This window comes from Streptomyces durhamensis, from assembly GCF_000725475.1.
Classification (GTDB): Bacteria; Actinomycetota; Actinomycetes; order Streptomycetales; family Streptomycetaceae; genus Streptomyces; species Streptomyces filipinensis.
In genome coordinates, this window is sequence record NZ_JNXR01000018.1 from 169,085 (window position 1) to 223,720 (window position 54,636).

Below are 54,636 nucleotides of genomic sequence, written 5' to 3' on the forward strand. Positions count from 1 at the left end.
CCGTTCCCGCACCAGACGCTCGGCCACGCTCAGGTCGTCGAGCAGGTCCTCCCGTGGTTCGCACCCGTAACTTGCGGGGGTGCGCGGCGACTCGGCCGGGTCGGGTACGAGATATGGCTGATTCCGGGTAGTCGCCCCGGTCCACCAGGAGGCCAGCTCCGGGTGGACGGAGCCGAACGCGGCGCCCACTTCCGCTTCCACCTCGGGTGGCGGGAGCAACTGCGCCATCTCGGTCACCGCGCGGCGCAGCGCCGTACGCGGGTCGAAATGCGCGCCGAACCCGAAGCAAATACGCGGGGACAGCGCGCCCTTGCGGCAGGAGACCGCCACCATGACGGGGATGCCGAAGTCCGTGGTCAGGTCGAGCACCCACATTTCGCGTCCCAACCGCCGGTAGGCGGTGCGCACCTGGGTGAGCCACGGCTCGTCGAAGGCGTCCAGGTCCACGCCGGGTTGCCGGGTGCGGTTGTACCACCACAGGCCCGCGGCGTCACGCTCGACCACTTCGAGGAAACCCTGCAGGGCCGCGTCCTCCAGACTGCTGCCGGCCGCGTTGCCGTTGGAGTCCGCCCCGATCGGCGACGGCCGCCGGCCGGGCGCGGAACCGAAGTAGAGCATCGACGTGGGCAGCAGACGGTGGGTCCCCGCGGTCACCGACCACACCGGTGTCCATTCCGTCGGTGCGTGGGGGTCGAAGGCCGGGGGCACGTGCTGGGCCGCGGCGGCCGAGCGGTTCCAGCGTTCCCGCTGGGCGAACTGCCGATCCGCGTAGAGCTGGCAGGCGTTGGGGTGCAGCGCGCTCTCACCGAGCCCCGCGAGGGTGTCCACCACGACCGGCTCGTCCCCCTGGCGGGTCGCGCTGTAGCGCTCGACCGCCTCGCACAGCGCACCGACCTCGGCCTCCAGCGGGGTGGTCCCCTTGCCGCCGCTGTGACTGCGCAGCCCGTGCCGCAGCCCCGCGAGCGAGTCGGCGTGCAGCGCCGGGTTGCGCCCGGAGAGATAGCGGTTGAGGCCGGGCGGCGTGCCCGGGGCCGACCGCAGCTCCGGTACGACTCCGGTCAGCGGATCGACGAGGTGGCGGTAGCGGCGCAGCACCGTTTCGGCGGACAGGGCCCGGTGACCGCCGCCGGACGTGGCCGACTTCAGCCGGGAGACGAAGGACACCGGGCGTCGTACGCCCGCCGCCACCAGGCCGGGATCGCCGCACTCGGGGCACTGGGGGCGCCGGGCCACCGCGTGGTGACGCGTGCGCAGCGTGCGGGTGTCCAGCGTGCACAGGGCGGCCTGCTCCGCGTAGCGCATCCCCGCGACCCACTTCATCGTCTCCAGGACGGCGCTCTGCAGCCCCAGCGCGCGGACGGACGCCAGATAGGCCCGCGGAAGCGGCACCGGGCCGGGCAGTCCGAGCACCCGCTGCACCGGCCCTTGAGTGGCGCGATGCCCGCGCAACCGGTGTGCGAGGCACGACCAGCAGGCTGCGTCGGGGACGCCGAACACCGGACCCACCCAGGCCTCGACACCGCACGGCTTGGCCAGCAGCCAGGGCCGGCCCGCGGCTCGGTGTCGCGCGTCCACGCCGGCCAGCATCGGGTCCAGGTAGTCCTCGCACACGACCAGCGTGAACGCGGCGGACCGCTCGTCGGCGGCCAGCGTGAGACCGGAGGCGAGGCACTCCTCGCGGATCGGGCCGGCGTCCGCCCGGCCGAGCACCAGGACCTCCACCGGCGTGCCGCTCAGCGCCGCCTGGGCGCCCGAGCCGCTCAGACCGGCCAGTTCCCAGTACGCCTCCGCCGCCGCATCCGCCGACGGAGCGCGATAGCCGATGAACTGCGCCTGGGCGAGCGCGGCGATCGTCCGGCCCGCCGCCCCGACGTCCATCACGGTCGCGGCCTCCTGGAGAACGGCCTCCAGGGTCCGGGTCCCGTCGAGCAGCGGGGCGACGGCCTCGACGTGCGGGCCGTGCAGGGCGGTCGTGCCGCGCTCCGACAACAGGTACACAGCCTCACCGCCGACGACCTCGACGCGCAGGTGGGGCTTGAACCCCACCTGCGGTGCCGTGACGGGTACGGAAGATCTGCTCATGCGGCGGATGCGGCGGCGTCGTACTGCGCGTCCTGCCAGCAAATAGGGGGATTGGTGCTGTAGGTGACACCGGTGTCCGTCACGTCCAGGTCCTCGATCACCAGCGTGCCCTGACCGGCCCCCACCAGATACACCGGCTCCGCCGCCGCGAGTCCGAACTCCGCGAGCACGGACACCGGATCCGTGAGGTAGCGCTCGGTCAGTTCCGGTTCGAGGCCGGCGCGGGCCGTGAGGAGCGCGATGTCGAGGTACTGCGGGGGCGTTGCCGCCGGGCGGGCCGGCGCGGGGATGATCAACGTGCTCATGGAACCCTCCAGAGTCATGAGTGTTGAGAAGCGCTGCGAATCGGGAATCCGTTCGGCTGTCCCGCGACTCGAATTCTGGGGGGCGTGGTTTCAAGCCGCACAGTGCGGGCGTCACCATCGCGCTATGACATTTTCATAGGCCTCTTCATGACCCGCGCACTGTGGCTCGAACCCGGCTGCTGCGAAGCTTTTGCCTTGCTCGGGAGGCGGCGACCGCCGGTCCCTCGGCCGACGGCACCGCCCGCGTAAGACGGGGGCGGGCACCGCCCGCGCGAGACGGGAGAGTGATCACATGGACATCAAGGTACTGGGTCGGCTCACGGCGGAACTCAACGGGGTGTCGGTGGTGCCGAGTGCCGCCAAGCCACGGCAGATTCTCGCCCTGCTCGCCCTGCAGACCGGACGCGTCGTCACCGTGCCGACGCTGATGGAGGAGATCTGGGGCGAGGACATACCCCGCAGTGCCGCCACCACCCTGCAGACCTACATCCTCCAGCTCAGGCGCAAGATATCCGCCGCCCTGGAGGGCGACGAGAGCAGGCAGCCCAAGGACATCCTGGTCACCCAGCACGGCGGCTACCTCCTGGAGGTGCAGCCGGGGCAGATCGACGTCCAGGAGTTCGAGCAGCTGTGTGCCTCCGGCCGGGACGCCCACGAGGCGACCGACTACCGGACCTCGGCGGAGCTGCTGCGCAGAGCACTGGACCTGTGGCAGGGGCCGGCCCTCGTGGACGTACCCGTCGGCAGCGTCCTGGAACTGGAGGCGCTGCGGCTCGAAGAGGACCGCATGGCGGCGCTGGAGCTGCGCATCGAGGCCGATCTGCGCCTCGGGCGGCACGCCGAGATCGTGCCCGAACTGCGGGTGCTGGTCGCCAAGCACCCCATGCACGAGAACTTCTGCGCGCATCTGATGACCGCGCTGCACCGCTCCAACAAGGCCTGGCGCGCCCTGGAGGCCTATCAGCGGCTGCGCGGCTCGCTCGTCGAGGAGCTCGGTCTCGAACCGTCGCCCGGACTGCAGCGGCTGCACCAGTCGATCCTCTCGGCGGACCCGTCCCTGGACGCCGAACTGCTCCACCAGGTCCCCACCACGGCGGCGGGCTGACCCGCACGGCCGACCGAGTCTGCGCCTCCAGTGGACGGCGCCCGGGTCGATCGCCTGCTCCACGAGGCTGACCGGGTGTCCCGCCCCTGCCCGTGGCCGGCCGCGCGCACGCCTCGTATGGCCGAAGTGGGCCGCCACCCGCGCCGACGACCCCCCACGCGACCGAGGCCGACCGCCCCCGCCTTCCCACCCCGGCCGCCCGGCGAGCCCGTCGGTGAAGCACATCGGCTGCCGGCGCCGGCAGCACCACGGAGCCGGCGGTGCCGCACTCCCTGAGGGGCGCGGGGAACTGCGCGATCGGCCCACGAGGGCTGGCAGGCGCGCACGATCTGAACCCTTTGAGGGGGCGGGGAACTGCCGGATCGGCCCACGAGGGCCCGCACGTGCACACGGCCTGAAGCCGGCGGTGTCGCAGCTCCTTGAGGGGCGCGGGGAACTGCGCGATCGGCCCACGAGGGCTGGCAGGCGCGCACGATCTGAAGCCGGCGGTGTCGCAGCTCCTTGAGGGGCGCGGGGAACTGCGCGATCGACCCACCACAGCCCGCACGTGCACACGGCCTGAAGCCGGCGGTGCCGCAGCTCCCTGAGGGGCGCGGGGAACTGCGCGATCGGCCCACCACAGCCCGCACGTGCGGCACCAGCGACGGGTTCGAGGCGGGTTCGAGGTGGCGGGCCTACGTTCGGCCGATGACGATCCTCGACGACCTCACGGTCTCCACAGCCGCCCCTGACCTGCGCCGAGCCGCCGCGGAGCTGCGCCGGATCAAAGAGGAAGTGAGCCGCGGCCCCGATCCCGAGGCCACCCGGCGCCAGCACGCGAAGAACAAGCTCACCGCCCACGAACGGCTGGCCGTCCTCTTCGACGAAGGCACCTTCACCGAGATCGAGCCGCTGCGCCGGCACCGCGCCACCGGCTTCGGCCTGGAGGACAAGAAGCCCCACGGCGACGGCGTGGTCATCGGCTGGGGCCTGGTCCACGGCCGTACCGTCTTCGCGTACGCCCATGACTTCCGCGTCTTCGCCGGTGCGCTGGGCGAGGCGCACGCCGCCAAGGTGCACAAGGTGATGGACCTGGCCGAGGCGGCCGGCGCACCGCTGGTGTCGCTCAACGACGGCGCGGGCGCCCGCATCCAGGAAGGCGTCACCGCGCTCGCCGGCTACGGCGGCATCTTCCGCCGCAACGTCGCCGCCTCCGGCGTCATCCCGCAGATCAGCGTGATGCTCGGCCCGTGCGCCGGCGGCGCCGCCTACAGCCCCGCCCTGACCGACTTCGTGTTCATGGTGCGCGAGACCGCCCAGATGTTCATCACCGGCCCCGACGTCGTCCAGGCGGTCACCGGCGAGAAGATCACCCACAACGGCCTCGGCGGCGCCGAACCCCACGCGACCGCCTCAGGCGTCTGCCACTTCGCCTACGACGACGAGACCGAGTGCCTGGAGGACGTACGCTTCCTCATCTCGCTGCTGCCCTCCAACAACCGCGAGCTGCCGCCCGCGGCCCCGGGCGCCGACCCCGCCGACCGGAGCACCGAGGCCCTGTGCGACCTCGTACCGGCCGAGCCGGGCCGCTCGTACGACGTCCGTGACGTCATCGCGGAACTCGTCGACGACGGCGAGTACTTCGAGGTCCACGAGGCCTGGGCGCGCAACGTGGTGTGCGCGCTGGCCCGCCTCGACGGGCACACCGTCGGCATCGTCGCCAACCAGCCCGCCGTGCTCGCCGGTGTGCTCGACATCCACGCCAGCGAGAAGGCCGCACGCTTCGTGTCCACCTGCGACGCCTTCAACATCCCGCTGGTCACCCTCGTCGACGTGCCCGGCTTCCTGCCCGGCGTCGACCAGGAGCACAACGGCATCATCCGGCACGGCGCGAAACTGCTGTACGCCTACTGCAACGCCACCGTGCCCCGCATCTCCGTGGTGCTGCGCAAGGCCTACGGCGGCGCCTACATCGTCATGGACTCCCGGTCCATCGGCTGCGACCTGTCCTTCGCCTGGCCGACCAACGAGATCGCCGTGATGGGCGCCGAGGGCGCCGCGAACGTCATCTTCCGCCGGGAGATCAACGCCTCCGACGACCCCGAGGCCGTACGGGCGCAGCGCATCAAGGAGTACAAGACCGAGCTGATGCACCCCTACTACGCCGCCGAACGCGGCCTGGTGGACGACGTCATAGAGCCGGCCGAGACCCGTTCCGTACTGATCCGGTCCCTGGCCATGCTGCGCGGCAAAAAGGCCGAAGTACCGGCCCGCAAGCACGGCAATCTCCCCACCTGACCTGCGCGGACACGGCGTCCACGCGGACACGAGCGGCCGTCGAGCACCTGCCCGTTCCATGGGATGCACCGGATACGGCGGCGCGTCACGAGCGGGCGGCCGTCCGGGCCGGCCGGCCGGGGCGAGACCGCATCCATGGCAGCCCCGGCCGCCGCGACACCGCAGTGCTCCGGACGAAGGGATCGACAGTGGCCCGCACAGTTCCATCCGGCAGGGAGTGCGCGAAGCACCCCGCCCCGTCGAAGGCGAGGTAGATGATGCGTCGAGTTGCCATCACCGGACTGGGCGTCGTGGCCCCTGGCGGGATCGGCGTCAAGGAGTACTGGGATCTGCTCACCGCAGGCCGTACCGCCACCCGCACCATCTCCTTCTACGACCCCTCCCAGTTCCGCTCCCGGGTCGCCGCCGAGTGCGACTTCGACCCGCTGGCCGCCGGCCTCTCCCAGCAGGAGACCCGCCGGCTGGACCGGGCCGCGCAGTTCGCGGTCGTCTCCACCCGTGAGGCGCTCGCCGACAGCGGCCTCGACACCTCCGCCCTCGACCCGGGCCGGATCGGCACCTCGCTCGGCAGCGCGGTCGGCTGCACCACCAGCCTGGAACGCGAGTACGCGGTGGTCAGCGACGGCGGCCGGGAGTGGCTCGTCGACCACACCTACGCGATTCCCCAGCTCTACCGGCACTTCGTGCCCAGCTCCATGGCCGCCGAGGTGGGCCAGGCGGCCGGCGCCGAGGGACCCGCGGCCGTGGTCTCCACCGGCTGCACCTCGGGCCTGGACTCGCTCGGCCACGCGGTGGAACTGATCCGCGAGGGCACCTGCGACATCATGATCGCCGGCGCGACCGAGGCCCCGATCTCCCCGATCACCTCCGCCTGCTTCGACGCGATCCTCGCCACCACCCCGCGCAACGACACCCCCGAGAGCGCCTGCCGCCCCTTCGACCGGACCCGCAGCGGCCTGGTCCTCGGGGAGGGCGCGGCCGTCCTGGTCCTGGAGGAGCTGGAGAGCGCCCGGGCCCGGGGAGCGCACATCTACGCCGAGATCGCGGGCTTCGCCCAGCGCTGCAACGCGTACCACATGACCGGCCTCAAGCCGGACGGCCGCGAGATGTCCGAGGCCATCGACGCCGCCCTCGCCGAGGCCCGGATCGACCCGTCCGCGATCGACTACATCAACGCGCACGGATCCGGCACCAAGATGAACGACCGCCACGAGACGGGCGCGTTCAAGCGCAGCCTGGGCGAGCACGCCTACCGGACCGCGATCAGCTCCATCAAGTCGATGATCGGGCACTCGCTCGGCGCGATCGGCTCCCTGGAGATCGCCGCCTGCGCCCTCGCCATGGAGCACGGTGTGCTGCCGCCCACCGCGAACCTGCACGAGCCGGACCCCGATCTCGACCTCGACTACATCCCGTTGACCGCCCGTGAGAAGCAGACGGACGTCGTTCTCAGCGTGGGCAGCGGCTTCGGCGGCTTCCAGAGCGCGATGGTCCTCGCGCGACCGGAAAGGAGCATCGCATGACCACGACGACCGTGGTGACCGGCCTCGGCATCGCCGCGCCCAACGGTCTGGGCACCGAGGACTACTGGAAGGCGACACTGGCGGGCGAGTCGGGCATCGGCCCGGTCACCCGGTTCGACGCCACGCGCTACCCGGCCCGGCTGGCCGGCGAGGTGCCCGGGTTCGTCGCCGAGGAGCACATCCCCAGCCGGCTCATGCCGCAGACCGACCACATGACCCGCCTCGCCCTGGCCGCCGCGGAGTGGGCCCTGGAGGACGCCGGCATCGACACCGGGGACGTGCCCGAGTACGGCATGGGCACGGTCACTTCGGCGTCCGGCGGCGCCGTCGAGTTCGGCCAGCGCGAGCTGCAGAACCTGTGGAGCAAGGGCAAGGAGCACGTCAGCGCCTACCAGTCCTTCGCCTGGTTCTACGCCGTCAACACCGGCCAGATCTCCATCCGGCACAAGCTGCGCGGCCCCAGCGGCGTGCTGCTGACCGAGCAGGCCGGCGGCATCGACGCCATCGGCCAGGCCCGCCGCCATGTCCGCAAGGGGTTCCAGGCGGTCGTCTCCGGCGGTGTCGACGCGGGCATCTGCCCCTGGGGCTGGGTCCCGCAGCTCGCCGCCGGCCTGATGAGCACCGAGCAGGACCCGGCCCGGGCGTTCCTGCCCTTCTCCGCCGACGCGAGCGGATACGTGGTCGGCGAGGGCGGCGCCATCCTGGTGGCCGAGGACCTCGCGGCGGCCCGCGCGCGCGGCGCGTCCCACGTCTACGGCGAGATCGCCGGGTACGCCGCCACGCTCGACCCCGCCCCCGGCTCCGGGCGCCCGCCGGGCCTGGTCAGAGCCGTCCGCACCGCCCTCGCCGACGCCGGGCTCGCCCCCGCCGACATCGACGTCGTCTTCGCCGACGCCGCCGGTGTCCCGGAGCTGGACCGCGCCGAGGCCGAGGCCCTGGCGGAGGTGTTCGGCCCGGGCGCCGTACCGGTGACCGCCCCCAAGTCGTCCACCGGGCGGCTGCTCGCCGGCGGCGCCGCCCTCGACGCGGCCACCGCCCTGCTGGCTCTGCGCGACGGGGTCATCCCGCACACCGCGGGTGTCGACGCCCCCGCCGCCGACTACCCGATCGACCTGGTCACCGGGGCACCCCGGGAGGCGGACCTGCGCAACGCCCTGGTTCTCGCCCGCGGTCACGGCGGCTTCAACGCGGCCCTCGTCGTCAGCCGTACGGCGTGACCACCGCGCACCACATCCCTCGTCACACCCTGAGTCAGGCACCACACACATCACCCAACGGAGGACCCACCGTGACCACCACCACGAGCACCACCGTCACCCTGGCCGACCTGACCCGGATGCTGCGCGAGAGCGCGGGCGAGGAGGAGGGCATCGACCTGGACGGCGACGTCCTCGACACCCCGTTCCTGGAACTCGGCTACGACTCGCTCGCCCTGCTGCAGGTCATAGGCGAGGTCCAGCGCACCTACGGCATCAGCGTCCCGGACGACGCGGTCGTCGACGCCGAGACCCCCCGTGCTCTGCTTGAGCTCATCAACTCCGGCCAGGGCAGCGAGGCCTGAGCCGGACGGTGCGGGCCGCCCCGATTCCGGATCCCCCGCCGCCAGGGGCGGCCCGCACTCCTCTCCCGACCCGCACCCCCTCGACCCCTGCCCCCGGACCCGACTCCCCCCGGACCCGGGTCTTTCCCCCCGACCCGACTCCTCCCCCCACCCCTGGTTTCCTGTCGATCCTTGCCCCACCGGCCGCGGCGGTCCGCGGCCCACGAGGAGGTACCCATGCCGCTGACGGCTGACAGCGCGGTGATCCGGAGGCTGATGGTCCGTCCGGGTCCCGCCGGAGAGGACAGGGCGCCCGTGCCGGCGTCGGCGGCCGCGGTCTCCGCGGTGCTGCGTGCTTTCGGCCGCTCCCCCCGCGATCTGCCCGTACGGACCGTCGTCTACGTCGGTGCCCACGCGCCGGACCCCGCCCTCGCCCCCGAGCACGAGGGCTTCGCGGTGCGCACCGCCTCGGCGCCCGGCCGCGCCCTGCGCCTGGCCCACCAGGAACTCCACGACGGAACCGCCGACTTCGCGCTCGTCGCCGGTTTCGACGAGCCCGAGGCCGGGACCATCACGGTCTACGCGGTCAAACGCGCGGCGGAGGCGGTGGCCGACGGCGACGCCGTCCTCGGCGTCCTCGGCCTCGCCACCGCGGACCCCGACGCCGCGCCCGAGCTGACGCCCCTGATCCACGGACACCGCGCCACCGACCCGGGCCGGCACCGGCTGCTGCTGTGGTCGGGCCGGGACGAGCAGGACGAGCAGCGGGTGCGCGGCGAACTGCTGCCCCTGCTCTCGGGTCTGCACCACGAGGCGTTCCCCGCACTGCCCACCGTGGTGCCGTGCGGCACCGAGCCCGGACCGGTGCGCGGCGCCGCCGTCACCGTCGCCGCGCTGGCCGCCGCCGCGGTGCACAAGGCGCAGGCGGTCACCGCGAAGCGGCCCCGGCCCGTCGCCCTGCTCTTCCCGGGCCAGGGCTCCCAGCACCACGCCATGGCGGCCGGCCTGTACGGACGGGAGCCGGTGTTCACCGCCGCCTTCGACGCGGCCCTGGCCCACATGGGCGCCGAGGGCCCGCGGATCCGCGCCGACTGGCTCACCGACGGCCGGCCCCTCATCCCCGTCGACGACGTGCGCCGGGCCCAGCCGCTGCTGTTCGCCGTCGACTACGCGCTCGGCCGCATGGTGATCGGCTGGGGAGTGCGCCCCACCGCCGTGCTGGGGCACAGCGCGGGTGAACTCGTCGCCGCGACCATCGCCGGTGCCGTCGCCCTGCCCGACGCGGTCGCCATGGTCATGGAACGCGTCCGCGAGGCGGTGAAGATCCCGCCCGGCGGCATGCTCGCGGTCGCCGCGGAGGAACACCGCCTGCGCCCCTACCTGCGCGACGACGTGGCCATCGCCGCCGTCAACGCCAACCAGCAGACCATGCTGGCGGGTTCGGCCGAGCCGCTCGCCGAGATCGCCCAGGCGCTGCGTGCGGACGGCCTGACCGTGGTCACCGTACCGGCGACCAGCCCCTTCCACTCCCCGGCGATGGCCCCCGCGTCACGGGCGGTGGAGGAGGCCTACCGGAACATCCCCCTCCGTCCGCCGACACTGCCGTTGTACTCCGGCTACACCGGCGAGCTGCTGCGTCCCGAAGAGGCGGTCAGTCCGCGCTTCTGGGCCCGTCAGATCACCGACACGGTGTACTTCAAGCAGGCCCTGGAGTCCCTGCTCGCCGCCGACGACATGCTGCTGATCGAGGCGGGCCCCAGGCAGACCCTCACCGCCTTCGCCCGCCGGCACCGCGCGGTGCGGCTGGGTGCCAGCGCCGCCGTACCGCTGCTCCCGGGCCGCCCGGGCACCGCGGAGGCCGACCGCCAGTCGGTCCTCACCGCGGCGGCCAGGCTCTGGACCGAGGGCCACACCCCCTCCCCGGTCGCGCTGTCCGCCCTGTGGACCTGGGGCGCCGGCCCGCGCACCGCCCACGAGACCACCGCCGCCACCCCACGACTCGCCGTGGTGACCTCATGAGGAGCACCACGGCGACAACGGTCCTGCGCGTGCTGAAGGTGATCTACGGCACCCTGGTCGCGGCAGGCCGCATGTACGTCTGGATCCCCCTGACGGACCTGTACCCCGACCCCTCCGGCCCCCCGCCCCATCACCCCGAACGCCTGCGCCCCGACCTCCCCCTGAGCGCGTACGAACGCGCCCTGGAACGCGAGCTGACGACGGAGGGCCGGGTGAGCTGAGCCCCCCGGCACACCCGGGAGCACCCCTCGGAGCCCTGCACAGGCCCCTTCGAGGGGTGCTTTCCGCACCCCTACTCGCTGGTCATCGCCACCGTCGCGCCGTGTGCCGTGGTGACGGTCAGGAACACCGTCACCCTGGCGCCGAAGGCATTGGAGACATCGAGGGTCTCGCCGCCCTGCGCCCCGATACAGCCGAGCGTCATGCCCGTCTGCGCGGGGACGTCCAGGACCAGCCCGTCCTGCGGTCCGGTCGACCCGCTTCCCCGGAACTGACTCGGAGGCGTCAGGACCTGCACGCCCCCTTGCGAGGTTTCGACGTTCCGGGCCCAGATGTACAGCAGAAAGTCCTTGTCGCTGGTCACATGCACGACGCTCTCGTGGTCACCGAGACCGAAGTACCCACGGACGACGTGGTCGCCATTGGCCATAGCGGAATTCCCTTCCGGGCCGTACGACCGGCCGTGGCCGCCGGCCCACACGACGCTGCTGATTCGGCGGCTGTGGACACTGTGTCCCGTGGCGCCGTGCCGGTGAAGACGCGTGCCGACCGAGCGGGAGTGCAACCGGGGGCGTGTGGTGGCGAACCCTCGCCGCGGCATCTCCTGCGCGCCGCGCGCACAAGGGAGTTGACAGGGCCAGGACGTGACGCCAGAGTCCCGGCTGATGGACACAAACGATCTCACGTCTGCCGAGCTGAGGGTCTGGCGGGCCTTCGCCCGAGGTGAGGAGGTGGACTTCCGCACCTCGGACGACGAAGACCCGGCCCAGGGGGCGGACTGGGGACCCGGCCGGACGGTCCGGGCGGTCGTGTTACGGGCCCTCCTCCTCAACGGACCGACGGAGGACGGGGAGATACCGGCCCTCAGACTGGGAGGCGCGCGCATCACCGGCGTACTCGACCTGCAGTACGGCGTGATCGACCATCCCTTACGGCTGAGCGACTGCTTCTTCGAGGACGTGCCCCAGCTGTACGCCTCCCGGCTCCGCCACCTGAGCCTCAGCGGTTCCGTACTGCCCGGTCTGGCCGCCGCCGCCCTGCGCGTGGAGGGCGACCTGCACCTGACCGGCTGCCGGTTCCCCGGCCAGGTCCGGCTCGGCGGCACACACATCACCGGGACGCTGTTCCTGGACCGGGCCGAGATCACCGCACCGGACACCACGCAGCCCGCGCTCCTGCTCAACCACGCGGCCATCGGCGGGGATCTGCGGGCCCCCGGACTCCGCACACACGGCGCCGTCGACCTCACCAGCACCTCGATCGCCGGCTCGGCCAGCCTCGACGACGCACGGCTGAGTCACCCCGGCAGCTTCGCCCTCGACGCCCAGACACTCCTGGTCGAAGGCGACTTCCACATGCGGGGCGTCCGCACACAGGGCTGGATCGGCCTGCGGGGCGCCCGCATCACCGGACGGCTCGACCTGTCCTACGCGACCCTGTCGAACCCCGGCGACGCCGCACTGCGCGCGAGCAGCTGCGCCATCGGGGAACTCTGGCTGCGCAAGGGCCCGCCCATGGAAGGCACCCTGAATCTGCGCCGCGCCCAGATCGAGGTGCTGTTCCTGGAACCGGAGGCGGTGCCGGAGGAGGTGCTTTTCAACGGGCTCGTCTACACCGACCTCACACCGCACGAACCCGCCGAACGCCGCCTGCCCATGCTGGAGCGCGACGGCGACGGCTACCTCCCGCACGACTACGAGCAGTTGACCGCCGCCTACCGCCGGGTGGGCGACGACCACGCCGCCCGCCTCGTCCAGCTCGCCAAGCAGCGCCGTCTGCGGGGCACCCGGGCCTGGTACGGCCGCCTGTGGGGCTACGCCCAGGACGCCACCGTCGGCTACGGTTTCCGTCCGCTGCGCGCCTGCGCCTGGCTGCTGTCCCTGCTGGCCGTCGGTTCGCTCGCGTACGCCCTGCACCACCCCCGCCCGCTCAAGGTGTCCGAGGCCCCGCACTTCAACCCGGTCTTCTACACCCTCGACCTGCTGCTCCCCGTCATCTCCTTCGGCCAGGAGGACGCCTTCGCGCCGGACGGCTGGTACCAGGCGCTGTCCTACGCCCTCATCATCACCGGCTGGATCCTTGCCACGACGGTCGTCACCGGCGTGACCAGGAACGTCAGCCGCCAGTGAGACCGTGCGCGACCTGCCGGCCCGCGGTGGGGCCACGGCTCAGAGACTGCGGGCGGTGATGTCGCCGTGGGAGGTGGTGGCGCGGATGTCGAGTTCGGCGGTGCCGTCGTTCTTGAGGGCGTTGCTGACGCGGCCGTAGGCGGTGCCGGCGTCGAGGGTGGCCGAGACACCGGTGGCGGCGCCGACCGTGATGTCGCCGGACTGGCTGCGGAGCACGACCGTGCCGCGTACGGCCTCGGTGATCCGGATGTCGCCGCGTGCGGTGCTGATCTCGGCGGGGCCGTTCAGCCGGCCGATCTCGACGTCGCCGTCGACGGCGGTGAGGCGCAGGCCGGCGGTCTCGTCCAGTTTGATCTGGCGGTAGGCGCCGTCGAAGGCGACGTCGCCGAGGCGGCCGAGGGTGCGCAGTTCGGCGGCGGCCGCCTTGGCCTCGATCCGGGATCCGGCGGGCAGCTTGACCGTCACCTCGATGGCTCCGGAGGGGCCGAGGTACTGGTTCTTCATGGCGGTGCGGATGTGCAGGACGCCGTCGGCGTAGTCGACCGTGGTCTGCTCGGCCGCCTTGACGTCGCGGCTCTTGGAGGCGTCGGCGGGCAGGACCTCGACCGAGGTGTCGGTCCGCTGCGCGGCGATGAACTGGACGCGTCCGGCGGGGATGTCCAGGACGGCGGAGATCGGGGCGGGGGTGTCGAACTTCTGCATCGTGCTCTCCTCTGTGGGTGCTGCTCTCTGCTTTCCGAACACTGGAAAAGCTACGTTGCTTTCTGACTTGTGGCAACAGATCTATTGCTCAGAATCCCCATCTATGCAGCTCACAGCGTCGAAATCATTGCAACGCTCTCCCGCTTAACGCAACGACAAGCGATCGGTCGTTGCAATGTATTGGAAGTGAACGCTATGGTGGAGGCGTCGGGGAACATCGAGCAGCGCCATGGAGCACCCGTGGGGCATGAAGGGGGTCGTGATGCCGGGAGGCAGGCTCACCCAGCAGGAGCGCCAGCAGATCGCGACGGGACTGGCCGACGGCCTGGCCTACGCCGAGATCGCCCGCCGCCTCGACCGGCCGACCTCCACGATCACACGCGAGGTGATGCGGAACGGCGGCCCCACCGGCTACCGCGCCGACCTGGCCCACCGCGCCACCCAGCAGCGCACCCACCGGCGCAGGCAGACCGCGCCCCCGGGAGCGCGGGCGCTCCCGCAGCCCTACGGACGCGACGCCGAAGCCGTGCGCGCGTACCAGGAGACCCTCACCACGGTCTTCATGACCTCGGGCCTGCCCAAGATGATGGCCCGGGTGCTGGGCTGCCTCTACACCACCGACACCGGCAGCCTCACCGCCTCCGAACTCGCCGAGCGCCTCCAGGTCAGCCCGGCCTCCATCTCCAAAGCGATCACGTTCCTCGAAGGCCTGGACCTCGTCCGCCGGGAACGCGACGAACGCCGCCGCGAGCGCTACGTCGTCGACGACCTCTGGTACCAGTCGATGATCCGCAGCGCCCGGGCCAACGACCAGTTCATCGAGACGGCGCGGCAGGGCGTCGGGATCCTCGGCCGAGGCACCCCGGCCGCCGCACGCCTCGAAAACGCCGCCCGCTTCCTCGACTTCGTCAGCGAAGGACTCATCCGCGCGGCGGAACAGGGCCGCGAGGTCCTCTACACCCGGACCGAGCCGACCCCGGACGACGAAGGGCCGACCGCCCCACCGGCCACACCCTGAGGCGAAGCCGACCCCAGCCATGACCGGCACACGGCTCCCTCGCTCGGCGCCGTCGTGAGATCGCCGGAGCCTTCCGGACGCGGGCGCTCGTCCTTCCGCGTGACATGTTCAGCTTCAGCGCGTACTTCACCGGCCCTGTCACCTCATCGGTTCGCCAGTTGCTCGATTTCGCCTGGGCGCAGACCCGAGCCTGCGCTTTCGCCCTCGCGCTTCTGTCCGGGGTGGCGGTGTCCACCCTGCTGCCCGGCCTCCCGGTGGCCCGGTACGACCTGCTCGTCGTCTACGGCGTGCTGCTCACCCTGCTCTTCTGGCTGCGCGGCTGGGAGTCCGGGCGGGACATCGCCGTCATCACCGTCTGCCACGTCATCGGCCTGGCTTTCGAACTGGTGAAGGTGTCCCTGGGCTCATGGAGCTACCCGGAGCCGGCCGTGCTGAAGTTCGCCGGCGTACCGCTGTACGGAGGATTCCTCTACGCGGCCGTCGGCAGTTACATCTGCCGGGCCTGGCATCTCTTCGACCTTGAACTGATCCGCTACCGGCCCAGGGCGACCGCGGCGGTGGCCGCGGCCATCTACCTCAACTTCTTCAGCCATCACTGGCTGCCCGATGCGCGCTGGCCGTTGGCCGCACTGCTGGTGGCCGTCACCGCGGGCACCTCCGCGCGGTTCACGGTCCGCGGCGTCCGCCGCCGCATGCCGCTGGCGTTGTCGTTCGTCCTGATCGGCTTCTTCCTGTGGGTGGCGGAGAACCTCGCCACCTACGTGGGCGCGTGGCGCTACCCATACCAGCTCCACGGCTGGCAGCCCGTCGGCGTGGAGAAATTCGGCGCATGGTCGCTGCTGATCAGCATCACGGTCGTCCTGGTGGCCGCCAGCCGGCCCGGTGGGAAGGCCGGTACGGGCACACCGGAACCCCGATAGTTTCCCCTTTCACTGCGCGCCGTAACGGCCGCTCTTCCCTTGCGCGAGTTTCCGGGAATGCGCAGCCATGTGGCGCATGATCGAAGTGCAGTCGGTGACGCCCGCCTCGACGATGACGGTGAAGGGCGGAGTGCGAGCCGTGACGGCCGAGCATTCCGCCGAGTCATGCGTCAAAGAAAGAGGGAACCATGACGACAACGACGGAGACCCCCACTCGGGAAAAGGCCGGGGTAGGCCAGGAAGAGGCCGGGGAGGAATCCGCCTTCGGTCCGCTCCTGCTGGCAGCACTGCTGTCCCGACGCGAAGAGCGCGGTGAGGAGTCGGGCATCGAGCACCCGCTGCTTCTGGCCGCGCTCGCGCGCCGTCGTCGTGAGGGCGGCGGTGAGGAGTCGATCATCGAGCACCCGCTGCTTCTGGCCGAGGAGTCGATCATCGAGCACCCGCTGCTTCTCGCCGCGCTCGCGCGCCGTCGTCGTGAGGAGGGCGGTGAGGAGTCGGCCATCGAGCACCCGCTTCTCCTGGCCGCGCTGATGCATCGTCGTCGTGAGGAGCGCGGTGAGTCGATCATGCACCCGCTGCTTCTGGCCGCGCTCATGCGCCGTCGTCGTGAGGAGGGCGGTGAGGAGTCGGGCATCGAGCACCCGCTGCTTCTCGCTGCGCTGATGCATCGCCGTCGTGAGGAGCGCAGCGAGTCGATCATCGAGCATCCGCTGCTTCTCGCCGCGCTCATGCGCCGCGCGTAGGAAGAGGCAAAAGGCAACACCCCTGCCCTCCGACTGTTGTAGTCCGCAGCATCGGAGGGCAGGTCCGTACGGAAATCCAAGACTTGAGGAACCGCAATGGCAGCTGCGTCAGGTGGACAATCGGATCGGGATCCCTTCGAGGCCTTCGTCGACGAGATCTTCGAGGAGATGGTGCGCGATGCCGGAATCCCGCATACCGGCACCGGTTCCAGGCAAGGAAAGGACCCGTTGGCCGGAGCCCTGATGGAAGCGGCCGTGGCGTCCCTTTCCCAGCCGCCCTCCCGTTCCTCCGAACTGGAAAGAGTGCTGTTCGCGCAGACGCTGGCGACCGCACTGGCAGAATCCCTCGCGCCCGCTCTGGCCGATGTGCTGGCCTCGGAGGTCATGAAGGTGCTGAACCATCGCGCCTCCTCGCACAGCGGAGGCACCCACGAAACCATCGGCGACGCCGGCCACCGCCGTTCTTCAGGATCCGGCGACCGCTCCTAGGGGGCCGTTCCCCTGCCGTGCGCCCTGGCCCCGACCCCCGCCGATGCGTGGCCGGGGCCCCGCGTCACAGCATCACATCTCCCTGATCCGGAAGGATCCTGCCAGCGCCGGCCGCGCACACTCCTCACCGGCCGACGGCAGGCGCACGCTTTTCCAAGCCTGCGTTCGTGCAGCCGGGGCTCAAGCAGGGGGGTTGGCCGCCAGCCGGCAGGCACCGTTCGCGGCGCCGCCCGGAACGCCGACCGCGGTCAGGCCCTTCACGCAGCCCTGCAGGTCGTTGTGCACACCTTGGGTACACGCCGTTGTGACGGCATCCGAGACTTCGACGCCCGCCTGCTGGACCAGGTTGGTGCAAGCCGGGATGTCCGCATGGGCGGCGGGGGCGGCGAAGACCACGCCGAGTGCGAGGGCCATACCGGTGAGGAGACCGGCTGCGCGGGACGACGTACACATGGGAGCCACCTGCTCTCCGGGGTTGGTCGGGACTCGCAGATTCAAGGCGCCGGACAGCGGACCGACGGCAAGGCGCGGTACGTACGTGCTCCGGGAACGGTCAAGGCCCCTTCAGCGCGCCGACGTTGCCGTCGAAGACAGCTGGCACCGCAGCCTGTGGAGCGCCCGTCTGGTCCGGCGCGCTCAGGTGATGGCTTCCGAGTGCCCGTCGGGGAACCTGCACGTGGGGCCGGAGTAGGGGCCGCCCGGGTGGACCGTTCCGCCCTGCGCCGTGCACTGTTCGGCCGAGATGGCCGGATGCGTCGATGCCTGAGCGGTGGCGGCGCCGACGGCACTCACGCCGGCGAGGGTCGCCGTGGCGAGGGCGAGCCCAAGCAGTCGTCGTATGTGCATGGCTTTCTCCTCTCCCGTCCCCTTGGTCCGCGCTTCGGGATGACCGGACTCATGCCAGGGACGCCCTACTACTCAGAATGGGTGACGCCGAGCAGACACGCGAGTCGTGGCGGGCGGCCGCCGCGACCCCTCCGACGCCGGACGGGGCGAAGAGAACAGACGCCGATCCGCGTGACCTTTTCGACCGAACTCCTGCCGGATGTGAAGACCCACCTCGACGGCTCCCGCCGGGGCTGCTCCGGAGCGATCGAACCGGTCGCCGAGCCGTCCTCGCACCGGTTGGCGGGTCGTGTGTGAGCAGCGCAAGGAAGGCGCGGCTCTCGGCGGTACAGGGCGGCGCCACCCGGTATCAGATCCCAGGGCAGGAGCAGTGACCACACAGAAGAGCGGGCCGGCGCGGGCCGCGCCGGCCCGACAGATGTGGCCGTTGTACGCGGCCGGGTTCACGACGGCCTTCGGCGCGCACGGCATCGCCGCCAACCTCGGTGGCCACTCGCGAGACGCTGTCACGTCGCTGATGGTGCTGGGCGGCCTGCTCGCCCTGTACGACGGTGCCGAGGTGCTGCTGAAGCCCGTCTTCGGCACTCTGGCCGACCGCATCGGCGCTCGCCCGGTGCTGCTCGGCGGGCTCGTCGCTTTCGCCGCCGCGTCGGCCCTGTACGTGGTCGCGGACAGCCCTGGCTGGCTGTGGGCCGCTCGTCTCGGCCAGGGTGCTGCGGCCTCCGCCTTCTCCCCATCGGCCTCCGCGCTGGTGGCCCGGCTCAACCCGGCGGTCAAGCGAGGTCGCGCCTTCGGCAGTTACGGCTTCTACAAGTCGATCGGGTACACGCTGGGTCCTCTGCTCGGCGGGGTGCTGGTGTGGGCCGGAGGCCTGCGGCTGCTCTTCGCGGTCCTTGCGGTGCTCGGCGCGGCGGTCGCCGTCTGGGCCACGCTCGCGGTGCCCGTCGTGCCGCCTCTGCCGAAAGCCCGGCAGACGGTGCTCGACCTGGCCCGGCGCCTGGCCGATCCCGCCTTCCTCGCGCCGACCGGTGCCCTGGCCGCGGCGACCGCTGCATTGTCGGTGGGGGTGGGCTTCCTGCCGGTGTCCGGCCGGGCGGCGGGTCTGGGCACGGTGGCCACGGGGGCTGCGGTGTCGGTGCTCGCCGCGTGCGCGGCCGTCGTACAGCCGAGGGCCGGGCGGGCCCTGGACGAGGGGCGCCTCACCGCGCGCGGCGGCATGGGCGGCGGGCTGCTGCTCACCGCCGTCGGCCTCGGCTGTGCCATGCTGCCGCGCCTGACCGGAGTCCTCGTCGGCGCCGCCGTGATCGGGGCCGGAACCGGACTGATCACTCCGCTCGGGTTCGCCGCGCTGGCCGCGTCGACTCCGACCGAACGTCTGGGCCAGACCCTGGGCGCCGCTGAACTCGGTCGTGAACTCGGTGACGCGGGCGGTCCGCTGCTCGTCGCCGCGGTGGCCTCGCTGACCACCCTCGCGCACGGTTACGCGGTGCTTGCCGTCCTGCTCGCCGCCTGCTCGGTGCTCGGCCTCTCTCACCGTCGGAAGGCGTAGGCTGCCAGGCCCGCCGAGGCCGGTGGATCCGGAACCGGAAGGCACCGGCCGGGCAGCGACGCGGGGACTGGCCTCAGCACGTGATGTCGAGGGTGACGACAGCCCCCGGCGAGGTGTTCTCGGCGCGTGCGGTGCCTTCGTGGGAGGCGGCGACCGCCGCGACCAGGGCGAGGCCGAGGCCGGTGCCGGGGGTGGTGCGGCTGGACTCGGCGCGGGTGAAGCGGTCGAAGGCATGCGTGAGGAAGTCGGGCGGGAAGCCCGGGCCTTCGTCGGACACCGACAGACGTAGTCGCCCGCCGCGGGAGACCGCGCGCAGCAGGATCGTGCCGGTCCCGTGGCGCAGGGCGTTGTCCAGCAGCGTCCCGACGGCCGGCTCCAGCCACCGTGGGTCGACGTCGACGGTGGCCGGGTCGCATACGACCTTGATCGTGCGCCCGTCGCGTTCCGCGGCGGTGCGGTAGGGGGCGGAGGCGTCGGCGAGGAAGCGGGCCAGTTCGACCGGGGTGCGCTGACCCTGCGCTCGGTCGACACCGAGGTCAGCCGTCTGGTCACCCTCGCCAACACGCTCCTCGACCTGGAGCAGCTCGCGAGCGGTGAACACATCCTGACGCGGGCCGAACTCGATGTCGCCCTGCACCGACCGCGCACCGCCGAGGAGCTCACCGAGAACTGGGTGCCTGGCGCGCCCACGTCCAGGGGCGCCGTCGGCGCTGGAAGGTCCGCACCCGCCTGTACGCCGAGGACGGGCTGTGCCGGGTGGAGGTGAAGACGAAGGACGGCCGCGGCGCCACCGTCAAGTACGCCCTGAAGATCCCGGCAGCCGAGTACGGCCGACTGACGGCGCAGGCAGCACCGTTCGTCGACGCGATACTCGACCGGGCCGGCGTCCCCGTCACGGCCAAGGAGCTCTCCGCCTCCGCTGAGGTCCGTTACGTCCGCGCGGCCCTCGCCGACCTCGAACACGGCAGCCGCGTCACCCTCGACGGCACCCTCAGCTGCCACCGCGGCGACCGCACCGCCGCACTCGACCCCGGCCACGTCCTGATCGAGACCAAGGGCGGCACCCGGCCCGCCCCCGCCGACCGTCTGCTGCTCGGCATGGGGGTCCGGCCGGTCTCGCTCAGCAAGTACATCGTCGGCCAGTCCCTCCTCACCCCGGGTTTGCCCGACAACGACGTACGCCGCCTCGCCCGCGCCCACTTCACCACCGCGGCGAACCCTGTGCCGCTCCCCGAAAGGATCCCCGCCGCATGAACGTCCTGCGCGGTATCAAATGGCCCTACGCCCTGATCGCGCTGCTCGCCGTCGCGGCCGTCGCCGTCGGCGCGTTGCGACCGCAGCTGGTCACGGCCGTCACCTCCTCGAAGAAGAAGCCCAGCGCGACAGACAAGATCAAGCAGGACCCGCCGCCCACGCTCTTCACCGACGACGAGATCGCCGCGATCGGCAAGAAGGCGGACGACCAGCGCAAGAAGGCCGATGCCCTCTTCGTCCGGTGGAAGAAGACGCACGGCGCCGCCCGCGACGACAAGGCGTTCGCCGTCTGGGCAGCCCAGCAGGTACCCGCCCCGCCCGCGGCGGCACCGCGAACCGCCGAACTCCACCAGGACCAGCAGCTCGCCAAGGCCCGCACAGCAGCCGGAAAGAAGGCCGCGACGTGGCTGGAGCTCCATGGCAAGAAGGACATCTGGAAGCTCTACCTCCACGACCAGCGCGAACTGGTCCCCGCCCAGCAGGGCAACGCCGAAAAAGCCGAGCTCAAGGCGGCACTGAAGCTGGCCAAGACGATCAGCGACCAGGTAGCGGCCAAGGACAAGCAGCCGGCCCCGTACGTCCTCGACCCCAGCCTGCGCCCGGACAAGCACATCGAGCCCGGCGCCAAGGGCCCGTACTCCTACCCCTCCCGGCACGCCACACTCTCGGCCACCGCGGTCACCTACCTCAGCGCCCTCTCCCCCCACCGTGCCGCGGACTACGACTGGATGCGCGCCGAGGTCCTCTACTCCCGTCTCTACATGGCCGGCCACGTCACCAGCGACATCGCCGCCGGCACCCTCCTCGGCGACCTGATCGGCGACTACGAACTCACCGTCAACAGGCGCTGACACGCGCTTCGACGGCCGGGCAGACGACGAGTCCGGCCATCGGTGACCGCCGTGGCCCACACCTCGATGTGTGAGCCCACGATGACCGCGCGGTCCCAACACGCCCTGGCCTCAGTCCTCTTGCAGCACCGTCCGGATCACGTGCCGGGCATTGTGCGCCATCGCCGGGTTCGTCTTCCGGTAGTACGGCAGCGCGATCAGTGCCTGCGAGAGTGCCCGTCCCCGGCCGCGGATCCAGGTCGCGTTGTCCACGCTCAGCGCCTCGCGGAAGACTTCCCTCGCCTTGGCCGGCAGCAGATTCCACGCTGGGAACAGATCGCAGGCCGGATCGCCCGCCCCCAGGCAGCCGAAGTCGATCACCGAGGTCAGCCTGCCACCGTGTACCAGCAGGTTGCCCGGCATGAGATCGGCGTGCAGCCACACCGGCGGCCTGTCCCAGCTGGGGGCCCGCAGCGCCTCCTCCCACACGGCTGTGGCGGCCTCGCAGTCGACGCCCTCTTGTGGGATCCCGCGCAGCTGCTCGATCGCCGCCCGGGTCTCCGCGTCGAGCGAGGCGACCGGCCCCCCGCGGTGGGCCTGCGGCGCACCCGGCAGGGTGATGCTCCGCATCGCCGCCACGAACTCGGCCAGATCCTCGGCCAGCAGCACCGGCTCGCTCAGGGCTCCCGCCTCGGGATTCTCCCCCGCTAGCCACTGGTATACCGACCACGGCCACGGGTATCCCTCCGCGGGCTCCCCCTCCCCGAGCGCCTCGGGGATGGTCGTAGGCAAGTGGGGCGCGAGCCGGGGCAGCCACGTCCGCTCCATCGACACGTCGTTGGCCCCGCCCCGCACGAGCGGCAGCCGTACGACCATGTCATCGCCTAGCCGGTACATGGCGTTGACCGTCCCGCCGGACGGAAACCGCTCGACCGCCAGCCCCGCCCACTGCGGGAACTGCCCGGCGATCAGCCGCCGTACAAGGTCGACGTCGATGGGATGCATGCCGGGATGCATCTGCCCCGTGTTCATGGCACGTCATCCGACCGCCGGACACCGCCGAGCGTCAATCGCTTTCCGGCGACGCCACTTTCGCAACACGCCCTGGTGCCCCCGGCAGGATTCGAACCTGCGACACCCGGTCTGGGGCACGGCCTTTCCGTCCTCGGTAGGTTTCTCGAACCTCCAACCACAGGCTGGAGCAAGCCTCACGCAACTCCGGGGCTGTCCGGGGGGAAGTAGCGGATACCGCCGCGTGCCTAGTGATCGTCCAACGCCTACGCCGCAACCCTGTCCGTAGACGCATCGGCTTCGGCACCAGGGACGAGGTGGGGAGCCCCGACGAACCCCCGACCCAATGGGCGGTCAACGCTGACAACGAGAACCCGCCCGGGTCCGGGGTGTCCAGATACTTCGCGTACGCGGTTTGCGTCGACGCCGCCAAGTAAGGCGTCTGATTCGTACGGGGACCGTCAGCGTGACCAGCGACCGGGACCGTGCCGTCACGGACCGGCTCGGTGCCCTGATCCGGGGCGGCGGGAGAGCGGCCTGCGGCCCGTCCGAGAAGGGCCCTGCGGGCCCGTAGTGGCACGTCTGTGGCACGACCCCTGGAACGCCGAAGGGCCGGCCTGGGAGGAAACTCCTCCTGAGCCGGCCCTTCTCTCTGTGCCCCCGGCAGGATTCGAACCTGCGACACCCGCTTTAGGAGTTCGCTCTCCACCCGGTCGGGCTAGGGCCCGCCTCATGCGCCGGTGCCGCGCGAAGTTGCTGGTTGCCGCCGCCGTCCACTGCCGTTGATGTCACTCGTGGATGTCAGCGGAACAGCTCCGGGAGGGGGCAGATCTCCAGTGGCTCGCCCGGCCGGTCGGCCAAGCCCCACCAGACATGGTGACCGGCACACCGCCACAGCGTCCGGCAAGCCCGCCGGCCATCGTCCTCCCGCCCCGAAAGGACGAAGCCGCCGAACCGCATGGGCTGGTTGCACTCGGGACAGGCCGGGGCTTCGTCGGTCATGCGGAGCACCGTAACGAAGCGACCGCCTCGTCCCGAAGCAACTTGCGTGAGCGCTCGACCTTGGACGTTGTTCCTCTCACCTGCTGCGATGGTCCGCAGGCGTTCGCAGCTGCCCGCTACTGTGCGTCGGCGTTTAGTCCGTAGGCGTCCGCGCTTGTTCGCCGTTGTTCGTCGGCGTTTCACGCAGTTAGACACTCACCTGGTGCGGCTCCCGGGGCGCGGGGGCACGCGCGTCAACTCAGTTCTCCGGGTGCAGGCATAACACGTCCAGTGTGGCAGATCATCGCCGCGGGCCCAGGCCAGAGCGGGGTGGGGGTGGTCACCTGTGGGTGCCGCCTGTCAGCGCTGGTCGGCCTCGGACGGCCCAGGGACGGCCCAGGGCTCGGTCAGCCCTCGACCGGCCGTGGCCAGGCAGAGGCGCCACCGCCGGTCACTCCAGGTGCACGGGAGCGACTGGGAGCTGTTCCTTGTAAGGCCATGTGAACGTGCGATCGGGTTCGAGGTGGGCGTCCCCCCAGTGGATGGCGTGGATGCCGTTTTCGGCGTCGGCCGTGAAGAACACACAGACCAGCCTGGTGGATGCTCCCAGCTCCTCGAACGCTTCGTGCAGCCCCAGGTACTCCTCGGTGGCCAAGTCCTCGTCGACGTCGAACAGGCCTTCCGGAGGCTGCGGCCCGTGCGCCCGGAACAGTCGGTGCCGTGTGGGCGACGCGTTGGCCGGCAGCCGGGCTCGGTCCAGGGGCCTCGGTCTGTCCGCGTACCGGAACGGGAAGAGTGCGTGATCGTTGATCACCGCATATTCGTATCCGCGTACGTCTCGAACGGCTTCCCCCAGCTCACGGGCCGTCTCCGCCAGGTTCTCGCGCACCAACCCTGCGAGGGCGACACCGTACGGACTCCGCTTCTTCAGCCCCGCAGCAAGGTGCGCGGCATGAGCCTTCCCGTGCGCCTTGGCCAGCTGCACCGGAACCGCTGTAGCAAGTCTGCCGGCCTGTCGGCCGAACCGCTCCACTGCCCAACGCGAAGACCTGCCCCTGCCTCCACTAGCCCCAGCCATGCAGTCCCTCCCCCGACCGTCCACCTATCAACTGTGTGACAGGTGCATCACGCACTCACAAGGGAGCAATCCGGCCAGCGGACACAAGGGCATCCTCGGTGGCCTGGTTCAGCTGAGGTTGACCGAGGGCACAGAGCCTGCCCGGCAACGGAAAAGCTCGTTGGCTCAGCATGGAACAGGTGGTAGACACTTCCCGCGACGCTGACCCCCGCCATAAGAACTGACATGTACCTAGAGGTCATACCGACCACCCCCTTCACGAACGCCTTGAACTGTCGACGAATTCCCCGCGGGAGAACGTGCCAAATAAATTCGGAGACGTGTAGAACTACGAAGAAGACGGAGGTAGCGACGGCCGGGGTTGCACCGGCTGCCTGTTCCCAAGCTCAACCAACGAGCCCTCGTATCTTAACACATAGAGGCCACCATGATCAAGCCCCCGAGGCTCACTCGGCAATCTCCAAGCTCAAATACTAAATCTATTTAGGAGTAAATGTGAACGATATCAACTCTCGCCAAAATTCCGAAAGATCAATCAATCTCATCAAGGCGTTTTCTGCCGCATACGCCCACATTAAGCGATATGAAGCCGCACGTTATTTCGGCTCCTTCGCGATTGCCGCGGCGTCAATTTTTATGGCCGCAATACAAGAAACCTCTCCTATTCTCGTCGCTATCGGAGTGGCCTGGGCCCTGACATCATCAATTGCTCTTGCGCAGTTGGCTAGAAGATGGGCGACAGAAGGGGCGACTATTCAAGAGCACTTTGACACGCATCTATACGAAATGGAGTGGAAGTCTGGGCGAAGTAAGGTAGAGCCAGAGAGGATTCATATCCTGAGCCTGCGGTTCCGCGGGTCCGAAGAAAAGCTCAGAGATTGGTATCCGGATGTCTCTGGTCTTCTTACTCCTTTTGGCGTCCTCATTTGTCAGAGATCAAACGTTGCTTGGGACATCCAGCTCAGACGACGCTGGAAGGCTGCCGTGGAGTTCTTCTTGCTGGCCTGGTGCCTGGCAGGGATCATAGTGGGAATTGCTCAAGAGTTGACTGTACTTGAGATGATCCTCCGATGGTTTGCGCCCTCATCCGGATTGATCCTGCTCACCTGGGAGACGGTCCGCATCCAGCAGTCCATTATTTCCGAACGCTCAGAGCTTTGCTCCAGGATCTCGGCAGAACTCGACTGGATAGCACCCAGCCTCGGAAAGACAGCTACCAACCGACTGAAATCGACATGTCGGGAGATCCAGGACGGCATCTACGCCACCCGAGCGCAGACGGCGGCCGTACCCAAATTCTTTTACGATCACTTCAGGGCAAACGACCAAGAAGCCATGAAAACAGCCGCGGAGGAGATCAGTGGAGGCCCTTCCAATAACTAATTGGAAGATCCGCTAAGAAGCCGGAAAGTAATCCCCGAAGAGCAAGCGCCACTGTTCGATAGCTTTCGGGATATTACCCAATCTGAGGTATTCTTCAGCCCTTCTAGCTCGCCCCAATGCTGTCTTAAGCCTCGACTCGGCAGCGCTGAACTGTTCCTCCGTGCTGAGGTAGTACGCCACGTCAGTTCCGTAACCAGCGGGGTCTGCAACTTCCCGTCGAATGGTCGGCAGCGCCTTATCAAAGAAGAAGCGAACTGCTGACCATTCATTAGAGATCGTAACGTTCTGAAAGAGCTGCCAAGCCAACACCTCCAGATGAAAAGACCGGAAGTGTCGGTTGATTGATCTGTTCCATGCCTTGATCATCTTGATTATAGGGACAAGATCGCCTCCGTGATCGGCATTCTGCTTTGAGCTGTGCACTTCGTGCACCTTGGGGTCCGTTGAAATAAACCGCCCCAATCCACCCGCCGGGATTAGGAACCCCCTACCTCTCCTGTTGAAGGCTGGAACGACATCGACCATGAAATCCGTGAAGGTGATAGTGATCGCTTGACCGTTCCGGCTCACCTTCGGCGTCGTATAGGTATTCAGTAATGCGTTTCTGGTCATATCCAGAACAGCACTTGCGCCGCGAGCATGATACTTGGGGTGAAGCACGGTGAAGATATCAACGTCTGCTTGCTTCAGTGGACTGATGAGTGTGTGCCGTGCGTAAGATCCGGTCAGGAAGTCGTTCTCAACGTCGAGATGCCGCGAAACTGCTGCGCGCACATTCTTCTGACGATTAGCGACGGTAGTAGATTGGATATCCGTCAGTTCGAGGCGAGACTTAAAGTCGGCGAACAAGGCTGCGGCAGAGCGAGGCATGGAAACTCCCATTGCGGTATACCCAGGAATTCGAAGCAAGACTGCTAGGCGAGTCAACCGGGAAATGAAACGGGCAAAAATGTGCGGCACCATTCACGGTCGACGGAGCCTTATCGACTGAGCCGAACGCACGGCGCGTGATCTTGGAGACTGGCTTGGAAGATCCCACATGGAGGCGCGACCTGAGTCGACAGGAACACCGGCCCGCCAGTGTCCAGCGAGTCTTGCCCGTCGCGCCTTGGGCCCCCTGCGCACGTGCCTGGTCGGGTTACGCAGGGGGCATGAGGAGCTAGCCCTCGCTGCGCTCGATGAGGAAGGTGATCTCCTTGCGGATGCTCATCACCGTTCGCTCGTCCTCATCAAGGAAGTGGATGTACTCGTCCTTGGCGACATAGGAGTCCGCGTGCACCTGGTGCTCCGGGCCCTGCGGCACGTTCCTGTTGATCCAGAAGTGAGCCACGAAGGTCAGCCCTTCGGCGGGTACGGGTCGTTCCCGGGGCTCACGGTGCGCTGATCCCGTACACGGCCGTCCGTGCCGTGGATGCGGAGCTCCCCGCCGCCGTCGTTCGCGAGGATCTGAGACCCGCGCTGGATGGCCTCGGCCTGGGTGCCGGCGACCGCGCTGGCGCGTTCAGCCCCCGGTTTCGTAACGGTCCACGTTCCGTCGTCGCGACGTACCACGTCTCGGGAGTTCGCCTGTCCGGACATTAAATCTCCGTTTCGGAGGCGAACCGCCTGGCCCCCCATCTTGGAGTCAAGGCGGGGAGGTTGTAGGGTCCCAGGGCGCGACCAACGCACTAGGCCCCATGCCGGACGGTTCGACCTCATAGTCGAGCCCCTGGCTGGGGCCTGCTTTGGTTCGAACGCGAATCAGTACAGCACCCCACGCGACGCTCTGCAAGCAAGGACCCCATAAGTTGTGTTACTCGCGCGTAGGGCCACAACATGTAGTGGTTTTGGGGCCAGTTCGAGGCTGAGAGGGCGTCAAACTTACGACGGTACACCTCGGCACTGACAACGGTCGGCGGAGCGGCTTTGGGCTGGAGCTGCTTTGGGGCGAGTGATCATGGCCCCGTAAGCTTCCGGCGCGTCGGGCAGTCTGTGGACCTGCCCGTTAAAGCACGACGTTGCCAGCCGGGGCGCAGACAGGAGGCAGGCCGCGCCGCAGAGGCGGCGCGCGCCCGCGCCGTGCGCGGGCCTTGATGATGTAGAGAAAGTCTTACCGCGCTAGTGACCTGGCATCGAGGAAGCGATCATGCAGCCCGGCTCTTAGGCTCCTCGCCATGCTCCAGGTACACCGGAGCAGAGCTGGCCCTGGCCTCGACAGCCGCCCGGATGCGTCGGGCCAGTCGTGGGATCGTCTGCTCGGGCAGCTGGTCTGCAGAGACGAAGGCAAAGCTCTTCAGCTCGTCCGGCTGGAGCTCGATGCTCGCCAACCGATCCTGGCTGAGTTGGCCGCCGTCGAACAGGTACAGCACCTTGTCCCCCTCGGCCTCGTTGGGGGCCCAGTCGACCGCGAGCAGGCGCCCGATGGGCGGGGTGATCCCCAGCTCCTCCTGGACCTCACGGATGGCGGCGTGCAGCGGGGATTCGCCGGTCTCGACGTACCCGCCGGGGATCTCCCAGTAGTCCTTGTAGGAGGGCTCCACCATGAGGACCCGTTCGGCGGCATCAAAGAAGAGCACACCCGCTGCCATGCGCGGGTGCGCCATCTTCGCTTCGTGTGCATTCGGCGCCATGCAGCCGAGGGTACCCAGCTCAGACCACATGCAGCCTGTCGGCCAGGTCCGCCAGGTTCCGGCTCGGCCGGCCGCGCTGCCCTCGCACCCAGGTGAGCACCAGCTCCCGCGCCAGGTAGTGGCTCCGCACCTGCTCCGGTGCCCAGCTCTCTGCCTCGAGGACTTTGGCGAGCGCGTCGTCCATTCGGTTGTGGGCGCTGAGGGCCCGGGCTACTTCGAGGTTGTGCCGCGTACGGCGTTCCGTCGGCAGTCCCGTCGTGTCGATCTGCGGGCCAAGGTCGATCGCTACCTGCATGTCGCCCAGCTCGGCCGCCGTGGCCACTCGGTGAATGGCGACGTTCGTCGGCCCGAAGGCGGTCCAGACGTGGTTGGCGTCGGTGCCGAGTCGGTCGGCTGCCCGTTTCGCCTCGTCCAGGAAGGTCCGCGTCGTGGCCCGGTCGTCCGCACGAGCTGAGGCCATGGACCCCGCCAGAAACAGAGTCCCGTAGATGGACAAGAACTCGGGCGTCGCCTCCTGGAGACCCGGCCGGAGGTACTCGCCCGCGTCCCCGACCAGCTGCACGGCTGCGTCGAACCGGCCGTTGGACAGCAGGCAGTGCGCGACGGACCGGAAGAGAGAACCGGTGATGACCGGGTTGCCGGACTGCTGTGCTGCTGCCAAGCCGCGGTCGGCTGCGATCCATGCCAGGTCGGTCTCACCGAGCTTGGTGAGCACCATGGCCGCGCCCTGGTACGTCATGGCCGTCAGCTCGTGTGCCCGCTCTCGCTCCCGGCCCCGGTACGACTGGGCGGCGATGAGTGCGTCGGCCAGCAGCAGCGGCAGGCGCCGGGTCGCGAAGCCGTAGCGCGATTCCTGGTAGGCGTCCCAGACCTCTGCGACATTGCGGCTCAGCTCGTCGAGCGATGTCGGCTCGCCTTCGGTTGCGACGCCCAGCAGCGGTGTCAGCTGGCGGTAGTTCATGAGGGCCGAGCGAAGTGCCGGCACCGTGCGGGTGCCGCTGTCGGGCGTCCACTCCAGGAGGGTGGGTTCGGCCAACAGGTCGCCGAGCGTCACGTCCAGGGCGTCGGCGAGCGACTTGATGACCGAGAGCCGGTCCAGCTCGATCCGGTTGTTCTCCGCCTTGCTCAACCAGTCCACCGTGCGGCCCACGAGTCCGGCCAGGACCTCTTGGGAGACGCCCCGCCTTCGGCGGTACCAAGCGACTCGTTCACCGATCGTCAGGTTCGTCGTCATTCCTCGCATGGCTAGAGCGTCTTCCCCTCTCCCTATGGGACCCCGGAGGAATTTTCCGGGGTAGTGCGCCGCATCGCTCCTAGCGTCGTAGCTACCCCGAGAGGTCGCCAGGCCGAACAAGCGACGAAGGAGCCACGATGCCGCTGACGCCGGCCGAAGTGGTGGAGCTGACCCGAGAAGTGAAGGAGCTGGCCGAGGAGGTGAACGTCATCGCACGCCGTGCCGACGAGTTGGTCAGCCGTCTTGCGGCTGCTTACGCACCAGTTGCTCAAGCTGATCCATCCGCTCCGCGAGTCGACGCACCTCGCGCCGTACGTCGGACAGATAACCGGCGATCTCCTCGAACTCCGGGCTGTGCTTCGTCTGGCGGGGCTCCTCGGGAAGGGTGACGAAGCTGCCCTTGCCCTGGTGGGAGAGCGCGTAGCCGTCTTCACGGAGACGTGAGATCGCCTGGCGGGCCACGGTCCGCGAGACGTCGTGGTCGTTCATCAGCTCGGTCTCGGACGGCAGCTTGGTGCCGGGTTCCAGCTCTCCCTGCCGGATGCGCCTCTTGAAGTCGTCGGCGATCTCCAGGTACTTCGCCCGCCCGGTGAACTCGGCCATAGCCCCTCTCAGTGCTTGAAGCACTAAGTGCAGCACATCCAACCGACACCCGTCGAGAAGTACTTGACGTACTAAGTGCGTTAGGTGCTCTCGTGACAGGTCGACGTACTAAGTACGTCAAGTTCACCCCCGTGAGGAGCGCGCTCATGCGTCAGATCCCCGTCGACACCTCCGCCGCGACCGTGATGGTCGCCAAGACCCCGCAGCCGAAGGTGAAGGACCGCCGTACCGGCGAGCTCGCTACCGATGTCGAGACCGGCGCGAAGCTGATGACCGTGGACGTGATGTTCGCGGCCAACGATGAGGTGGAGATCCTGTCCATCACCGTCCCCGAGCCGGGCATCTCCGGTGAGCTGACCATGGGTACGCCGGTCGCGCTCACGGGCTTGATCGCCCGTCCGTGGGAGAACGACTTCAACGGCCAGAAGCGCCACGGCATCGCCTTCCGCGCCGTGGCGGTCACGTCCCTGGTCGCCGCCGCCGCGAACTCCAAGGCTGCCTGATCATGACCACCTTCACGGTCGCCCTGGTCCTGGTCGTCGCCGCTGCGGGTCTCCTGCGGTGGCGGCGTCCCGCCTGGTACTGGCTGACCTTCGGCGTCACCCTGGCCACGCTGCGGGTCCTGGTCCGCTACGCCTCCGTCATGGACGCCTGTGGCCTGACCGTCCCGCCCTCGCGCTGGCGGCTCGCCCTGGCCCGCGTCACCAACCGGCCCGTGCCGGTCTCCCGCCCGCCGCGCATCCTGCGCTTCAGGCCGACCCGGACCGGGTTGGTCCTGCGGCTGGGCCTGCGCCCCGGACAGGACGCCTTCGACGTCGCCGCCGCCTCGGACCGGCTTCGGCACTCGTTCTCGATGTACGGCGTCACCTCGCGTGAGGTGCGCTCCGGTGTCGTAGAGCTGCGGATGACCGGCTATGACGTCCTCAAGCGGGTGCAGATGCCCGCCAAGCTCGACACCCGCCTGATGCGGGTCCCCGTCGCCCTGCGCGAGGACGGATCCGTGCACTACCGCGACTACCGCGCCATCCCGCACGCCCTCACCCTCGGCGCCACCGAGTCAGGCAAGTCCGTCTACCAGCGCAACCTCGTCGCCGGACTCGCCTCATTGGACGTCGCCCTGGTCGGCATCGACTGCAAACAGGGCGTCGAGCTGTTCCCGCTGGCCCGCCGCTTCTCCGCGCTGGCCGACAACCCCGACACCGCCGCCGACCTCCTCGACGCGCTCGTATCCCGTATGGAAGGGGTCTACCAGCTCATCCGTGCTGAGCAGCGCATCACCGCCGCCGTGCCGGACGCCGAGATAGCCGCCGACATCTGGGACCTGCCCGCCCACCTGCGGCCGGTGCCGGTCGTGGTCCTGGTCGACGAGGTTGCCGAACTCGCACTGAGCACGAAGAAGAACGACCCGCGCCGCGACCGCATCATCAAGGCCCTGGTCCGCCTCGCCCAGCTCGGCCGCGCGGCCGGCATCTACCTGGAGATCTGCGGGCAACGCTTCGGCTCCGAACTCGGTGACGGCATCACCATGCTCCGTGCCCAGCTCACCGGCCGTACCGCCCACCGCGTCAACGACGAAACGAGCGCCAAGATGGCCTTCGGCGACATCTCCCCGGACGCCGTGCTGGCCGCCATCCAGATCCCGGCCGGGCTGCGCGGCCTGGCCGTCGCCGGGGACTCCTCCGGAGGCTGGCACCGCATCCGTGCCCCGCACACCTCCCTGCGCCAAGCTGTGAACACCTGCAACCGGTACGCCGACCGCACCCCGGCCCTGCCCGAACTGGCACCTTTCCGGCCCGAGCTGACCAGCTCCTCTGAGGCCCCCGTGCCGCTGTCAAAGACGGCTCCCGTCACAGCCTGACTTCCCCCGCTCCACGGTCGGCGCGACCGCCCTTCGCGCCAGGTCCCTACCCCCGCCATGCCTCATGAAGGGAGGAAGCCCCGCCATGTGCCCCGACTGCGAGGACTTCGCCCGCACCGTCCTGCTCCTGGGCCAGCTCGCCCTCTACGCCGACACCACCGGCGCCGACCTCGACTTCGTCGAGGTCGTCAGCCCGTCCCTGGCCGCCTCGCTCCCGCAGCCACCGACCGGGGAGGAGTCCTGATGGCCGCCCGCCACGGCCTGCGCGTCGACGCCGTCCTGGTCCAGGCCGTCATCGCCGGGGCCCTGTCCTTCGCCCATCTGCACGACCTGGCCGCTGCTGCCGGACAGAACGGCTGGAAAGCCTGGGCCTACCCGGTCTCAGTGGACCTGCTCCTGGTGGCCGCATGGCGACGACTCCGCTCGCAGGGCCCCTCCCGGTTGGCCTGGTGCTGGTTCCTTATCGCCCTGTTCGCCTCCCTCGGCGCCAACGTCGCCACCGCCGGATTCCTCAACCTGACCGACCCGCCCGCCCTGCTGCGCCTGGGCATCGCCGGATGGCCCGCCCTCGCCTTCCTCGGCGGCACCCTCCTCGCCCACTCCGCCGCACACCAGCTCCCGGACGCGCCGGCACCCGCCCCAGCCCCGGAACCCGACATCGCGGACGACCGCGAACCGGCCCCCGAACCCCGGCCGGACCCGGAGCCCGCCCCAGCCCCGGTGGACGAACCGCCGGCGCTTCCGCCCGCCGACCCCGCGCCCGCGGTTCCCGCCGTCCTCGTCGACCACGCCCGCAAGGTCGCCGCCGACTACCGCGACCGCACCGGCGCCCCGATCGACACCGACACCCTGCGCGCCCGCCTCGGCGTCCCGCCCCACCTCGCCGACGCCATCGCCGCCCAGCTCGCCTGACCCGGAAGGAGAACCATCCGCCATGCCCGCCCGCGACAACTTCCACTCCGTGATGCGGATCGGTCCCGTACAGATCGGCACCCACCGCGACCGCAACGGCCACACCAAGCACGCCGCCGTGTGCACAGCCGACCGCTGCGGCTGGTCCGCCGACTACTCCAGTCAGTCCGCCGCCCAGCTCGCCGCCCGCACCCACCGCTGCCGCGTCCGCTAGGAGACACCGCCATGCAGGTCCCCCTCTGGTTCGCCCTCGCCGTCGTCGGCTACCTCGGCGTCAAGTTCCTCCGCCCGCCCTGGTGGCTCGTCGCCGTCCTCCTTCTCGGCGGCTACCTCCTCGCCGACAGCGTCCTCGCCCCCGCCATCGACACCGCCCTCACCAAGTAGCGAAGGGAGAACCGCCATGCTCCGCCCGAAGATCCCCGCCATGCCCACCCCAGCCGCCGTCGTCGAGCCGACCGCCGTGGTCCAGCCCGCCCCCACCACGCCCGCCCCAGTCCCGGCCGCGCAGATGCCACCCCGGCCCAGCGTCCAGCTCACGCCTGGCACCGCCCTCGCCCTGGTCGGCGGCGGCACGGCCGTGGTCCTGGTCGTCGGCGCCGTCCTGGTCTCGATGCTCCTCGCGGTCGCCGTCACCGGCGCCTCGGTCGCCGTCTGCGCCCTGGTGATCCGCTCACTGATCACCGCCGAAGCCAAACGCCGCTGAACGGTCCCCGGAGCGACGCACAAGCCGCCAAGCACGCCACCGCTCCGAGGGCCGAAACCCGTCAGCCAACCGCCATCGCAGGGAGAACGTCATGGACCTGAACACCGCCGCAAGCATCGTTCCGTTACTCGGCTGGGCCGTGCACGGCAGCCTGCTCACCCGCCGTCTCGCCACCGCCCGCCGCGACCCGGTCACCGGACTGCACACCCGCGCCGGATGGACCGCCCGCGCCGAACACCTCATCCGCCGGCACCCCCGAGCAGCCGTGCTCCTGGTCGACCTCGATCACTTCAAGCAGCTGAACGACACCCACGGCCACGCCGCCGGGGACGCCGCCCTCATCGCCACCGCTGACCGGCTGCGCGCCTGGTGCGGACGCAACGGCACCCCCGGCCGTCTGGGCGGGGATGAGTTCGTCGCCGTCGTCCAGGACCTGACCGCCGTCGACCTCGACTCGCTCACGGCCGCACTGCACCGGCCGCTGCACCACGACGGGCTGTCGCTGCCGCTGGCCGCCTCGGTCGGGGTCTGCCCTATCGCCAATCTCGCGGTGCCCACCCTGACGGACGCGCTCGCCGCCGCTGACGCGGCCATGTACGCGGCCAAGGGCCGTGCCCGCCGGGGCTCCCGCACCACTCGCTGAAAGGCCACCGGGTGGCGCACAAGCCGCCAAGCACGCCGCCACCCGGGGCCCTTCCTTCCAACCGCAATCGAAAGGAACCCCCATCATGGCCCACCCCACCCCGCCCCCGCCGAGGATCTGCCCGGCCTGCGACGGCTTCGCCTCCGCCGCCGTCACCCTCGGCGGCCGCGACCACCGTGGCCACCTGCGCACCATCACCGCCAACTGCCCGGCCTGCCAGGGCACCGGCACCGCCCGCCCCGCCCGCCGGCAGGGGGTGAACGTCTGATGCCTCGTCGCTGGAGCCTCGGAGTCGACCGCATCCTGTCCGACGGACTGGACGGTGACTACGACCGCCTGAAGAAGACCGCCAAAGCCCACCAGCTGCACGACACCGACCGGGCCACCAAGCCCGACCGCCACGGCCGCTCCTCCAACGCCGCCGCGAGCGAAGACGCCAACACCCCGCAGAAGCGAGGTTGGCGCCGTTGACCCCGAAAGCCCTGCTCGACCCGACCACCCTCGGTGACCTGCTGAGGGTGGCTTCGGCCCCCGACTACACCCGCTGGGAGCACCAGATCCGCCGCACCGGCGGCTGCTCCGACCCCATCCATCTGACCGGCTGGACCCTCACCAAGGACAAGGCCACCGGCGAGACCCTGCACCACTACTCCACCGAGGGCGAGCCCGGTGGACGGCTCCGCCTCGCCTGCGGCAATCGCCGCGCCTCCCGCTGCCCCGCCTGCGCCTGGACGTACGCGGGCGACACCTACCACCTCATCCGCGCCGGCCTCGCCGGGGACGATCGCCGCGACATTCCCGCCGCCGTCCGCGACCACCCGCGCGTCTTCGCCACCCTCACCGCCCCCTCGTTCGGCCGCGTGCACAACCGGCCCGACCGGGGCGTCTGCCGCTGCGGCACGCATCACCAGGCCGACGATCCCACCCTCGGCACCGCCCTCGACCCGACCACCTACGACTACGCGGGCGCGGTGCTGTTCAACAACCACGCTGGACAGCTCTGGCAGCGCTTCACCAACCGGCTCCGCCGGGAGGTCGCCGCCCGCGCCGGCCTCTCTCAACGGGAGTTGCAGGAAGCCGCCCGGCTCTCCTACGGCAAGGTCGCAGAGTTCCAGAAGCGCGGAGCCCTGCACTTCCACGCTGTGATCCGCATCGACGGACCGGACGGCCCCGCCACCCCGCCGCCGACCTGGGCCACGGTCGACCTCCTCTCCGACGCGATCCGGGCCGCCGCCGCGCACTCCTACACGTCGGTCTCCGTCCCGGCAGCCGAGGACCAACCCGCCCGGACCTTCCGCTGGGGCGCCCAGCTCGACGTACGGCCCGTGAAGGCCTTCGGTGACGGTTCCGACATCACCGAACAGGCCGTCGCCTCCTACGTCGCCAAGTACGCAACCAAGGCGGCCGAGAACACCGGAACCCTCGACCGCCGCATCGGTGAACTCGCCGAACTCGACCGCCACCAGGTCCCCGAACACGCCCGCTGCCTCATCAAGGCCTGCAAGGAACTCGACCCGCTCTACCCCGACCGGCGCCTGTGGGCCTGGGCTCACATGCTCGGCTTCCGCGGCCACTTCTCCTCCAAGTCCCGCCGCTACTCCACCACCCTCGGCGAACTCCGCCAGGCCCGCGCCGACTACCGCGCCGCACAGGAACACGCCGCCCTCGGCCTCGACGACATCGAGCCGGACACCGTCCTGGTCCTGGCCGACTGGCAGTACGCCGGCCACGGCCACACCCCCGGCGAGTCCGTACTCGCCGCCACCATCGCCCGCGACCTCCAGCTCAACCGTGAGACCGCCCGCGAAGCCCTACGCGACCAACTGGCCCTGGAAGGAGCCGCAGAGTGACGACCGCAACCGCCCAACTGCTCACCGTGCCGGAAGTCATGGTGCGGCTGAAGCTCGGACGCTCGAAGGTCTACGACCTGATCCGTTCTCGCCGCCTGACCTCGATCAAGATCGATGGTGCTCGCCGCATCCCCGCCGACGCCGTCCAGGACTTCATCCTCGGCCAGATCGAGGAGGCCGCCTGATGGCCGGTCAGCGCAAGCGCAACCCCAACGGCGCCGGCACCATCACCAAGCGCAAGGACGGCCGCTACCAGTGCGCGGTCTACGTGCTCCAGCCGGACGGCACCCGAGCCCGCAAGTTCGCCTACGGCAAGACCTGGGCCGAGTGCGACGCCAAGCGTCGTGCACTGCTCGACAAGGTGGACCAGGGCGTGCCCGTCCCCACCCGGTCGGCCAGACTCGCCGAGTGGCTGCCGTACTGGGTGGAAAACGTCATTCGGCCTCGCCGGAAGCTGAGCACGTACGACAAGTACGAGACGCACGTCCGGCTGTACCTGGTGCCCATGTTGGGGGCCAAGCGGCTCGAATCCCTCAGCGTCTCGGACGTACGCCGGTTCCTCGTGCGCCTGGAGCAGGAGACCACTGCGGCAACGGCCAAGGAATCCCACCGGGTCCTGCGCTCGGCCTTGTCCTCGGCCTGCCGCGAGGAGCTGATCGCGCGGAACGTCGCCCAGCTCGTCGAGCCGCCACGGACCGACAACCGCGAGCTGAAGCCCTGGAGCCTGGACGAGACCCTCGACTTCCTCGCTGTCTCCCGCAAGGACCCGCTCTACGCGGCCTTCGTGCTCGCCATCGCCATGGGCCTACGCCGGGGTGAGATCGTCGGCCTTCGCTGGTCGGACCTCGACCTCGACAACCGGGTCCTGTACGTCCGCCAGCAGACGCAGCGGCGTCGTGGCGTCCTGTACGAGGACGACCCCAAGAGCCGCCGTCGCCGTGTCGTCCCGCTCCCCGCGCTCTGCATCGCGCCTCTGCGCTGGCACCGCATGCGGCAGGCAGCTGCTCGCGCGAAGGCGGGGGAGCGGTGGCCGGACTCGGACTACGTCTTCACCACCCGGACCGGCCGCCCGGTCGAGCCGCGGAACGTCTACCGCTCCTTCACCCGCGTCGCCCAGTCCGCCGGCCTCCGCGTCATCCGGCTGCACGACGCCCGGCACGGCACCGCCACCCTTCTCACGGCGGCCGGGGTCGCGCCCCGCGTCGTGATGGAGATCCTCGGGCACTCCCAGATCAGCATCACCATGGACGTGTACACCCACGTCGTTCAGGACACCCAGCGCGAGGCCATGAGCCACATGGACCGCCTGCTGCGGAGGCGCCCTGGTCGTCAGTGACCGCCCTCGTTGATGTCAAAGCTGGATGTCAAAGGCCCCGGACCATGATCGGTCCGGGGCCTTTTGCCTGGTGCCCCCGGCAGGATTCGAACCTGCGACACCCGCTTTAGGAGAGCGGTGCTCTATCCCCTGAGCTACGAAGGCATTGCTCGGTCGGTGGCGATGAGGCCACCGGCGACAGTGTAGCGGGTGGCTCGTCGTGGCACGGCGGGCCGGGGCTGCGGGGAGCAGGGGAGCCGGGGTCAGGACAGAGGGACGGGGCTGAAGCGGGAGGCGGTGTGGAGGTCCGTCTGGATGCGGTCGGCGGTTGCGCGGAGGGCGGGGAGGACGTCCTGGAGGCAGTCCCGCAGGCTGCGCCGGGCCGCGTGGGTGGCGACGTCCAGCGCGGTGACCACCCTGCCGGATCGGTCCCGTACCGGTACGGCGAGGGACCGCAGGCCCGACTCCAGCTCCTCGTCGACCAGGGCGTATCCCTGGACGCGGACCTGGGCGAGCGCCGGGGGGAGGGAGGAGGCGGTGTCCGCCAGGAGGACGCGGCCCAGGGAGGTCGCGGCGGCGGGCAGGCGGGCGCCGACCGTGATGTGGACGGTCAGCACCCGGCTCGCGCCCGCTTGGGCGGTGTACTGGATCTCCGTGCCGTCGGCCGTCAGCACCGCCAGCGCCGTCGGTTCCTGCAACCGGTCCGCGAGGGCCCGCAGATGCGGCTCGGCCAGACGCGGGAGGGTGCTGCGGGACAGCGGTGGGAAGCCGAGGTCCAGGACGCGCGGGGTCAGGGAGAAGGTGCGGTCGGGGTGCGCCAGCACCAGGCCGAGGTGTTCGTGGGTGAGCAGCGCGCGGCGCGCCGTGGCCCGGGCCAGGCCGGTCGCCCGTGCCACCTCGGTCAGGGACAGCGCCGAGCGGCCCTCGCCGAACGCGGCCGGCACGGTCAGACCGCGGGCCAGGGATTCCACGAAGTCCCGGCCCAGTTCGTGCTTGAACGCCGTGGTCCAGCTCGCGAGGCCCGCGGGCGGGGGGCCGGGCCGCGGCGGGGGAGCGGTGCGCAGGTCGCACTCCATCGCCGCCGCGGCCGTACGAAGCCGGGGCAGGAGGCTGCCGCGCAGGTCGGCCGCGGCGTGCCGGCTGGTATGGCTGACCACGCTCGCCACGCAGGCCGGACGGCCGGTGGCCGGATCCCGCACCGGTACGGACACCGCGACCAGGCCCGGTTCGATCAGCTGGTCGTCCACCGCCCAGCCGTCCCGGCGCGCCCGCTCCACCCGTGCCGGGAAGGCGGAGTCGCCGGTGGGCACCGGGCCGGGCGGCAGGGCGGGGAACGCCGTGTCCGCCGGGTCGGCCGCCCGGCGGGCGTGCCAGCGGGCCCAGTCCCGGGGGGTCCACTCGGTCGCGAACAGCGGGCCGGGCGCGGTGCGTTCGGCCGGGAGCAGGTCGCCGATGCGGAAGCTGACGGACATGGCGCGGCGGCGGGTGGCCTGGTGGACGAAGCGGATGCCGTCGAGGTCGGCGACCGCGAGCGACACCGACTCGTCCAGCTCGTCGGCGAGGGCGTCGGCGCGGGCGCCGAGCAGCGCGGGCAGGCGGAGGGCGGCCAGGTAGGCGTTTCCCAGCTCCATCACGCCGGGGGTGAGGACGACGTCCCGGCCGTCGAGGCGGACGTAGCCCATGCGGGCCAGCGTGGCGGTGATCCGGTCGACCGTGGACCGGGCGAGCCCGGTGGTCCGCTCCAGCGTGCTCGGACTCAGCGTGCCGCCCGCCTCGGTCAGCCGCCGCAGCACACCGACGCCGCGCAGCAACGGCCCCACCGCTTCCCCCGTACCGCCGCGGGCGTCGGCATCCAGTGCGGTCTTCGCGGGCATCGGCTCTCCGGTACGGCATACGGGCACGCCTAAGGTAAACCCCGCCCGGCTCCCCTCGCCCGAACGGCCCTCACCTGCCCGAACGGCCGGCCCTCACCTGCCCGGACGGCCCCCGCATTCCCCTGAAGTGCCCCTGACGTGGCCCTGAAGTGCCCTACGACCGCGTGACCCGGATCCGGTAGGCGCCGTCCTCGTCCGTGCCGGTCACCTGCACGGTGACGCCGTGGCGGGGGTCCTTGAAGGTGCTGCCGGGGGAGAAGGGGGCGTCGGAGAGTTCCGCCTGGACGTTGGGGCTGCGGGTGCAGCCGCCGCTGCCGGGGTGGCTGTCGTAGACCCGGACGGGACCGCGTCCGGTGTCGATCGTGCCGTCGACCTTGTAGATCAGCAGCCCTGGCCGGCAGACCGCCTCGTCGTTGCCGCCCTGCTCGCGCACCTCCATCGCGTAGGAGCTGTGCGCGTCGACGGGGACGAGGACCAGCTTCCCGCCGCCGGGCTTGTACAGCGGCGTCAGCAGGTACTCGGTGCTGCCCCGGGCCGCCGCGCAGCTCACCTGGGAGTTGTCCAGCCAGCCCAGCTTCCACTTGTGCCAGGCCAGCAGGTCGTTCCCGGCCCCCCAGTCCTCGCTCATGATGTCCCAGTGCCCGACCGCGCCCCCGCCCTCCTGCGTGTACAGGTCGGGCAGTCCGAAGGTGTGGCCGTTCTCGTGCGGCAGCACGCGGTAGCCGGTGCGGTCGTAGGAGCCGGAGCCGTCGTCCTGGCGGGAGTAGACGAAGGACGCGTTGGCGATGGGGACGCCGTCGGCGACCGGGGCGTCGGTGTTGCCGGCGAAGGTCACGGACAGGACGGTGTCCAGTGCGGAGGGGCCGGCGTTGGGAGAGATCAGGACGTTGAGGAGGTCGTACGAGCGGAAGTCCACGGCGGGGTCGGCCGCGTCCACGATGTCCTGCACGAGCTGCCGGTAGCCGGGATCGAAGGGGGCGCCGCGCTCTATGCCGTACTCCTTGAAGGGTTTGGGCATCCGCAGCCATGCGGTGATCGGCGTCTGGGGCCGGTAGTCGAGGCGGCCGTACGACGCGGTGCGGAACCACTCCTGGGTCCGCGGGAAGAACTCGTGGAAGCGGTCCATGGCGCTGCCCTGCCCCGGAGCGTCGGAGAAGTCGACCATCAGGGTCAGGGCGTGGACCGTGCCCGTGGAGCGGGCGTAGCCGTGCGGGGTGGGCAGGCCCTCGGTCATCTGCACGTCGCGGCCGCCGTGGACGGTGCAGGGGGCGAGGGCGACGGAGCGGGCCATGCCGGTGGGCCCTGCGGTGGTGGGCGCCGTCAGGTGTCCGGTCCCGGCCGAGGTGCTGACCGCGAGGGTCAGTGCGGTCACCGCGGCCAGGGTGGCCACCCGGCGCGGGCGTATGCGGGTGCGAGTGCGGCTGCGTCCTTCGCGGGGGGCGCGGCCCCGGCTTCCCTGGGAGGAACCGCCGCTGCGGGGGCGCGCGGGGGTGGTGTGGCCTCCTGCGGGGAGGCGCCCGTGGGAAAGGGATATGCGGCGGGGCGGCTGCGGCTGCATGCATGGGCCCTTCGCTCCACGGCAGCCGCCGGTCTCCGGCTGCACCCTTGCGCTCACCCTGTGTCGCCGGGGTGGGGGCCGCGCGCTGGAGGAGACCGATCGTGGGAATGCCGGTTCGCACGGGGGTGAATCCGGGCCGGTGAGGAGTGTGGCGCAAGGTGTGGTTCAGGTCACAGCGATTCTTTGCGCGGGCGGGAAATAACCGGGGACCGTTTCCCCGTTTAGCCCTGTGTCCGAGCGAAACGGGGACTCCCTCCCCGGATCGCCGGCGGGGCACCCGTGCTTCGCCTCCCTCGCTTCGAAGGAGTCCACCGTGTCGACCGCGACCACCCCCGCACCGCGCAAGGTGCACCGGCCCCGCGCCGACGCCCTGCGCAACCGGGAGCGGATCGTCACCGCCGCCCGGGAGATGTTCGTCGAGCACGGCTTGGACGTGCCGCTCGACGAGATCGCCCGTCGGGCCGGCGTCGGCAACGCCACGGTGTACCGCAACTTCCCCGACCGCGAGGCCCTCGCCCGCGAGGTCGTCTGCTCCGTCATGGACCGGACGGCCGAGGCGGCCGAGGTGGCCCTCGCCGAGACCGGGGACGCCTTCGCCGCGCTGGAACACTTCGTGCACGCCGCCGCCGACGAGCGGATCAGCGCGCTGTGCCCGATGATCTCCAGCACGTTCGACCAGCACCACCCCGACCTGGAAGCCTCCCGCGAGCGCGTCGAACAGCTCGTGGAGGAGGTCATGGGCCGGGCCAAGGCGGCCGGACAGTTGCGGCCCGATGTCGGCGTCGGCGATCTGCTGATCGTCGTGGCCCAGCTGAGCCGGCCCCCGGCCGGCACGGACTGCCTCCACGGCGACCGTTTCGTGCACCGCCACCTCCAGCTGTTCCTCGACGGCCTGCGGGCGCCCGCCCGTTCCGCCCTGCCGGGCACGGCCGTCACCATCGAGGAGCTGCGCGCCTGCTGACCGATTAGTTCGGCTCCCGATCCCAGTCCATCCCTACGGCACGTAGCAGCAGCCGCGCTCCTCCCTGCTACGGGCTTCCTCACCGCGGCCCTTTTCTCGGCATTTTTCCGTCACGAAGTCCCGAAGTGGGTACCTCCATGTCCGACACAGCCCGCAAGGCTCCCGGCGCCGGCCTGACCGGCGACGCCAACCGCTGGAAGGCGCTCGTCTTCATCGCGCTCGCCCAGCTGATGGTCGTCCTCGACGCCACCATCGTGAACATCGCTCTGCCGTCCGCGCAGACCGACCTCGGCATATCCGACGGCAACCGGCAGTGGGTCGTCACGGCCTACGCCCTCGCCTTCGGCGGTCTGCTGCTGTTCGGCGGCCGTATCGCCGACAAGTGGGGCCGCAAGCGCGCCTTCGTCACCGGTCTGGCCGGCTTCGCCCTGGCCTCCGCGCTCGGCGGTGCCGCCACCACCGGCGCGATGATGTTCGGCGCCCGTGCCCTGCAGGGTGTCTTCGGCGCGCTGCTCGCCCCGGCCGCGCTGTCGCTGCTCGCCGTGATGTTCACCGACGCCAAGGAACGCGCCAAGGCGTTCGGCATCTACGGCGCCATCGCCGGCGGCGGCGGTGCCGTCGGCCTGATCCTCGGCGGTTTCCTCACCGAGTACCTGAACTGGCGCTGGACCTTCTTCGTGAACATCCCCTTCGCCATCGTCGCCGCGGCCGGCGCCTACTTCGTCATCCGCGAGCCCGAGGGCGGCCGCAACCGCTCCCCGCTCGACATCCCCGGCGTGATCCTGTCCACCCTCGGCCTGGTCGCCCTCGTCTACGGCTTCACCCGCGCCGAGTCCGACGGCTGGAGCGACGCGATCACCGTCTCCATGTTCGTCGCGTCCGCGGTGCTGCTCGGCGCCTTCGCGTGGGTCGAGTCCCGGGTCAAGGCCCCGCTGCTGCCGCTGCGCGTGGTGACCGACCGCAACCGCGGCGGGATCTACCTCTCCCTCGGCCTCGCGATCATCGGCATGTTCGGCCTGTTCCTCTTCCTGACCTACTACCTGCAGGTCGTGAAGGGCTACTCGCCGGTCAAGACCGGCTTCGCGTTCCTGCCGATGGTGGCCGGCATGATCACCGGTTCCACCCAGATCGGCACCCGGCTGATGACCCGGATCCCGGCCCGCTTCCTGATGGGCCCCGGCTTCCTGGTCGCCGCGCTCGGCATGCTGGTGCTGACCCAGCTGAAGATCGACTCCGCGTACGGCACCCAGCTGCTGCCCGCGATGGTGCTGCTCGGCCTCGGCATGGGTACGGCGTTCATGCCCGCCATGTCCCTGGCCACCCAGGGCGTCCAGCCCCGGGACGCCGGTGTCGCCTCCGCGATGGTCAACACCTCGCAGCAGGTGGGCGGCGCGATCGGCACCGCCCTGCTGAACACCATCGCCGCGTCCGCGACGACCTCGTACGTCAAGGACCACATCGCCGGTGCCACCACGAAGCCGCAGCAGCAGCTGGTCGGGCTCCAGGGCATGGTGCACGGCTACAGCACCGCGATCTGGTTCGCCGTCGGCATCCTCGGGCTCGCCGCCCTGATCGCCTTCACCTTCGTCAACGCCGGCCGGCCGGGCTCCACCACGATGGCCTCCGGTGAGGGTGCCGGGAGCGTCGAGGACGAGGTGCCGGTGCCGGTGGTGGCGCACTGACCCCGACCCCCGGGTGAATCAGCGGAGCCAGGGCAGGTCCGCACCCGCTTCGTCGGGCTGGAGGCCCTCGGCGATGATCTCCATCATCTCGCCGAGGGCCTTCTGCTGTTCGGGGCTGAGCCGGTCGAACATCGCCTGCCGTACGGCGGCCACATGGCCGGGCGCGGAGCGCCCCAGCACCTCGGCCCCCGCCTCGGTGAGCACCGCGAACTGACCCCGCTTGTCCGAGGGGCAGTCCTCGCGGCGCACCCAGCCGTTCTTCTCCAGCCGCGCGATCGCGTGCGACAGCCGGGAGCGGGTGATCTTCGCCTTCATCGCCAGCTCGGTCATCCGCAGCCGGCGGCGCGGGGCCTCGGCGAGGCTGACGAGCAGGCCGTAGTAGATGTGCGGCATGCCCGCGTCGCGCTGCAGCTGCCGGTCGAGGTGGTCCTCCAGCAGGGTGGTGGCGTGCAGGTAGGCGCGCCAGACGCGCTGTTCCTCGTCGGTGAGCCAGCGGGGCTGTGCGGCGGAGTCGGATGCCGTGTTCATGTGTCCCACTGTACGAGTCCGCTCCTTGAAACTTGAACAAATGGGGCGTACGGTGGCCGAGCTAGAGCTTGAGAGTTAAAGCATTCGGATGACCGGGAGTCGTAGCCATGTCCGCCGCCACCCAGGAGCGCATGCCCGCCCTCTATCTCAGCCACGGCGCCCCGCCGCTCGCCGACGACCCCGTCTGGCCCGGCCAGCTCGCCGCCTGGTCCGCCCGCCTGCCCCGGCCCCGGGCGATCCTCATGGTCTCCGCCCACTGGGAGGAGGCCCCGCTCGCGCTGGGCGCGGTGGAGACCGTCCCCCTCGTCCACGACTTCTGGGGCTTCCCCGAGCACTACTACCGCGTCCGGTACGACGCCCCCGGCGCACCCGAGCTGGCCGCATCCGTCCGCGGGCTGCTGCGCGCCCCCGGCACCCCCGTCCAGGACATCCCCGACCGCGGCCTCGACCACGGCGCCTACGTCCCGCTCGTCGAGATGTTCCCGGCCGCCGACATCCCCGTCCTGCAGATCTCCATGCCCACCCTCGACCCGGTCCGCCTCATGGACATCGGCCGCAAGCTCGCGCCCCTGCGCGACGAGGGCGTGCTGATCGTCGGCTCCGGCTTCTTCACCCACAACCTCGCCGCCCTGCGGCACACCGGCGGCGGTGTGCCCAGCTGGTCCTCGGAGTTCGACGACTGGGGCCGTCGCGCGCTTCAGGCCCGCGACTGGGACGCCCTGCTGGACTTCCTGAACAAGGCTCCGGCCGGCCGCTACGCCCACCCGCGCACGGAACACTTCGCCCCGCTGTTCGTCACCATGGGCGCGGCTGAGGCGGGCGGGGAGCTGGACGCGCAGAAGTCGGTGATCGACGGGTTCTGGATGGGGATGGCGAAGCGTTCGGTGCAGTTCGGCTGATCCCCCGCCCGGGTCACAGGTCCTTCTCGTACCAGGCGACGTCCCAGTAGCGGCCGAACTTGCGGCCGACCTCGCGGTACGTGCCGACGTGCCGGAAGCCGAAACGGGCGTGCAGCCGCCCGGAGGCCTCGTTGGGCTGGGCGATCCCGGCGTAGGCGCGGTGGACGTCCTCCTCGGCCAGCGCCTTGAACAAGGCGTCGTAGAGCAGCGTGCCGATGCCGCGCCGCCCCGCGTCCGGGGCGACGTACACCGAAACCTCCACGGACGTGACGTACGCGGGCTTCGGCCGGTAAGGGCTGGATGTGACGTATCCCAGAACGCGCTGTGAATCGCCCTCCGGATCGCCTTCCGTGGCAACCATCAGGCGGTACGGGCCGTCTTCCGGGTGGGAGAGCAGCCAAGGGCGGCGCTCTTCCGGAGTGAAGACCGCGGTATCGAATGTGATGGCCGTCTCACGTACGTAGTGGTTGTAGATCGCGGTGAGGGCGTCGAGATCCCCCTCGACTCCCGGCCTGACCTGCACCTCTCTACGCTCCGTCGGCATCTCGCCTCCCTGTGTGGCGGAACAGGGTACTGCATGATCAGAAAAATTGGGGGACGGGCGGGGAATTCTGTCCGGATTCCAGTCGTTGTTTCCCACGGATGCAGGGCACTCGGAGAGGGTCCCAGTGACACTCCCCCCGATGCCGAGCGTTCAGCAGGACCACCCGCCAGCCCACCATCGCAAGGGAGCACGCATGGCAACCCGTGCCGTCGCCCGTCGTAAGTCCGCCACCGGCGAGACGGCCGACTCGGCAAGCAGTGTTCGCGCTCATGGCGGCGAGATCGCGGACCGCGACCTGGTCGGCATGTACCTCGACGAGATCGCGCGGACGCCGCTGCTCGACGCCGCCAAGGAGGTCGAGCTGTCCCAGACCATCGAGGCGGGTGTCTTCGCGCAGCAGGTCCTCGACGGTGAGGAGGAGTCCAAGACGGACGCCAGCCGCGAGGAACTCGAGGCGCTGGCCGCCGTCGGCGAGCGGGCCAAGGACGTCTTCATCCGTTCCAACCTCCGCCTGGTCGTGGCGGTCGCCCGGCGCTACCCGCGCAGCGGCCTGCCCCTGCTCGACCTGATCCAGGAAGGCAACGCCGGCCTGGTGCGCGCGGTCGAGAAGTTCGACTACCGCAAGGGCTTCAAGTTCTCGACGTACGCCACCTGGTGGATCCGTCAGGCGATCACCCGCTCCATCGCCGACCAGTCCCGCACGATCCGGCTCCCCGTCCACCTGGTGGAGGAGCTGGGCCGTATCCGCCGCGTGCAGCGGGAGTTCAACCGTGAGAACGGCCGCGACCCGGAGCCCGCGGAGATCGCCGCGGAGCTGGGCACGACGCCGGAGCGCGTCATCGACGTCCTCGACTGGGCCCGCGACCCGGTCTCGCTGAACATGTCGGTGGACGACGAGGGCGAGACCCAGTTCGGCGACCTCCTGGAGGACACCTCGGCGGTCTCCCCGGAACAGTCCGTCCTCACCCTGCTGCGCAGCGAGGAACTGGACGACCTGATCGGCCGCCTGGACCAGCGCACGGCCTCCATCATCAAGATGCGGTACGGCATCGACGACGGCCGTGAGCGCACCCTGACCGAGGTCGGCAAGGAGCACGGCCTGACCCGCGAACGCATCCGCCAGATCGAGAAGCACGCCCTCCTCGAACTGAAGAAGCTGGCCCGCGACACCGGCTTCGACGCGGCGGCGTAACAGGTGCCGGGGGGTGCCGGGTGTGCGGGGCCTGGGCGCGGCGTGTGCCGCAGCGGGGTGGGCGCCGGGTGCGCCCGGAGCCGCTCCGCTGCGGCGGGGCCGCCCGGCGTGCCGCGCGTCCGGCCCACCGGGCGGCGCACGGTGCGCCGAGGCGGGTGGTGTCTTGGGGGCTTACGGTGCCCAGGGGGCGCGCACGCCGGTGGCGAAAGACGGCGCAAACATGACGTGGTCCCCTCGCTTCAACGCCCGGGCCCGCGGGAAAAACCCTTCCGGGTCCAGTAGCAGCCAGGCCCCAGGAACCGCACTCCCCATGCACCGCACAGACCGGCCGACCCCACGCGCCCCCACCGCACCACAGAGCCAGGTCCCGACGCAATCCCCCCCGGCGCCGGGACCTTCCCCGGCCGGGCTCCGGCACCCATCCCCCCTGGGTGCCGGAGCCCGGCTTCACCCTTGCCCGGCAGGCCCGCCCACGTGCCGTGAAGAGCCGCAGACCGCCTGATGGGGATTCAAGCCCGCGCGGGTGGGAGAGCGGTGACGCACTCATGGAATGGCGGCCCACCCCGTACCTGAACCCCGGGGTGGACCGCCGGATGGCAGATTCTGCCACATGGGCATAGCCTGCCGGGATGAGCACCACCCGCAGCGCCGCCCACCAGCCGTTTTCCGCCTCCTCGCCCCTCTCGCTGACCGAGCGCCGGAAGGCCGAGACCCGGATGGAGATCGCCCGCGCGGCGGCCGCCCTGTTCGTCCGTCAGGGCCTGCGGGCGACCCGCGCCGAGGACATCGCGCAGGCGGCGGGCATCGCACCGCGGACGTTCTACCGGTATTTCGCCACCAAGGAGGAAGCGGTCGCCCCCCTCTACGCCGCGGGCGCGCAGCGCTGGGCGGAAGCGGTCCGCTCGGCGCCCGACGGGCTGACCGTACCGGCCGCGCTGGAGCACGCCGTCCACCGCACCCTCACGCCCGGCGTCGCCGTCTCGGCGGCGTCCTGGGAATGGGTCCGCACGCTCATCCGCCTGGCCGGTGACAGCCCCGCCCTGCGCAAGGTCTGGGCCGAGGTGTGCCAGGCGTCGGAACAGAACCTGGCCGAGATCCTGGCGGCCCGCGCGGTGTCAACCGGGCCGGGGGCCGGGGGACTTGAAACGAGCGGGGCCGGCGGGCCGGCGGCAGGCGAGGGCGCCGAGGGGGACGCGGTGGCCGAGGGGGCGGAAGGGGCCGAGGGAGCGGAAGGGGCCGCGGGCGTCGAGGAGGACGCGGGAACGACGGGAGCCGAGGGGGCCGCGGGCGTCACGGGAGCCGACGAGGGCACGGGAGCCACGGGGTTCGAAGGGGGTGCGGGAGTCAGGGGGGCCGAAGGGGGCGCGGGAGGCGGCCTCGTCGCCCTGCGTCCCGCGGCTGCCCCCGTACCGGTCACACCCGGCCACCGCCTCACCGCGGCCGTCGCCGGTGCCGCCGTCCGTGTGGCCGTGGAGGCCTGGGCCGCCACGAACTGCCCGCCCGCCGGTCCCGAAGGCCCCGCGGCCCTGGCCCTGCGCAACCTCGCTTCCCTGCGGGGCTTCGACTGGAGCGGCGGGTGTGACCGGCCGTCATCCTGAGGCCCCTTCCTGGGCGCCGCTCGCCCCCGCCCGGCTCAGCCGTGCGCCCAACTCCCTTACACAGGACACCAGTTCACCGGGTTTGTGCACCGTGAACTCGCAGTCGGCCGACGCCAGCCGCACCGCCAGCCACTCCACCGGATCACCGGAGGCGCCCCGCAGCACACAACCGCCCTCACCGTCGTCCTCCGGCGTCCCGAGCCACGCCGGAAGCCGCGCGGAGACCTGCTCCGCCGACGCGGCGAACCGCACCGCGAACTCATATGTCTCCTGCCGCCGTTGGATGGACTGCCGCAGGTACTCGGCGGCGTTCCCCGTCGGCAGCTCCCGTGGCGCGAACCGGGCTCCGGTCGCGAACGGCTCGCTCACCCGGTCCACCCGGAAGGTCCGCCAGTCGGCGCGGTCGAGGTCGTAGGCGACGAGGTACCACCGCCGCCCGGTCGACACCAGCCGGTGCGGCTCGGTCAGCCGCCGCGACTCGCTGCCGTCCTTGTCGCGGTAGACGAACCGCAGCCGCTCGTGTCCCGCCACCGTCGAGGCCATCACGGTCAGCGTCTCCGGCGCGATGCTCGGCCCGTCCCCGATGGTCAGCGGTGTGGTCGCCGCCTGCAGCGTGGACACCCGGTGGCGCAGCCGGGCCGGCAGCACCTGCTCCAGCTTGGCCAGGGCCCGTACGGACGCCTCGTCCACGCCCGCCACTGCATGCCCGGCCCCCGCCCGCAGGCCCACCGCGATCGCCACCGCCTCCTCGTCGTCCAGCACCAGCGGAGGCATCGCCTTGCCCGCGACCAGCCGGTACCCGCCGTCCGCGCCCTTCGTGGCCTGCACCGGATAGCCCAGCTCCCGCAGCCGGTCGATGTCCCGCCGCACCGTTCGACGCGACACCCCCAGCCGCCCGGCCAGCTCCCCACCGGGCCACTCCCGCGGGGTCTGGAGAAGAGAGAGGAGCTGGAGGAGCCGGGCCGGAGTGTCCGTAGTCATGGATACGAGAATGCCGCACCACTAGGACATGATCTGACCTAATAAGGGCCTACGTTCATCTCATGACCCCGAACGACCCCACGGCCGCCCCGGCGGCGCCTGTCGCACCTTCCTCCGACCGATCCCGCTGGCTCGCCCTCGCCATCGTCATGACCGCCGCCTTCATGGATCTGGTCGACGTGACGATCGTCAACATCGCCATCCCGTCCATCCGGCGCAGCGCGAACGCCTCGGTCAGCCAGATCCAGTGGATCACCGCCGGTTACGCCCTGGCCTTCGCCGCCGGTCTGATCACCGGCGGCCGTCTGGGCGACATCCACGGCCGCAGGCGGCTGTTCCTGATCGGTATCGGCGGCTTCACCCTCGCCTCCGCGCTGTGCGGCTTCGCGGCGAACCCGGAGATGCTGGTGGCCTCCCGCATCCTGCAGGGCGGCATGGCGGCGATGATGGTGCCGCAGGTGCTCTCGATCGTGCACGCCACCTTCCCGGCGCACGAACGCGGCAAGGTGTTCGGCATGTTCGGTGCGGTCGTCGGTCTGGGCGCGGTCTCCGGCCCGCTGCTCGGCGCCCTGCTGACCGAGTGGAACCTGTTCGGCCTGGAGTGGCGTCCCATCTTCCTCATCAACCTCCCCGTCGGCGTCCTGGCCTGGCTGCTGGGCCGCCGCTTCATCACCGAGTCGAAGGCCCCCAAGGCGCTGAAGCTGGACCTCGTCGGTGTCGCCCTGGTCTTGCTGGGCCTGCTGATGCTGCTCTACCCGCTCACGCGCGGCCGTGAGCTGGGCTGGCCGCTGTGGGGGTACGTCTGCATGGCCGGTGCGCTCGTCGTCTTCGCGGCGCTGGTGTCGTACGAGAAACGGAAGGCGGCCAGGGACGGTTCCCCGCTCATCGAGCTATCCCTCTTCCGGGTGAAGAGCTTCGCTGCCGGCATCGCCGTGCAGACCGTCTTCGGTGTCGCGCTCGGCATCTTCTTCCTGGTCTGGACGCTGTACATGCAGATCGGCCTGGGCTGGAGCCCGCTGCGGGCCGGGCTGACCGGCGTACCGTTCTCCCTCGCGGTGTCCACGGCGGCCGGCCTGTCGGTGCAGCAGCTGGTGCCGAGGTTCGGGCGGAAGGTGCTGCAGGCGGGCGCGCTGGTGATGGGCGTGGGCGTGCTGCTCTACGTGGGGGAGGCGCACCGCTACGGCCTGTCCATCGCCTCCTGGCAGATGGCCCTGCCGCTGGTCGTGATGGGCCTCGGGATGGGGCTGATCGTCGCCCCGCTGACCGACGTGGTGCTCTCGGAGGTTCCGCGTGAGCACGCCGGTTCCGCGTCCGGGCTGATCAACACGGTGCAGCAGATGGGCAACGCGCTCGGCCTCGGGCTGGTCTCCGTGGTGTTCTTCGGTGAGATCGGTGACCGGACGCCCCCGGCCCGGGTCGGCCTCGCCTTCGTGCACGCCTTCCAGCACGCGCTGTGGTGGGTCGCCGGGATCATGGGCGTGATCTTCCTGCTGATGTCCGCCCTGCCGAAGCGGCCCGCGCAGCATGCGGAGGGGGCGGCGGAGGCGGAGCTGCCGGAGGCGGAGAAGGAGCCTGAGCTGGTGCGCTGACCAGGCGCCACGGCAGCAGGGCCCGGCACCGACCAGGTGTCGGGCCTTTGCGCTGTCCACGTGTCCGTTCATGCCCGATTAAAATCCGAACCTGTTTACTTTCCGGAAGGCCGGGCGTAGCCTCGCAGTGAAACCACACGTTCGGGCATCGTCGGAAGTGAACGGACACCGGGCCCCGGGCGGTGGGCATCGCACAGCAGGCATCGGACATCGAGGCGGAGGCCAGCGACATGTACGCACCGGAACGGCAGCAGGAGATCCTCCGGCTCGCACGTGACGGCGGCCGGGTGGACGTGCTGTCGCTCGCCGAGGAGTTCCAGGTCACCGCGGAAACGATCCGCCGCGATCTGAAGGCCCTCGACCGCGCCGGCCTCGTCCGCCGGGTGCACGGCGGAGCCATCCCGGTCGGCCGCCTCGACTTCGAACCCGACCTCAGCGAGCGCGAGTCCACCGCCGCCGACGAGAAGGACCGCATCGCCAAGGCCGCCCTCGCCGAGCTGCCGGCCGAGGGCACGATGATCCTCGACGCCGGTACGACGGTCGCCCGGGTCGCCGCCGCGATCCCGCTGGAGGCCTCCCTGACCGTCGTCACGCACAGCCTGCCCATCGCCGCCCGCCTCGCCGACCACCCGGGCATCCAGCTCCACCTGGTCGGCGGCCGCGTACGGCACCGCACGCGTGCCGCGGTGGACGCCTGGGCGCTTCGTGCGTACGGCGAGATCCGCGCCGACGTGCTGTTCGTGGCCGCGAACGGCTTCTGCGCCGAGCACGGTCTGACCACCCCGGACCTCGCCGAGGCCGCGGTCAAGCGGGCCGCGGTCGCCGCCGCCCGCCGCGTGGTGCTGCTGGCCGACTCCGCCAAGCACGGCCAGGAGCACTTCGCCCGCTTCGGCGACCTGAGCGACGTGGACCTGCTGATCACCGACAGCGGGCTGAGCCCCGAAGACGCGGCCGTCATCGAGCGCGGCGGCACGGAAGTGGTACGCGCATGATCCTCACCGTCACCCCCAACCCCTCCCTCGACCGCACCTACGAGGTCCAGCGCCTGGAACGCGGCGAAGTCATCCGCGCCGAGACCGAGCGCATGGACCCGGGCGGCAAGGGCGTGAACGTCTCGCGCGCCGTCACGGCCGCCGGGCGGCGCACGGTCGCCGTCCTGCCCCTGGGGGGTGCGCCGGGCGCGCTCGTCGCCGACCTGCTCGATGCGCAGGGCATCGAGGTCGCGCCCGTCCCGATCGCCGGAGCCACCCGTTCCAACATCGCGCTCGCCGAGGAGGACGGGGTGCTGACGAAGATCAACGCGCCCGGCCCCGAACTCTCCCCGGCCGAACAGGAACTCCTCCTGGACACCGTCCGCGAGCAGTCGCGGGACGCCGACTGGATCGCGTGCTGCGGCAGCCTGCCCGGGGGGCTTGCACCCTCCTGGTACGCCGATGTCGTCACGCGTGCGCACGCCGGGGGAGCGCGCATCGCGCTGGACACCTCGGGGCGGCCGCTGCTGGAAGCGCTGCGCGCGCGGCCGGACGTGGTGAAGCCCAATGCCGAGGAGCTCGCGGAAGCCGTCGGACGCCCCCTGGCGACCGTGGGTGACGCGCTGAAGGCCGCCGAGGAGGTGCGGGGCATGGGCGCACGCGCCGTGCTCGCGAGCCTGGGCGCCGACGGGCAGCTTCTCGTGGAGGACGGCGGCGCCTGGTTCGCCACCGCGCGCGTGGACACCGTCCGCAGCAACGTCGGCGCCGGCGACTCCTCCCTCGCCGGCTTCCTGATCGCCGGCGGCACCGGGCCCGGGGCCCTCGCCTCCGCCGTCGCCCACGGCGCCGCCGCCGTCCAGCTCCCCGGCAGCGTCATGCCGACCCCCGCCGACCTGGACCCGGCGGCGGTGACCGTCACGGCCGAGATCCCGCTCGACCGCGAACTGACGGAGCCGGTGTCATGAACGCCCTGATCCGCCGCCGTACGGCCCCTGCGGCCCGGCCGTGGCGGGACTCCCCGTCACCCACCATGGCCACCGTCCCGACCGCCTCCCCCCACAGCAGCACCCTCGTCCCCCACACCGCCCACCCCTCCCCCCGGGCGATACGCGTGCAGAGGAGCCCGCGATGAGCGACATGATCACCGCGGACCTGGTCGACCTCGACCTGTCCGCCGACACCAAGGAAGCGGCGGCGCGCGCCCTCGCCGAGCGCATGGTCACCCAGGGCCGGGTGACCGACCTGGAGGGCTTCCTCGCCGACGTGGCCGCCCGCGAGGCGCAGATGCCGACCGGCCTCGACGGCGGCATCGGCATCCCGCACTGCCGCAGCGCCCACGTCACCGAACCGACCCTCGCCTTCGGCCGCAGCGCCGCCGGCATCGACTTCGGCGCCGCGGACGGCCCGGCCGATCTGATCTTCCTGATCGCGGCCCCGGCCGGCGCCGACGACGCCCACCTCACGATCCTCTCCTCCCTGGCCCGCCAGCTGATGAACGCCGAGTTCACCTCGGCGCTGCGCGCGGTGACCGACACGGGGACGGCGGCGGCGCTGATCCGCGGGGACGAGGCCCCGAGCGCGGTGCGTGCGCCGGAGTCCTTCGAGGGGAACGCGGGCGCGGGCGCGGCCGACGAGGCGGGCGCCACGGGCGCGCACGCCGTCCAGGACTCTGCTCAAGGCTCTGTTCAGGGCTCCGGTCAGGGCTCTGCTCAAGGCTCCGCGGGCGCTGTGGATGCCCCCGAAGACACCGCTGCGGCGCCGGTGGCGGCCTCCGCCGGCGCCGCGGCGGCCACCATCCCGCAGGCGCCAGGGGCGTCCACCCCGGCGCAGGCGACTCCCGCGGGCGCCGGCCCCACCCCGGACTCCGGCGCGCGCCCCTTCCGTATCGTCGCCGTCACCTCCTGCCCGACCGGTATCGCGCACACCTACATGGCGGCAGAGTCCCTGGAGAACGCGGGCCGCGCGGCGGGCGCCGAGGTCGTCGTCGAGACGCAGGGCTCGGCCGGTTTCACCCGGCTGGACCCGGAGGTGATCGCGGCTGCGGACGGCGTGATCTTCGCGCACGACGTCCCCGTACGCGACAAGGACCGCTTCGCCGGCAAGCCGACCGTCGACGTCGGTGTGAAGGCGGGCATCAACCGCGCCGCCGAACTCATCACGGAGGTGCGCGAGAAGGCGGAGCGCGGCGAGACGAGTGCGCCGGCGCCCGCGTCGGGCGGCACACCGGTCGAGCGCGCGGGCGACTCCACCGAGGGGTACGGCACCAAGCTGCGCACCTGGCTGATGAGCGGTGTGAGCTACATGGTCCCGTTCGTCGCCGCGGGCGGCCTGCTCATCGCCCTGGGCTTCGCGATCGGCGGCTACAAGATCAACAAGGCGCCGTCGGTGATGAACCACTTCGTGTGGACCCAGGCCGACAGCTGGGGCGCCCTGCTGTTCCAGATCGGCGCCGTGGCCTTCGGCTTCCTCGTCCCGGTCCTGGCCGGCTACATCGCCTACGGCATGGCCGACCGGCCCGGACTGGTCCCC

59 protein-coding genes, 2 tRNA genes and 1 pseudogene (2 of these 62 only partly in view) are annotated in these 54,636 nt (G+C 70.8%); 39 read left to right on the forward strand and 23 right to left on the reverse strand.

From position 1 onward, the window contains the following. Both IO33_RS0126960 and IO33_RS0126965 read right to left on the reverse strand, forming a co-directional pair. On the reverse strand, positions 1-2,082 hold the 5' portion of the coding sequence (locus tag IO33_RS0126960) for a TOMM precursor leader peptide-binding protein (RefSeq protein WP_031169537.1). 195 nt of this gene lie to the left of the window's left edge; 2,082 of the gene's 2,277 nt are visible here — the first part of the coding sequence; its start codon is at positions 2,080-2,082; its stop codon lies beyond the left edge, outside the window. Beyond that, positions 2,079-2,387 carry a hypothetical protein gene (locus IO33_RS0126965; protein ID WP_031169538.1) on the reverse strand — a complete coding sequence of 103 codons (309 nt, stop codon included), beginning with the start codon at positions 2,385-2,387 and terminating at the stop codon, positions 2,079-2,081. Before IO33_RS0126965 ends, IO33_RS0126960 begins: the two co-directional genes overlap by 4 nt. A gap of 292 nt (positions 2,388-2,679) precedes the next feature. Here IO33_RS0126965 and IO33_RS0126970 point away from each other — a divergent pair, with 292 nt between their 5' ends. From IO33_RS0126970 to IO33_RS0127000, 7 genes are all read left to right on the forward strand, one after another. Beyond that, complete coding sequence (locus tag IO33_RS0126970) at positions 2,680-3,492, forward strand: AfsR/SARP family transcriptional regulator (protein WP_031169540.1); 813 nt, start codon at positions 2,680-2,682, stop codon at positions 3,490-3,492. A 687-nt stretch (positions 3,493-4,179) separates the two neighbouring features. Next, positions 4,180-5,769, forward strand: a complete 1,590-nt coding sequence (locus IO33_RS0126975) for an acyl-CoA carboxylase subunit beta (RefSeq protein WP_031169542.1) — start codon at positions 4,180-4,182, stop codon at positions 5,767-5,769. Between the two features lie 257 nt (positions 5,770-6,026). Beyond that, on the forward strand, positions 6,027-7,292 hold the full coding sequence (locus IO33_RS0126980; protein ID WP_078963914.1) for a beta-ketoacyl-[acyl-carrier-protein] synthase family protein: 1,266 nt from the start codon (positions 6,027-6,029) through the stop codon (positions 7,290-7,292). Then, a complete protein-coding gene (locus IO33_RS0126985; protein WP_031169546.1) occupies positions 7,289-8,509 on the forward strand; it encodes a ketosynthase chain-length factor in 1,221 nt (406 codons plus the stop codon). The genes IO33_RS0126980 and IO33_RS0126985 overlap by 4 nt, the downstream gene beginning before the upstream one ends. Before the next feature lie 119 nt (positions 8,510-8,628). Then, positions 8,629-8,853, forward strand: coding sequence for an acyl carrier protein (locus tag IO33_RS0126990; RefSeq protein WP_051926997.1), 225 nt, complete (start codon positions 8,629-8,631; stop codon positions 8,851-8,853). Positions 8,854-9,069: 216 nt separating this feature from the next. Then, entirely contained in the window at positions 9,070-10,851 is a 1,782-nt protein-coding gene (locus tag IO33_RS52730) for an acyltransferase domain-containing protein (RefSeq protein WP_063765787.1), read from the forward strand. Then, positions 10,848-11,072, forward strand: coding sequence for a DUF6059 family protein (locus IO33_RS0127000; protein ID WP_157857908.1), 225 nt, complete (start codon positions 10,848-10,850; stop codon positions 11,070-11,072). Before IO33_RS52730 ends, IO33_RS0127000 begins: the two co-directional genes overlap by 4 nt. A gap of 71 nt (positions 11,073-11,143) precedes the next feature. Here IO33_RS0127000 and IO33_RS0127005 read toward each other — a convergent pair whose 3' ends face one another. Beyond that, positions 11,144-11,500 (reverse strand): hypothetical protein, encoded by a 357-nt coding sequence (locus IO33_RS0127005; protein ID WP_031169553.1) that lies wholly within the window; start codon positions 11,498-11,500, stop codon positions 11,144-11,146. 235 nt (positions 11,501-11,735) lie between these two features. Between IO33_RS0127005 and IO33_RS0127010 the strand changes: the two genes are divergently transcribed. Further along, a complete protein-coding gene (locus tag IO33_RS0127010; RefSeq protein ID WP_031169555.1) occupies positions 11,736-13,199 on the forward strand; it encodes a hypothetical protein in 1,464 nt (487 codons plus the stop codon). Positions 13,200-13,238: 39 nt separating this feature from the next. Here IO33_RS0127010 and IO33_RS0127015 read toward each other — a convergent pair whose 3' ends face one another. Beyond that, a complete protein-coding gene (locus IO33_RS0127015; protein WP_031169557.1) occupies positions 13,239-13,901 on the reverse strand; it encodes a DUF4097 family beta strand repeat-containing protein in 663 nt (220 codons plus the stop codon). A gap of 262 nt (positions 13,902-14,163) precedes the next feature. On the opposite strand from IO33_RS0127015, the gene IO33_RS0127020 reads away from it, so the two are divergent. From IO33_RS0127020 to IO33_RS0127040, 4 genes are all read left to right on the forward strand, one after another. Then, positions 14,164-14,919: a GbsR/MarR family transcriptional regulator gene (locus IO33_RS0127020; protein WP_037686092.1), complete on the forward strand. Its 756-nt coding sequence runs from the start codon at positions 14,164-14,166 to the stop codon at positions 14,917-14,919. A gap of 104 nt (positions 14,920-15,023) precedes the next feature. Continuing rightward, entirely contained in the window at positions 15,024-15,839 is an 816-nt protein-coding gene (locus tag IO33_RS0127025; RefSeq protein ID WP_031169561.1) for a DUF817 domain-containing protein, read from the forward strand. 188 nt (positions 15,840-16,027) lie between these two features. Further along, entirely contained in the window at positions 16,028-16,582 is a 555-nt protein-coding gene (locus IO33_RS0127030; protein ID WP_031169563.1) for a hypothetical protein, read from the forward strand. 96 nt (positions 16,583-16,678) lie between these two features. Next, positions 16,679-17,071 carry a hypothetical protein gene (locus tag IO33_RS0127040; RefSeq protein ID WP_157857909.1) on the forward strand — a complete coding sequence of 131 codons (393 nt, stop codon included), beginning with the start codon at positions 16,679-16,681 and terminating at the stop codon, positions 17,069-17,071. Between the two features lie 180 nt (positions 17,072-17,251). On the opposite strand, the gene IO33_RS0127045 is transcribed toward IO33_RS0127040, so the two are convergent. Both IO33_RS0127045 and IO33_RS0127050 read right to left on the reverse strand, forming a co-directional pair. Then, positions 17,252-17,485 carry a hypothetical protein gene (locus IO33_RS0127045; protein WP_245235897.1) on the reverse strand — a complete coding sequence of 78 codons (234 nt, stop codon included), beginning with the start codon at positions 17,483-17,485 and terminating at the stop codon, positions 17,252-17,254. A 222-nt stretch (positions 17,486-17,707) separates the two neighbouring features. Beyond that, positions 17,708-17,917: a hypothetical protein gene (locus IO33_RS0127050; RefSeq protein WP_031169569.1), complete on the reverse strand. Its 210-nt coding sequence runs from the start codon at positions 17,915-17,917 to the stop codon at positions 17,708-17,710. A gap of 171 nt (positions 17,918-18,088) precedes the next feature. Here IO33_RS0127050 and IO33_RS53595 point away from each other — a divergent pair, with 171 nt between their 5' ends. Then, complete coding sequence (locus IO33_RS53595; protein ID WP_280921815.1) at positions 18,089-18,214, forward strand: hypothetical protein; 126 nt, start codon at positions 18,089-18,091, stop codon at positions 18,212-18,214. A gap of 121 nt (positions 18,215-18,335) precedes the next feature. Next, positions 18,336-19,466 (forward strand): MFS transporter, encoded by a 1,131-nt coding sequence (locus IO33_RS0127060; protein WP_031169571.1) that lies wholly within the window; start codon positions 18,336-18,338, stop codon positions 19,464-19,466. Between the two features lie 73 nt (positions 19,467-19,539). Here the strand turns inward: IO33_RS0127060 and IO33_RS0127065 are convergent, their stop codons facing one another. Continuing rightward, positions 19,540-20,103 carry a sensor histidine kinase gene (locus tag IO33_RS0127065; protein WP_031169573.1) on the reverse strand — a complete coding sequence of 188 codons (564 nt, stop codon included), beginning with the start codon at positions 20,101-20,103 and terminating at the stop codon, positions 19,540-19,542. A 32-nt stretch (positions 20,104-20,135) separates the two neighbouring features. Between IO33_RS0127065 and IO33_RS0127070 the strand changes: the two genes are divergently transcribed. Then, positions 20,136-20,720, forward strand: a complete 585-nt coding sequence (locus IO33_RS0127070; RefSeq protein ID WP_342448319.1) for a VTC domain-containing protein — start codon at positions 20,136-20,138, stop codon at positions 20,718-20,720. Then, positions 20,717-21,571 (forward strand): phosphatase PAP2 family protein, encoded by an 855-nt coding sequence (locus tag IO33_RS0127075; protein WP_031169576.1) that lies wholly within the window; start codon positions 20,717-20,719, stop codon positions 21,569-21,571. Before IO33_RS0127070 ends, IO33_RS0127075 begins: the two co-directional genes overlap by 4 nt. Positions 21,572-21,682: 111 nt before the next feature. Here IO33_RS0127075 and IO33_RS0127080 read toward each other — a convergent pair whose 3' ends face one another. The 4 genes from IO33_RS0127080 to IO33_RS0127090 form a co-directional block, all read right to left on the reverse strand. After that, positions 21,683-22,582, reverse strand: coding sequence for an aminoglycoside phosphotransferase family protein (locus IO33_RS0127080; protein WP_031169578.1), 900 nt, complete (start codon positions 22,580-22,582; stop codon positions 21,683-21,685). Positions 22,583-22,655: 73 nt separating this feature from the next. Further along, positions 22,656-22,747, reverse strand: a tRNA-OTHER gene (locus IO33_RS50520). Positions 22,748-23,362: 615 nt separating this feature from the next. Next, positions 23,363-23,563, reverse strand: a complete 201-nt coding sequence (locus IO33_RS0127085) for a hypothetical protein (protein WP_031169580.1) — start codon at positions 23,561-23,563, stop codon at positions 23,363-23,365. A gap of 430 nt (positions 23,564-23,993) precedes the next feature. Then, positions 23,994-24,575 (reverse strand): hypothetical protein, encoded by a 582-nt coding sequence (locus tag IO33_RS0127090; RefSeq protein ID WP_245235899.1) that lies wholly within the window; start codon positions 24,573-24,575, stop codon positions 23,994-23,996. Between the two features lie 540 nt (positions 24,576-25,115). Here IO33_RS0127090 and IO33_RS50525 point away from each other — a divergent pair. After that, positions 25,116-26,003, forward strand: coding sequence for an S-4TM family putative pore-forming effector (locus IO33_RS50525; protein ID WP_157857910.1), 888 nt, complete (start codon positions 25,116-25,118; stop codon positions 26,001-26,003). Between the two features lie 12 nt (positions 26,004-26,015). Here the strand turns inward: IO33_RS50525 and IO33_RS50530 are convergent, their stop codons facing one another. The 6 genes from IO33_RS50530 to IO33_RS0127120 form a co-directional block, all read right to left on the reverse strand. Then, entirely contained in the window at positions 26,016-26,873 is an 858-nt protein-coding gene (locus IO33_RS50530; protein ID WP_157857911.1) for a CBASS oligonucleotide cyclase, read from the reverse strand. A gap of 289 nt (positions 26,874-27,162) precedes the next feature. After that, a complete protein-coding gene (locus IO33_RS50535) occupies positions 27,163-27,333 on the reverse strand; it encodes a hypothetical protein (protein ID WP_157857912.1) in 171 nt (56 codons plus the stop codon). Positions 27,334-27,338: 5 nt separating this feature from the next. Then, complete coding sequence (locus tag IO33_RS54145) at positions 27,339-27,701, reverse strand: DUF2188 domain-containing protein (protein WP_425347978.1); 363 nt, start codon at positions 27,699-27,701, stop codon at positions 27,339-27,341. Positions 27,702-28,126: 425 nt separating this feature from the next. After that, positions 28,127-28,612, reverse strand: coding sequence for an NUDIX domain-containing protein (locus IO33_RS0127110; protein ID WP_031169587.1), 486 nt, complete (start codon positions 28,610-28,612; stop codon positions 28,127-28,129). A gap of 19 nt (positions 28,613-28,631) precedes the next feature. Then, positions 28,632-29,846: a helix-turn-helix domain-containing protein gene (locus IO33_RS0127115; RefSeq protein ID WP_031169589.1), complete on the reverse strand. Its 1,215-nt coding sequence runs from the start codon at positions 29,844-29,846 to the stop codon at positions 28,632-28,634. Positions 29,847-30,080: 234 nt separating this feature from the next. Further along, complete coding sequence (locus IO33_RS0127120) at positions 30,081-30,449, reverse strand: GntR family transcriptional regulator (RefSeq protein ID WP_031169591.1); 369 nt, start codon at positions 30,447-30,449, stop codon at positions 30,081-30,083. Between the two features lie 146 nt (positions 30,450-30,595). Between IO33_RS0127120 and IO33_RS0127125 the strand changes: the two genes are divergently transcribed. The 13 genes from IO33_RS0127125 to IO33_RS0127185 all read left to right on the forward strand — a co-directional run bounded on the left by IO33_RS0127125 (position 30,596) and on the right by IO33_RS0127185 (position 37,751). Next, complete coding sequence (locus tag IO33_RS0127125; protein ID WP_031169593.1) at positions 30,596-30,952, forward strand: SCO3933 family regulatory protein; 357 nt, start codon at positions 30,596-30,598, stop codon at positions 30,950-30,952. Between the two features lie 2 nt (positions 30,953-30,954). Then, positions 30,955-32,307 (forward strand): FtsK/SpoIIIE domain-containing protein, encoded by a 1,353-nt coding sequence (locus IO33_RS0127130; RefSeq protein WP_031169595.1) that lies wholly within the window; start codon positions 30,955-30,957, stop codon positions 32,305-32,307. Positions 32,308-32,392: 85 nt separating this feature from the next. Next, complete coding sequence (locus tag IO33_RS51305) at positions 32,393-32,551, forward strand: hypothetical protein (protein ID WP_167349474.1); 159 nt, start codon at positions 32,393-32,395, stop codon at positions 32,549-32,551. After that, positions 32,551-33,219 (forward strand): DUF2637 domain-containing protein, encoded by a 669-nt coding sequence (locus tag IO33_RS0127140; RefSeq protein WP_031169596.1) that lies wholly within the window; start codon positions 32,551-32,553, stop codon positions 33,217-33,219. The genes IO33_RS51305 and IO33_RS0127140 overlap by 1 nt, the downstream gene beginning before the upstream one ends. A gap of 22 nt (positions 33,220-33,241) precedes the next feature. Then, positions 33,242-33,433 carry a mobile element transfer protein gene (locus tag IO33_RS0127145; protein ID WP_031169598.1) on the forward strand — a complete coding sequence of 64 codons (192 nt, stop codon included), beginning with the start codon at positions 33,242-33,244 and terminating at the stop codon, positions 33,431-33,433. 11 nt (positions 33,434-33,444) lie between these two features. Then, a complete protein-coding gene (locus IO33_RS49525) occupies positions 33,445-33,603 on the forward strand; it encodes a hypothetical protein (protein ID WP_107066016.1) in 159 nt (52 codons plus the stop codon). Positions 33,604-33,619: 16 nt separating this feature from the next. Continuing rightward, a complete protein-coding gene (locus IO33_RS0127155; RefSeq protein ID WP_031169600.1) occupies positions 33,620-33,922 on the forward strand; it encodes a hypothetical protein in 303 nt (100 codons plus the stop codon). A gap of 91 nt (positions 33,923-34,013) precedes the next feature. Beyond that, positions 34,014-34,565 (forward strand): GGDEF domain-containing protein, encoded by a 552-nt coding sequence (locus IO33_RS0127160; protein ID WP_031169603.1) that lies wholly within the window; start codon positions 34,014-34,016, stop codon positions 34,563-34,565. 85 nt (positions 34,566-34,650) lie between these two features. Next, positions 34,651-34,833 carry a hypothetical protein gene (locus IO33_RS0127165; RefSeq protein WP_031169605.1) on the forward strand — a complete coding sequence of 61 codons (183 nt, stop codon included), beginning with the start codon at positions 34,651-34,653 and terminating at the stop codon, positions 34,831-34,833. After that, complete coding sequence (locus IO33_RS0127170; protein WP_031169608.1) at positions 34,833-35,036, forward strand: hypothetical protein; 204 nt, start codon at positions 34,833-34,835, stop codon at positions 35,034-35,036. The genes IO33_RS0127165 and IO33_RS0127170 overlap by 1 nt, the downstream gene beginning before the upstream one ends. Beyond that, positions 35,033-36,415 carry a replication initiator protein RepSA gene (repSA, locus tag IO33_RS0127175; RefSeq protein WP_107069384.1) on the forward strand — a complete coding sequence of 461 codons (1,383 nt, stop codon included), beginning with the start codon at positions 35,033-35,035 and terminating at the stop codon, positions 36,413-36,415. Before IO33_RS0127170 ends, repSA begins: the two co-directional genes overlap by 4 nt. Continuing rightward, positions 36,412-36,600 carry a helix-turn-helix domain-containing protein gene (locus IO33_RS0127180; protein ID WP_031169613.1) on the forward strand — a complete coding sequence of 63 codons (189 nt, stop codon included), beginning with the start codon at positions 36,412-36,414 and terminating at the stop codon, positions 36,598-36,600. The genes repSA and IO33_RS0127180 overlap by 4 nt, the downstream gene beginning before the upstream one ends. Next, positions 36,600-37,751: a tyrosine-type recombinase/integrase gene (locus tag IO33_RS0127185; protein ID WP_031169616.1), complete on the forward strand. Its 1,152-nt coding sequence runs from the start codon at positions 36,600-36,602 to the stop codon at positions 37,749-37,751. Before IO33_RS0127180 ends, IO33_RS0127185 begins: the two co-directional genes overlap by 1 nt. Before the next feature lie 68 nt (positions 37,752-37,819). Here IO33_RS0127185 and IO33_RS0127190 read toward each other — a convergent pair. From IO33_RS0127190 to IO33_RS0127200, 3 genes are all read right to left on the reverse strand, one after another. Next, a tRNA-Arg gene (locus IO33_RS0127190) sits at positions 37,820-37,895 on the reverse strand. A gap of 98 nt (positions 37,896-37,993) precedes the next feature. Then, positions 37,994-39,604: an IclR family transcriptional regulator domain-containing protein gene (locus IO33_RS0127195; RefSeq protein WP_031169618.1), complete on the reverse strand. Its 1,611-nt coding sequence runs from the start codon at positions 39,602-39,604 to the stop codon at positions 37,994-37,996. A 154-nt stretch (positions 39,605-39,758) separates the two neighbouring features. Next, on the reverse strand, positions 39,759-40,994 hold the full coding sequence (locus IO33_RS0127200; RefSeq protein ID WP_037686010.1) for a M6 family metalloprotease domain-containing protein: 1,236 nt from the start codon (positions 40,992-40,994) through the stop codon (positions 39,759-39,761). A gap of 481 nt (positions 40,995-41,475) precedes the next feature. On the opposite strand from IO33_RS0127200, the gene IO33_RS0127205 reads away from it, so the two are divergent. Both IO33_RS0127205 and IO33_RS0127210 read left to right on the forward strand, forming a co-directional pair. Further along, the gene (locus IO33_RS0127205; RefSeq protein ID WP_031169623.1) at positions 41,476-42,123 is read left to right on the forward strand and encodes a TetR/AcrR family transcriptional regulator; all 648 of its coding nucleotides are present in this window, start codon (positions 41,476-41,478) and stop codon (positions 42,121-42,123) included. Between the two features lie 137 nt (positions 42,124-42,260). Continuing rightward, positions 42,261-43,805: an MFS transporter gene (locus IO33_RS0127210; protein WP_031169626.1), complete on the forward strand. Its 1,545-nt coding sequence runs from the start codon at positions 42,261-42,263 to the stop codon at positions 43,803-43,805. Between the two features lie 18 nt (positions 43,806-43,823). Here IO33_RS0127210 and IO33_RS0127215 read toward each other — a convergent pair whose 3' ends face one another. Further along, positions 43,824-44,333 (reverse strand): MarR family winged helix-turn-helix transcriptional regulator, encoded by a 510-nt coding sequence (locus tag IO33_RS0127215; RefSeq protein WP_031169628.1) that lies wholly within the window; start codon positions 44,331-44,333, stop codon positions 43,824-43,826. 107 nt (positions 44,334-44,440) lie between these two features. Between IO33_RS0127215 and IO33_RS0127220 the strand changes: the two genes are divergently transcribed. Continuing rightward, positions 44,441-45,232 carry a dioxygenase family protein gene (locus tag IO33_RS0127220; protein ID WP_031169630.1) on the forward strand — a complete coding sequence of 264 codons (792 nt, stop codon included), beginning with the start codon at positions 44,441-44,443 and terminating at the stop codon, positions 45,230-45,232. Positions 45,233-45,245: 13 nt separating this feature from the next. Here IO33_RS0127220 and IO33_RS0127225 read toward each other — a convergent pair whose 3' ends face one another. Beyond that, on the reverse strand, positions 45,246-45,776 hold the full coding sequence (locus IO33_RS0127225) for a GNAT family N-acetyltransferase (RefSeq protein WP_031169632.1): 531 nt from the start codon (positions 45,774-45,776) through the stop codon (positions 45,246-45,248). Between the two features lie 193 nt (positions 45,777-45,969). Here IO33_RS0127225 and IO33_RS0127230 point away from each other — a divergent pair, with 193 nt between their 5' ends. Beyond that, entirely contained in the window at positions 45,970-46,968 is a 999-nt protein-coding gene (locus IO33_RS0127230; RefSeq protein ID WP_031169634.1) for a sigma-70 family RNA polymerase sigma factor, read from the forward strand. A 716-nt stretch (positions 46,969-47,684) separates the two neighbouring features. Then, a pseudogene (locus IO33_RS53820) lies at positions 47,685-48,077 on the forward strand (TetR/AcrR family transcriptional regulator); the annotation flags it as partial. 480 nt (positions 48,078-48,557) lie between these two features. On the opposite strand, the gene IO33_RS0127240 reads toward IO33_RS53820, so the two are convergent. Continuing rightward, positions 48,558-49,547, reverse strand: coding sequence for a helix-turn-helix transcriptional regulator (locus tag IO33_RS0127240; RefSeq protein ID WP_031169636.1), 990 nt, complete (start codon positions 49,545-49,547; stop codon positions 48,558-48,560). A 62-nt stretch (positions 49,548-49,609) separates the two neighbouring features. Here IO33_RS0127240 and IO33_RS0127245 point away from each other — a divergent pair, with 62 nt between their 5' ends. The 4 genes from IO33_RS0127245 to IO33_RS0127260 all read left to right on the forward strand — a co-directional run. Next, positions 49,610-51,136, forward strand: coding sequence for an MFS transporter (locus tag IO33_RS0127245; RefSeq protein ID WP_031169637.1), 1,527 nt, complete (start codon positions 49,610-49,612; stop codon positions 51,134-51,136). A gap of 230 nt (positions 51,137-51,366) precedes the next feature. Next, positions 51,367-52,128: a DeoR/GlpR family DNA-binding transcription regulator gene (locus IO33_RS0127250; protein WP_031169638.1), complete on the forward strand. Its 762-nt coding sequence runs from the start codon at positions 51,367-51,369 to the stop codon at positions 52,126-52,128. Next, entirely contained in the window at positions 52,125-53,072 is a 948-nt protein-coding gene (pfkB, locus tag IO33_RS0127255) for a 1-phosphofructokinase (protein WP_031169639.1), read from the forward strand. Before IO33_RS0127250 ends, pfkB begins: the two co-directional genes overlap by 4 nt. 163 nt (positions 53,073-53,235) lie before the next feature. After that, positions 53,236-54,636: the 5' portion of a PTS fructose transporter subunit IIABC gene (locus IO33_RS0127260; protein ID WP_031169641.1), read on the forward strand. 852 nt of this gene lie beyond the right edge of the window; 1,401 of the gene's 2,253 nt are visible here — the first part of the coding sequence; the start codon lies at positions 53,236-53,238; its stop codon lies off the right edge, out of view.

Coding starts and splice junctions, on each gene's coding strand:
- IO33_RS0126965 (WP_031169538.1), bottom strand. CDS start 2,387: ATGAGCACGTTGATCATCCCCGCGCCGGCCCGCCCGGCGGCAACGCCC.
- IO33_RS0126970 (WP_031169540.1), top strand. CDS start 2,680: ATGGACATCAAGGTACTGGGTCGGCTCACGGCGGAACTCAACGGGGTG.
- IO33_RS0126975 (WP_031169542.1), top strand. CDS start 4,180: ATGACGATCCTCGACGACCTCACGGTCTCCACAGCCGCCCCTGACCTG.
- IO33_RS0126980 (WP_078963914.1), top strand. CDS start 6,027: ATGCGTCGAGTTGCCATCACCGGACTGGGCGTCGTGGCCCCTGGCGGG.
- IO33_RS0126985 (WP_031169546.1), top strand. CDS start 7,289: ATGACCACGACGACCGTGGTGACCGGCCTCGGCATCGCCGCGCCCAAC.
- IO33_RS0126990 (WP_051926997.1), top strand. CDS start 8,629: ATGCTGCGCGAGAGCGCGGGCGAGGAGGAGGGCATCGACCTGGACGGC.
- IO33_RS52730 (WP_063765787.1), top strand. CDS start 9,070: ATGCCGCTGACGGCTGACAGCGCGGTGATCCGGAGGCTGATGGTCCGT.
- IO33_RS0127000 (WP_157857908.1), top strand. CDS start 10,848: ATGAGGAGCACCACGGCGACAACGGTCCTGCGCGTGCTGAAGGTGATC.
- IO33_RS0127005 (WP_031169553.1), bottom strand. CDS start 11,500: ATGGCCAATGGCGACCACGTCGTCCGTGGGTACTTCGGTCTCGGTGAC.
- IO33_RS0127010 (WP_031169555.1), top strand. CDS start 11,736: ATGGACACAAACGATCTCACGTCTGCCGAGCTGAGGGTCTGGCGGGCC.
- IO33_RS0127015 (WP_031169557.1), bottom strand. CDS start 13,901: ATGCAGAAGTTCGACACCCCCGCCCCGATCTCCGCCGTCCTGGACATC.
- IO33_RS0127020 (WP_037686092.1), top strand. CDS start 14,164: ATGCCGGGAGGCAGGCTCACCCAGCAGGAGCGCCAGCAGATCGCGACG.
- IO33_RS0127025 (WP_031169561.1), top strand. CDS start 15,024: ATGTTCAGCTTCAGCGCGTACTTCACCGGCCCTGTCACCTCATCGGTT.
- IO33_RS0127030 (WP_031169563.1), top strand. CDS start 16,028: ATGACGACAACGACGGAGACCCCCACTCGGGAAAAGGCCGGGGTAGGC.
- IO33_RS0127040 (WP_157857909.1), top strand. CDS start 16,679: ATGGCAGCTGCGTCAGGTGGACAATCGGATCGGGATCCCTTCGAGGCC.
- IO33_RS0127045 (WP_245235897.1), bottom strand. CDS start 17,485: ATGGCCCTCGCACTCGGCGTGGTCTTCGCCGCCCCCGCCGCCCATGCG.
- IO33_RS0127050 (WP_031169569.1), bottom strand. CDS start 17,917: ATGCACATACGACGACTGCTTGGGCTCGCCCTCGCCACGGCGACCCTC.
- IO33_RS0127060 (WP_031169571.1), top strand. CDS start 18,336: ATGTGGCCGTTGTACGCGGCCGGGTTCACGACGGCCTTCGGCGCGCAC.
- IO33_RS0127075 (WP_031169576.1), top strand. CDS start 20,717: ATGAACGTCCTGCGCGGTATCAAATGGCCCTACGCCCTGATCGCGCTG.
- IO33_RS0127080 (WP_031169578.1), bottom strand. CDS start 22,582: ATGAACACGGGGCAGATGCATCCCGGCATGCATCCCATCGACGTCGAC.
- IO33_RS0127085 (WP_031169580.1), bottom strand. CDS start 23,563: ATGACCGACGAAGCCCCGGCCTGTCCCGAGTGCAACCAGCCCATGCGG.
- IO33_RS50530 (WP_157857911.1), bottom strand. CDS start 26,873: ATGCCTCGCTCTGCCGCAGCCTTGTTCGCCGACTTTAAGTCTCGCCTC.
- IO33_RS54145 (WP_425347978.1), bottom strand. CDS start 27,701: ATGAGGTCGAACCGTCCGGCATGGGGCCTAGTGCGTTGGTCGCGCCCT.
- IO33_RS0127110 (WP_031169587.1), bottom strand. CDS start 28,612: ATGGCGCCGAATGCACACGAAGCGAAGATGGCGCACCCGCGCATGGCA.
- IO33_RS0127115 (WP_031169589.1), bottom strand. CDS start 29,846: ATGACGACGAACCTGACGATCGGTGAACGAGTCGCTTGGTACCGCCGA.
- IO33_RS0127120 (WP_031169591.1), bottom strand. CDS start 30,449: ATGGCCGAGTTCACCGGGCGGGCGAAGTACCTGGAGATCGCCGACGAC.
- IO33_RS0127125 (WP_031169593.1), top strand. CDS start 30,596: ATGCGTCAGATCCCCGTCGACACCTCCGCCGCGACCGTGATGGTCGCC.
- IO33_RS0127130 (WP_031169595.1), top strand. CDS start 30,955: ATGACCACCTTCACGGTCGCCCTGGTCCTGGTCGTCGCCGCTGCGGGT.
- IO33_RS51305 (WP_167349474.1), top strand. CDS start 32,393: ATGTGCCCCGACTGCGAGGACTTCGCCCGCACCGTCCTGCTCCTGGGC.
- IO33_RS0127140 (WP_031169596.1), top strand. CDS start 32,551: ATGGCCGCCCGCCACGGCCTGCGCGTCGACGCCGTCCTGGTCCAGGCC.
- IO33_RS0127145 (WP_031169598.1), top strand. CDS start 33,242: ATGCCCGCCCGCGACAACTTCCACTCCGTGATGCGGATCGGTCCCGTA.
- IO33_RS49525 (WP_107066016.1), top strand. CDS start 33,445: ATGCAGGTCCCCCTCTGGTTCGCCCTCGCCGTCGTCGGCTACCTCGGC.
- IO33_RS0127155 (WP_031169600.1), top strand. CDS start 33,620: ATGCTCCGCCCGAAGATCCCCGCCATGCCCACCCCAGCCGCCGTCGTC.
- IO33_RS0127160 (WP_031169603.1), top strand. CDS start 34,014: ATGGACCTGAACACCGCCGCAAGCATCGTTCCGTTACTCGGCTGGGCC.
- IO33_RS0127165 (WP_031169605.1), top strand. CDS start 34,651: ATGGCCCACCCCACCCCGCCCCCGCCGAGGATCTGCCCGGCCTGCGAC.
- IO33_RS0127170 (WP_031169608.1), top strand. CDS start 34,833: ATGCCTCGTCGCTGGAGCCTCGGAGTCGACCGCATCCTGTCCGACGGA.
- IO33_RS0127185 (WP_031169616.1), top strand. CDS start 36,600: ATGGCCGGTCAGCGCAAGCGCAACCCCAACGGCGCCGGCACCATCACC.
- IO33_RS0127195 (WP_031169618.1), bottom strand. CDS start 39,604: ATGCCCGCGAAGACCGCACTGGATGCCGACGCCCGCGGCGGTACGGGG.
- IO33_RS0127210 (WP_031169626.1), top strand. CDS start 42,261: ATGTCCGACACAGCCCGCAAGGCTCCCGGCGCCGGCCTGACCGGCGAC.
- IO33_RS0127215 (WP_031169628.1), bottom strand. CDS start 44,333: ATGAACACGGCATCCGACTCCGCCGCACAGCCCCGCTGGCTCACCGAC.
- IO33_RS0127220 (WP_031169630.1), top strand. CDS start 44,441: ATGTCCGCCGCCACCCAGGAGCGCATGCCCGCCCTCTATCTCAGCCAC.
- IO33_RS0127225 (WP_031169632.1), bottom strand. CDS start 45,776: ATGCCGACGGAGCGTAGAGAGGTGCAGGTCAGGCCGGGAGTCGAGGGG.
- IO33_RS0127230 (WP_031169634.1), top strand. CDS start 45,970: ATGGCAACCCGTGCCGTCGCCCGTCGTAAGTCCGCCACCGGCGAGACG.
- IO33_RS0127240 (WP_031169636.1), bottom strand. CDS start 49,547: ATGACTACGGACACTCCGGCCCGGCTCCTCCAGCTCCTCTCTCTTCTC.
- IO33_RS0127245 (WP_031169637.1), top strand. CDS start 49,610: ATGACCCCGAACGACCCCACGGCCGCCCCGGCGGCGCCTGTCGCACCT.
- IO33_RS0127250 (WP_031169638.1), top strand. CDS start 51,367: ATGTACGCACCGGAACGGCAGCAGGAGATCCTCCGGCTCGCACGTGAC.
- pfkB (WP_031169639.1), top strand. CDS start 52,125: ATGATCCTCACCGTCACCCCCAACCCCTCCCTCGACCGCACCTACGAG.